This window comes from Streptomyces sp. NPDC021019 (assembly GCF_044333295.1).
Lineage (GTDB): Bacteria > Actinomycetota > Actinomycetes > Streptomycetales > Streptomycetaceae > Streptomyces.
In genome coordinates, this window is sequence record NZ_JBIRQR010000006.1 from 57,672 (window position 1) to 112,138 (window position 54,467).

Annotated in this window: 53 protein-coding genes and 3 pseudogenes (2 of these 56 cut by a window edge); 20 read left to right on the plus strand and 36 right to left on the minus strand. The window is 71.9% G+C overall.

Going from position 1 to position 54,467, the window contains the following annotated elements:
- Positions 1-1,096, minus strand: the 5' portion of a protein-coding gene (locus ACH4RG_RS27450) for a CocE/NonD family hydrolase (RefSeq protein ID WP_398540407.1). It extends 518 nt beyond the left edge of the window; 1,096 of the gene's 1,614 nt are visible here — the first part of the coding sequence; it begins with the start codon at positions 1,094-1,096; its stop codon lies off the left edge, out of view.
- A 78-nt stretch (positions 1,097-1,174) separates the two neighbouring features.
- Here ACH4RG_RS27450 and ACH4RG_RS27455 point away from each other — a divergent pair, with 78 nt between their 5' ends.
- Genes ACH4RG_RS27455 through ACH4RG_RS27470 form a run of 4 tightly spaced genes read left to right on the plus strand, consistent with a single transcriptional unit; the run spans position 1,175 to position 5,223 of the window.
- Positions 1,175-2,644 (plus strand): AMP-binding protein, encoded by a 1,470-nt coding sequence (locus ACH4RG_RS27455; protein WP_397922399.1) that lies wholly within the window; start codon positions 1,175-1,177, stop codon positions 2,642-2,644.
- Complete coding sequence (locus ACH4RG_RS27460) at positions 2,641-3,570, plus strand: macrolide 2'-phosphotransferase (RefSeq protein WP_398540408.1); 930 nt, start codon at positions 2,641-2,643, stop codon at positions 3,568-3,570. The genes ACH4RG_RS27455 and ACH4RG_RS27460 overlap by 4 nt, the downstream gene beginning before the upstream one ends.
- Positions 3,567-4,469: an alpha/beta fold hydrolase gene (locus ACH4RG_RS27465; protein ID WP_397922397.1), complete on the plus strand. Its 903-nt coding sequence runs from the start codon at positions 3,567-3,569 to the stop codon at positions 4,467-4,469. The genes ACH4RG_RS27460 and ACH4RG_RS27465 overlap by 4 nt, the downstream gene beginning before the upstream one ends.
- On the plus strand, positions 4,441-5,223 hold the full coding sequence (locus ACH4RG_RS27470; protein WP_398540409.1) for a nucleoside 2-deoxyribosyltransferase domain-containing protein: 783 nt from the start codon (positions 4,441-4,443) through the stop codon (positions 5,221-5,223). The genes ACH4RG_RS27465 and ACH4RG_RS27470 overlap by 29 nt, the downstream gene beginning before the upstream one ends.
- On the opposite strand, the gene ACH4RG_RS27475 is transcribed toward ACH4RG_RS27470, so the two are convergent.
- The gene (locus ACH4RG_RS27475; protein ID WP_397922394.1) at positions 5,199-5,774 is read right to left on the minus strand and encodes a GNAT family N-acetyltransferase; all 576 of its coding nucleotides are present in this window, start codon (positions 5,772-5,774) and stop codon (positions 5,199-5,201) included. The genes ACH4RG_RS27470 and ACH4RG_RS27475 overlap by 25 nt on opposite strands.
- A 200-nt stretch (positions 5,775-5,974) precedes the next feature.
- Here ACH4RG_RS27475 and ACH4RG_RS27480 point away from each other — a divergent pair.
- The 4 genes and pseudogenes from ACH4RG_RS27480 to ACH4RG_RS27495 form a co-directional block, all read left to right on the plus strand.
- Positions 5,975-6,398, plus strand: a pseudogene (locus tag ACH4RG_RS27480) (hypothetical protein); the annotation flags it as partial.
- A 227-nt stretch (positions 6,399-6,625) separates the two neighbouring features.
- Positions 6,626-6,904 carry a MafI family immunity protein gene (locus ACH4RG_RS27485; protein WP_398162785.1) on the plus strand — a complete coding sequence of 93 codons (279 nt, stop codon included), beginning with the start codon at positions 6,626-6,628 and terminating at the stop codon, positions 6,902-6,904.
- A gap of 275 nt (positions 6,905-7,179) precedes the next feature.
- A complete protein-coding gene (locus ACH4RG_RS27490; protein WP_398540489.1) occupies positions 7,180-8,427 on the plus strand; it encodes an Ig-like domain-containing protein in 1,248 nt (415 codons plus the stop codon).
- Between the two features lie 137 nt (positions 8,428-8,564).
- Positions 8,565-10,160, plus strand: coding sequence for a CocE/NonD family hydrolase (locus ACH4RG_RS27495; RefSeq protein WP_398540410.1), 1,596 nt, complete (start codon positions 8,565-8,567; stop codon positions 10,158-10,160).
- A gap of 32 nt (positions 10,161-10,192) precedes the next feature.
- On the opposite strand, the gene ACH4RG_RS27500 is transcribed toward ACH4RG_RS27495, so the two are convergent.
- The 5 genes from ACH4RG_RS27500 to ACH4RG_RS27520 form a co-directional block, all read right to left on the minus strand.
- Positions 10,193-11,080, minus strand: a complete 888-nt coding sequence (locus ACH4RG_RS27500; RefSeq protein WP_397922388.1) for an amino acid ABC transporter permease — start codon at positions 11,078-11,080, stop codon at positions 10,193-10,195.
- Complete coding sequence (locus tag ACH4RG_RS27505) at positions 11,077-11,721, minus strand: amino acid ABC transporter permease (protein WP_007454866.1); 645 nt, start codon at positions 11,719-11,721, stop codon at positions 11,077-11,079. Before ACH4RG_RS27505 ends, ACH4RG_RS27500 begins: the two co-directional genes overlap by 4 nt.
- Before the next feature lie 16 nt (positions 11,722-11,737).
- A complete protein-coding gene (locus ACH4RG_RS27510) occupies positions 11,738-12,667 on the minus strand; it encodes a glutamate ABC transporter substrate-binding protein (RefSeq protein ID WP_397922386.1) in 930 nt (309 codons plus the stop codon).
- A gap of 12 nt (positions 12,668-12,679) precedes the next feature.
- Positions 12,680-13,423, minus strand: a complete 744-nt coding sequence (locus ACH4RG_RS27515; protein WP_397922384.1) for an amino acid ABC transporter ATP-binding protein — start codon at positions 13,421-13,423, stop codon at positions 12,680-12,682.
- 170 nt (positions 13,424-13,593) lie between these two features.
- On the minus strand, positions 13,594-14,034 hold the full coding sequence (locus ACH4RG_RS27520; protein WP_397922382.1) for a DUF6278 family protein: 441 nt from the start codon (positions 14,032-14,034) through the stop codon (positions 13,594-13,596).
- Between the two features lie 110 nt (positions 14,035-14,144).
- Between ACH4RG_RS27520 and ACH4RG_RS27525 the strand changes: the two genes are divergently transcribed.
- On the plus strand, positions 14,145-14,924 hold the full coding sequence (locus ACH4RG_RS27525) for an SDR family NAD(P)-dependent oxidoreductase (RefSeq protein WP_397922380.1): 780 nt from the start codon (positions 14,145-14,147) through the stop codon (positions 14,922-14,924).
- 85 nt (positions 14,925-15,009) lie between these two features.
- On the opposite strand, the gene ACH4RG_RS27530 is transcribed toward ACH4RG_RS27525, so the two are convergent.
- From ACH4RG_RS27530 to ACH4RG_RS27580, 11 genes are all read right to left on the minus strand, one after another.
- Complete coding sequence (locus ACH4RG_RS27530; protein WP_397922378.1) at positions 15,010-15,747, minus strand: Clp protease N-terminal domain-containing protein; 738 nt, start codon at positions 15,745-15,747, stop codon at positions 15,010-15,012.
- Positions 15,748-15,827: 80 nt separating this feature from the next.
- Positions 15,828-16,607, minus strand: coding sequence for an exodeoxyribonuclease III (locus ACH4RG_RS27535; RefSeq protein ID WP_397922376.1), 780 nt, complete (start codon positions 16,605-16,607; stop codon positions 15,828-15,830).
- Positions 16,608-16,649: 42 nt separating this feature from the next.
- Positions 16,650-17,303 (minus strand): MBL fold metallo-hydrolase, encoded by a 654-nt coding sequence (locus tag ACH4RG_RS27540; RefSeq protein WP_397922374.1) that lies wholly within the window; start codon positions 17,301-17,303, stop codon positions 16,650-16,652.
- Between the two features lie 12 nt (positions 17,304-17,315).
- Positions 17,316-18,935 (minus strand): alpha/beta fold hydrolase, encoded by a 1,620-nt coding sequence (locus ACH4RG_RS27545; protein WP_397922372.1) that lies wholly within the window; start codon positions 18,933-18,935, stop codon positions 17,316-17,318.
- A gap of 150 nt (positions 18,936-19,085) precedes the next feature.
- Entirely contained in the window at positions 19,086-19,679 is a 594-nt protein-coding gene (locus ACH4RG_RS27550) for an NADPH-dependent FMN reductase (protein ID WP_398540411.1), read from the minus strand.
- 230 nt (positions 19,680-19,909) lie between these two features.
- Positions 19,910-20,506: a hypothetical protein gene (locus ACH4RG_RS27555; protein ID WP_397931072.1), complete on the minus strand. Its 597-nt coding sequence runs from the start codon at positions 20,504-20,506 to the stop codon at positions 19,910-19,912.
- Positions 20,507-20,577: 71 nt separating this feature from the next.
- Positions 20,578-21,744, minus strand: a complete 1,167-nt coding sequence (locus ACH4RG_RS27560; RefSeq protein WP_397922366.1) for an ROK family glucokinase — start codon at positions 21,742-21,744, stop codon at positions 20,578-20,580.
- A gap of 133 nt (positions 21,745-21,877) precedes the next feature.
- A complete protein-coding gene (locus tag ACH4RG_RS27565) occupies positions 21,878-22,735 on the minus strand; it encodes an ATP-binding cassette domain-containing protein (RefSeq protein WP_398540412.1) in 858 nt (285 codons plus the stop codon).
- Positions 22,732-23,778, minus strand: coding sequence for an ABC transporter permease (locus ACH4RG_RS27570; protein ID WP_397922362.1), 1,047 nt, complete (start codon positions 23,776-23,778; stop codon positions 22,732-22,734). The genes ACH4RG_RS27565 and ACH4RG_RS27570 overlap by 4 nt, the downstream gene beginning before the upstream one ends.
- Positions 23,775-24,755, minus strand: a complete 981-nt coding sequence (locus ACH4RG_RS27575) for a sugar ABC transporter substrate-binding protein (RefSeq protein ID WP_397922360.1) — start codon at positions 24,753-24,755, stop codon at positions 23,775-23,777. Before ACH4RG_RS27575 ends, ACH4RG_RS27570 begins: the two co-directional genes overlap by 4 nt.
- A gap of 287 nt (positions 24,756-25,042) precedes the next feature.
- Positions 25,043-25,801 carry a GntR family transcriptional regulator gene (locus ACH4RG_RS27580; protein ID WP_398540413.1) on the minus strand — a complete coding sequence of 253 codons (759 nt, stop codon included), beginning with the start codon at positions 25,799-25,801 and terminating at the stop codon, positions 25,043-25,045.
- A 131-nt stretch (positions 25,802-25,932) separates the two neighbouring features.
- Here ACH4RG_RS27580 and ACH4RG_RS27585 point away from each other — a divergent pair, with 131 nt between their 5' ends.
- Positions 25,933-26,952 carry a Gfo/Idh/MocA family oxidoreductase gene (locus tag ACH4RG_RS27585; RefSeq protein ID WP_397922357.1) on the plus strand — a complete coding sequence of 340 codons (1,020 nt, stop codon included), beginning with the start codon at positions 25,933-25,935 and terminating at the stop codon, positions 26,950-26,952.
- Positions 26,953-27,111: 159 nt separating this feature from the next.
- Here the strand turns inward: ACH4RG_RS27585 and ACH4RG_RS27590 are convergent, their stop codons facing one another.
- The 3 genes from ACH4RG_RS27590 to ACH4RG_RS27600 form a co-directional block, all read right to left on the minus strand.
- Positions 27,112-28,284 carry a cytochrome P450 gene (locus ACH4RG_RS27590; protein ID WP_398540414.1) on the minus strand — a complete coding sequence of 391 codons (1,173 nt, stop codon included), beginning with the start codon at positions 28,282-28,284 and terminating at the stop codon, positions 27,112-27,114.
- Positions 28,285-28,331: 47 nt separating this feature from the next.
- Positions 28,332-29,072, minus strand: a complete 741-nt coding sequence (locus ACH4RG_RS27595) for a response regulator (protein WP_397931066.1) — start codon at positions 29,070-29,072, stop codon at positions 28,332-28,334.
- Positions 29,073-29,239: 167 nt separating this feature from the next.
- Positions 29,240-30,460 (minus strand): sensor histidine kinase, encoded by a 1,221-nt coding sequence (locus ACH4RG_RS27600; RefSeq protein WP_397922351.1) that lies wholly within the window; start codon positions 30,458-30,460, stop codon positions 29,240-29,242.
- A 145-nt stretch (positions 30,461-30,605) separates the two neighbouring features.
- Between ACH4RG_RS27600 and ACH4RG_RS27605 the strand changes: the two genes are divergently transcribed.
- Complete coding sequence (locus ACH4RG_RS27605; RefSeq protein ID WP_398540415.1) at positions 30,606-30,809, plus strand: hypothetical protein; 204 nt, start codon at positions 30,606-30,608, stop codon at positions 30,807-30,809.
- Between the two features lie 29 nt (positions 30,810-30,838).
- Here the strand turns inward: ACH4RG_RS27605 and ACH4RG_RS27610 are convergent.
- Positions 30,839-31,128: pseudogene (locus ACH4RG_RS27610) on the minus strand (EamA family transporter); the annotation flags it as partial.
- A 329-nt stretch (positions 31,129-31,457) separates the two neighbouring features.
- Between ACH4RG_RS27610 and ACH4RG_RS27615 the strand changes: the two are divergent.
- From ACH4RG_RS27615 to ACH4RG_RS27625, 3 genes are all read left to right on the plus strand, one after another.
- Positions 31,458-32,099 carry a TetR/AcrR family transcriptional regulator gene (locus tag ACH4RG_RS27615; protein ID WP_397922347.1) on the plus strand — a complete coding sequence of 214 codons (642 nt, stop codon included), beginning with the start codon at positions 31,458-31,460 and terminating at the stop codon, positions 32,097-32,099.
- Positions 32,100-32,221: 122 nt separating this feature from the next.
- On the plus strand, positions 32,222-33,001 hold the full coding sequence (locus tag ACH4RG_RS27620; RefSeq protein WP_397931063.1) for an SDR family NAD(P)-dependent oxidoreductase: 780 nt from the start codon (positions 32,222-32,224) through the stop codon (positions 32,999-33,001).
- 218 nt (positions 33,002-33,219) lie between these two features.
- Positions 33,220-34,050, plus strand: a complete 831-nt coding sequence (locus ACH4RG_RS27625; protein WP_397922343.1) for an aldo/keto reductase — start codon at positions 33,220-33,222, stop codon at positions 34,048-34,050.
- A gap of 20 nt (positions 34,051-34,070) precedes the next feature.
- Here the strand turns inward: ACH4RG_RS27625 and ACH4RG_RS27630 are convergent, their stop codons facing one another.
- The 3 genes and pseudogenes from ACH4RG_RS27630 to allB all read right to left on the minus strand — a co-directional run bounded on the left by ACH4RG_RS27630 (position 34,071) and on the right by allB (position 36,111).
- Positions 34,071-34,394 (minus strand): putative quinol monooxygenase, encoded by a 324-nt coding sequence (locus ACH4RG_RS27630; RefSeq protein WP_397922341.1) that lies wholly within the window; start codon positions 34,392-34,394, stop codon positions 34,071-34,073.
- Positions 34,395-34,504: 110 nt separating this feature from the next.
- Positions 34,505-34,655: pseudogene (locus ACH4RG_RS27635) on the minus strand (allantoicase); the annotation flags it as partial.
- A gap of 112 nt (positions 34,656-34,767) precedes the next feature.
- Positions 34,768-36,111 carry an allantoinase AllB gene (gene allB, locus ACH4RG_RS27640; protein WP_397922339.1) on the minus strand — a complete coding sequence of 448 codons (1,344 nt, stop codon included), beginning with the start codon at positions 36,109-36,111 and terminating at the stop codon, positions 34,768-34,770.
- Positions 36,112-36,463: 352 nt separating this feature from the next.
- On the opposite strand from allB, the gene ACH4RG_RS27645 reads away from it, so the two are divergent.
- Entirely contained in the window at positions 36,464-37,267 is an 804-nt protein-coding gene (locus ACH4RG_RS27645) for an IclR family transcriptional regulator (RefSeq protein WP_215109962.1), read from the plus strand.
- A gap of 60 nt (positions 37,268-37,327) precedes the next feature.
- On the opposite strand, the gene ACH4RG_RS27650 is transcribed toward ACH4RG_RS27645, so the two are convergent.
- On the minus strand, positions 37,328-38,008 hold the full coding sequence (locus tag ACH4RG_RS27650; protein WP_397922337.1) for an ABC transporter ATP-binding protein: 681 nt from the start codon (positions 38,006-38,008) through the stop codon (positions 37,328-37,330).
- Positions 38,005-39,087, minus strand: a complete 1,083-nt coding sequence (locus ACH4RG_RS27655; RefSeq protein WP_397922335.1) for an ABC transporter permease — start codon at positions 39,085-39,087, stop codon at positions 38,005-38,007. Before ACH4RG_RS27655 ends, ACH4RG_RS27650 begins: the two co-directional genes overlap by 4 nt.
- 110 nt (positions 39,088-39,197) lie before the next feature.
- Here ACH4RG_RS27655 and ACH4RG_RS27660 point away from each other — a divergent pair, with 110 nt between their 5' ends.
- Positions 39,198-40,397 (plus strand): sensor histidine kinase, encoded by a 1,200-nt coding sequence (locus ACH4RG_RS27660; protein WP_397922333.1) that lies wholly within the window; start codon positions 39,198-39,200, stop codon positions 40,395-40,397.
- A complete protein-coding gene (locus ACH4RG_RS27665; RefSeq protein WP_397922331.1) occupies positions 40,394-41,035 on the plus strand; it encodes a response regulator in 642 nt (213 codons plus the stop codon). Before ACH4RG_RS27660 ends, ACH4RG_RS27665 begins: the two co-directional genes overlap by 4 nt.
- 52 nt (positions 41,036-41,087) lie before the next feature.
- On the opposite strand, the gene ACH4RG_RS27670 is transcribed toward ACH4RG_RS27665, so the two are convergent.
- The gene (locus ACH4RG_RS27670) at positions 41,088-41,390 is read right to left on the minus strand and encodes a DUF5955 family protein (protein WP_397922329.1); all 303 of its coding nucleotides are present in this window, start codon (positions 41,388-41,390) and stop codon (positions 41,088-41,090) included.
- 249 nt (positions 41,391-41,639) lie between these two features.
- Here ACH4RG_RS27670 and ACH4RG_RS27675 point away from each other — a divergent pair, with 249 nt between their 5' ends.
- A complete protein-coding gene (locus ACH4RG_RS27675) occupies positions 41,640-42,245 on the plus strand; it encodes an NTP transferase domain-containing protein (RefSeq protein WP_397922327.1) in 606 nt (201 codons plus the stop codon).
- A 262-nt stretch (positions 42,246-42,507) separates the two neighbouring features.
- Positions 42,508-44,127: a malate synthase A gene (gene aceB, locus ACH4RG_RS27680; protein ID WP_397931058.1), complete on the plus strand. Its 1,620-nt coding sequence runs from the start codon at positions 42,508-42,510 to the stop codon at positions 44,125-44,127.
- Positions 44,128-44,250: 123 nt separating this feature from the next.
- Here the strand turns inward: aceB and ACH4RG_RS27685 are convergent, their stop codons facing one another.
- The 3 genes from ACH4RG_RS27685 to ACH4RG_RS27695 form a co-directional block, all read right to left on the minus strand.
- Complete coding sequence (locus ACH4RG_RS27685; protein ID WP_397922323.1) at positions 44,251-45,783, minus strand: YfcC family protein; 1,533 nt, start codon at positions 45,781-45,783, stop codon at positions 44,251-44,253.
- The gene (locus tag ACH4RG_RS27690) at positions 45,780-46,082 is read right to left on the minus strand and encodes a hypothetical protein (protein ID WP_397931057.1); all 303 of its coding nucleotides are present in this window, start codon (positions 46,080-46,082) and stop codon (positions 45,780-45,782) included. Before ACH4RG_RS27690 ends, ACH4RG_RS27685 begins: the two co-directional genes overlap by 4 nt.
- 91 nt (positions 46,083-46,173) lie before the next feature.
- Positions 46,174-47,166 (minus strand): fibronectin type III domain-containing protein, encoded by a 993-nt coding sequence (locus ACH4RG_RS27695; protein WP_397922320.1) that lies wholly within the window; start codon positions 47,164-47,166, stop codon positions 46,174-46,176.
- 192 nt (positions 47,167-47,358) lie between these two features.
- On the opposite strand from ACH4RG_RS27695, the gene ACH4RG_RS27700 reads away from it, so the two are divergent.
- Positions 47,359-48,054 carry a TIGR03086 family metal-binding protein gene (locus tag ACH4RG_RS27700; protein WP_397922318.1) on the plus strand — a complete coding sequence of 232 codons (696 nt, stop codon included), beginning with the start codon at positions 47,359-47,361 and terminating at the stop codon, positions 48,052-48,054.
- Positions 48,055-48,147: 93 nt separating this feature from the next.
- On the opposite strand, the gene ACH4RG_RS27705 is transcribed toward ACH4RG_RS27700, so the two are convergent.
- The 5 genes from ACH4RG_RS27705 to pucL form a co-directional block, all read right to left on the minus strand.
- Positions 48,148-48,831 (minus strand): alpha/beta fold hydrolase, encoded by a 684-nt coding sequence (locus tag ACH4RG_RS27705; RefSeq protein ID WP_397922316.1) that lies wholly within the window; start codon positions 48,829-48,831, stop codon positions 48,148-48,150.
- Between the two features lie 91 nt (positions 48,832-48,922).
- Positions 48,923-50,380 carry a nucleobase:cation symporter-2 family protein gene (locus tag ACH4RG_RS27710; protein WP_397922314.1) on the minus strand — a complete coding sequence of 486 codons (1,458 nt, stop codon included), beginning with the start codon at positions 50,378-50,380 and terminating at the stop codon, positions 48,923-48,925.
- Between the two features lie 345 nt (positions 50,381-50,725).
- Positions 50,726-52,114 carry an 8-oxoguanine deaminase gene (locus ACH4RG_RS27715; RefSeq protein WP_397922312.1) on the minus strand — a complete coding sequence of 463 codons (1,389 nt, stop codon included), beginning with the start codon at positions 52,112-52,114 and terminating at the stop codon, positions 50,726-50,728.
- A 45-nt stretch (positions 52,115-52,159) separates the two neighbouring features.
- Positions 52,160-53,563, minus strand: a complete 1,404-nt coding sequence (locus ACH4RG_RS27720) for a nucleobase:cation symporter-2 family protein (protein ID WP_398540416.1) — start codon at positions 53,561-53,563, stop codon at positions 52,160-52,162.
- Positions 53,564-53,631: 68 nt separating this feature from the next.
- Positions 53,632-54,467, minus strand: the 3' portion of a protein-coding gene (gene pucL / locus ACH4RG_RS27725; RefSeq protein ID WP_329161286.1) for a factor-independent urate hydroxylase. 88 nt of this gene lie beyond the right edge of the window; the window shows 836 of its 924 coding nt (coding positions 89-924); its start codon lies off the right edge, out of view — the gene reads right to left on this strand; it ends in the stop codon at positions 53,632-53,634.

A 54,467-nucleotide genomic window follows, 5' to 3' on the forward strand; every position in this document is an offset into this window, starting at 1 on the left:
GACTACCGGGCTCGGCCGGGCCGGGTCCGGGCACGAGCGCCTGCCCGTCCAGGTGGAGGGCGTACTCCCCGGTCCCGGGGACGGGCCAGTCGGGGAAGGAGCGCCAGGTGTCGGCCCCGGTGAGAAAGAGCCGTACGGGGTTCTGCTCCGTACGGGGCTCCAGCCCGCGCAGATGGCGGTCGAAATGTTCCAGGTGGAGTCCGGTGACGTCGAGATGCTGTTCGTCGGCGAGAATTCCGTAGCGCCGCTGCGGGAATATCCCCCCGGTGACACCATGAGACCAGGGGCCGACCACCAGCCGCGATTCCACACCCTGTCCGCGCATTCCCCGGTAATTCTCCAGGGCTCCGGCGAGAAAGATGTCGTACCAGCCCGTCAGGTGGAGGGCTGGGGCCTGGATCGCGGGGTACGACTCGCGGGGCGCGACCCGGCGCCAGTACGGGGCGTCCGTGGGAGTGTCGCGCCACCGCCGGTAGTACGGGGCGAGCCTGTCGAGGAGGTCGTCGGCGGCTTCCGGGGCCTGGTACAGGTCGTCGATCTGGTCCACCGCTTCCTCGACCTCGGCCCGTTCGGCGCCGGTCAGCCCGGCCCCGTCAAGCAGCAGGTCGCGGAGGACCCAGTACAGGAGGAAGCCGAGTTGGAGGGCGCCGCCCTGGCGGGTCCAGCCCTCGTCGAAGCGGGACGCGGCCACGTGCGGGGCGACGGCCCTCAGGCCGGGCGGCCGTTCGGCGGCGGCGAGCAGCGCGGCCATGCCCTCGTAGGAGCGGCCGAACATCCCCGCCGTGCCGTCGCACCACGGCTGCTGCACCGCCCAGGCGACGGTGTCGGCGCCGTCGGCCGCCTCATTCACGTACGGCTCGAAGACACCACCCGACCCGAACCGCCCCCGTACGTCCTGTACCAGCAGGGCGTACCCCTCACGCACCAGTCGCAGCCCGTCGACCGAGGCCCCGCCCGGCCTCCCCGACGTCCCGTAGGGGGTGCGCCGGACCAGCACCGGGACGGGCTCGGAGATATCCGGGCGGTAGAGATCCCCATTCAATAAACAGCCGTCCCGCGCGGTTATTTTCACATCACATTCCATCACCATACGCATGATCCCCACTATTCCACCAGGGCAAGGAAATAAACAATGCAATCCGCCGAAGTATCTTTTCTTGAACCGTTCTTCAGAATGGCGCGCGACGATCCGGATCGCCCGGCCGTCGTCGACAACGGACTCGTCGTCGGATACGGCACCCTGGCCGGCTGGGCTCGGTCGGTGGCTCGGTCCGTCGCCCCGCGCGCGGCGGAGCCGCAGCCGCCCGTGGGCATCGTCACACACCACTCGGCCCGTGATGTGGCGGCGATCCTCGGGGTGCTGGCGGCAGGCCGGGCGTACGTTCCGCTGGAGGCGGGCCACCCCGAGGCCCGGCTGGAGGCGATCCTGACCCGGCTCGGCTGCCGCGAAGCGGTGGCGACCGCCGAGTCCGGCTGGCAGCCTCCGGTGGAGAGCGTGATCCGTCCCCGCTGGGCCTTCACGGACGCGCCGCCCGCCGTCAGGGACGGCCTGCCTGTGGCACCCGGCCCCGAGGACCCGGCGTACGTCCTGTTCACCTCCGGCTCGACCGGTGACCCCAAGGGCGTTGTGGTCCCGCACCGGGCCCCGGCGGCGGTCGTGCCGACACTGCGCACCCTGTACGACGTCGGTCCGGACGCGTGCGTGCTGCACTTCCACGGCGCGGGCGGCGACACCAGCCTGGAGGAGATCCTGCCGGCCCTGACCGGTGGCGCCACCCTCGTCGTGGACGACGCCGCCCAGGAGGGGTTCGGGCGGGTCGTAGAGGAGCAGGAAGTCTCGGTCGCGGTGCTTCCGACCGGGTTCTGGAACACCCTGACCGGCGACCTGCTCCACCAGGGCGCCAGGCTTCCCGCGTCGCTGCGGACGGTGGTGATCGGCGGGGAGGCGGTCCGCGCGGACATGCTGGAGCGCTGGCGGCTGCTGGGCGCCGACGGCGTACGGCTGCTCAACACCTACGGCTCCACCGAGACCGCGCTCGTCACCCACGCCATTCTGCTCGCCGGGCCGGGGGCTCCCCCGCTGCCGGAGACCGGCGGCGACCTGCCCATCGGCCATCCGCTGCCACACGTCAGCCAACAAGTCAGCCCGGAGGGAGAGTTGTATGTCTCCGGCCCGAACCTGGCGCTCGGCTACCACAGCGCGCCGGCGACGACCGCGGCCCGCTTCGTGGAGAAGGACGGCCGCCGCTGGTACCGCACCGGCGACCTGGTGGAGGCGGCCGGGGACGGTGCGCTGGTGTTCCGGGGACGCTCGGACCACCAGGTCAAGATCCGAGGCTATCGCGTGGACCTGCTCGACGTGGAGGGGCTGATCGGGCGCTGCGAGGGGGTGGCAGCGGTGGCCGCGTCCCGTGTGGAGCGGGCAGGACACAGCACGCTGGCCGCCTTCTTCGTCCCACTGCCGGACCACGACCCGGGCGAGGTCGTGGCGGACGTCCGCGCGCGGCTGGCGCGGACCGCTCCCCCGCACCTGATGCCGAGCCTGATCGTGCCGGTGGGGGCGCTGGAGCGGACCCACACCGGCAAGGTGGACCGCGACGCGACCCGGGACCGACACCTGGACACCTCGGCGGTCCCCCGATGAGCGCCCAGGACGGCGGGACCGGCTTGCATGAACTGATCGCCTACGCCTCAAGGGAATTGGGGATTGAACTCGATCCGGCGTCGGCGCGGTCCGACGACTCGGGCTGGGACTTCCGGGTCACCCACGCCCGCGCCGCCGACGGCACCCCGTGGATCCTGCGGCAGCCCCGACGACCCGACGCCTCGGAGCGACTCGGGGTTGAGGGTGCCGTCCTGGCCGCCGTGCGCGACCGGGTCCCGGTGCCCGTGCCGGACTGGCGCCTGTACACACCCGGGCTGGTCGCCTATCCGAGTCTCCCCGGCGAGGCGGCGGGGCGGGAAGACCCCGTCACGCTGGTCTATGGCTGGTCGATGGACCCGGTGGCCCACCCGGACCGCTATCTGGAGCCGCTGGCGCGCTCGTTGGTGGCGGTGCACTCCCTGCGCCCCGACGGGCGGTGGAACACCGCGGGCCGCCCGCCGGCCACCCCGGAGACCGTGCGCGCCGAGATCGCGGTGAAGCTGGACCGCGCGCACACCGAACTCAACCTGAGCCAGGCGCGGCTGACTCGCTGGCAGCGATGGCTGGGCGACGACCGGATGTGGCCCGAACAGCTGACGCTCGTGCACGGGGACATCCACCCCGGCCACACGCTCGTGACCCGGCCGCGGCACGGGCCACCGGTCCTGTCGGGCCTGCTGGATTGGGCGAACGCGGGCGCCGGGGACCCGGCGGCCGACTTCGCCGACATGCTCTACGCCGGGGGCGAGCCAGTTCTCGACGGCCTGCTGGACGCCTACCGGGCGGCAGGAGGCGAAGTCCGCGACAGCCTGCGCGCGCACGTCCTGGCCCGGGCCTCGTTCCTGTGGATCCATGTGGCGCTGCGCGGCCTGGACACCGGGCGCCCGGCGTGGGTCGAGCTCGCCCTGTCGAGGGTCGCCCGGTGAGCGGCACGAGCGGCGCGGACGGCACCGGCCGCGTCGACGGCTCCCCCAGCGCGGGCCGTTCGGGCGGCCGACGGGCCGTACGGGAGACAGGGACGACGCCCGGCGGGACGCCGTACGCCCTGCACGGCACCGGGAAGCCGATCGTCCTCGTGGCGGGCGCTGGCGGCACGGGCAGGATCTGGGAGCACCACACCGTCCCAGCCCTGACCGCCGCGGGCCGCCTCGTCGTCACTTTCGACCACAAAGCGGCCGATGAAGCCGAACTCGCCTCTGCTGTAGGCGAATTGCTCATCTCTCTAGGGCTGAAGCCCTGCCCGCTCATCGGCCACTCCCTCGGCGCCCTCGCGGTCCAGGAGCTGCTTCTGACCGATCCGCTTCTGGCGGGCGGGGCGGTACTCGTCGCGACCCGGGGCCGTCCCGACCCGGTCGGCGAGGCGCTGGACCGGGCCGAGCACGCCTGCGCCAGGGCGGGCATCCGGCTTCCGCCGGAGTACCAGGCGTCCGTCCGGCTGGCGCAGAACCTCTCGCCACGGACCCTCGCGGACGACCGGGCGGTCACGGAATGGCTCGACCTATTCGAACTGGCCGCGCTCACGGAAGACTCGGCAGCCCGGCCCCCGCATCGATCCGTCCGGAACCTGCTGGCCGAACTCGGCCGAATCACCACCCCGCTGCTGGTGGTCGGCTTCGCCGACGACGTCTTGGCACCCGCCCCGCTCGGGCGCGAGGTGGCCGGGGCGGTGCCCGGCGCCCGGTACGCGGAACTGGCGGACACCGGCCACCTCGGCTTCCTGGAGCGGCCCGACGCCTTCCACACCGTCCTGCTGGACTTCCTCGCCACCCTGCCCCCGACCGACCCCGGAGCCCTCCATGTCCCTCGATTCCCCCGTGTCCCCTGACTCCCCCATGTCCCTCGGCTCTCCCGCCGCCGCTACCGGCACCGTGCACGTCGTCCATGTCGATGAAGAGGCTCCCGCGAGCTGGGCGGCGGCCGTCTACCTGTGCGGCCCCACGCCCGCCGACCCGGCCGAGCCGTCCTGGCGCCCGGAGGCCGTCGCCGCCCTGCGTGCCACCTGGCGGGGCGCGGGGACGCTGGCCGTTTTCCTGCCCGAACCCGCACCGGGCGGCTCCTACCCGGCGTACGCGGACCAGATCGAGTGGGAGGAGAACGCGATGCGCCGCTCCGACGTGATCCTGTTCTGGATCCCCCGCGACATGGAGCGGCTGCCGGGACTGGTCTCCAACATCAAGTGGGGGGCCTGGTGCGACTCGGGCCGGGCGGTGCTGGGCGCGCCGCCGGAGGCCGAACGCATGGCGTATCTGCTGCATTTCGCCGAGGCTCTCGGGGTGCCGGTGGAGCGGTTGATCGCGGGGGCGGCGGGCGCGGCCCTGCGAGCAGTGGGCCCGGGGTCCCCCCGTACGGGCGGGGAGCGCTCGGTGCCGCTTCCGGTCTGGCGCTCGGGGCCCTTCCGCGCCTGGTACGCGGAGCGCACGGGAGCAGGCGACCGGCTGCTGGATGCCCGGGTGGAGTGGTACGCCGGGGAGGAGGACGGGGCGGCATGGCTGCTGACCGTCACGGTCGCTCCGGGTGACGGCTCCGCCCCCGCCGTTCATCGGCTGCTGTCGGCTCAGGGGCAGGGCTTGCTCATGTAAAGAGCGTACTCCCCGGCCGAGGAGGTGAACTCGTAGAGCGAGGTGTCGAGCCCGCAGAGGGAGAAGCCCATCCGCCGGTAGGCGTGGATGGCGGGGGCATTGATGTTGGTGACCTCCAGCCAGACATGCCCGGCACCGCGCTCCCGGGCGAACTCCTCCGCCCGGGCCATCAGCATCCTGCCGACGCCGCGCCCCCGTTGCTCGGGCGCGACCTCAATGTCCTCGATGGTGAGGCGGCGGTTCCACGGCGCGTACGAGACGGAGACGAAGCCCGCCAGGGACCCGTCGGCGCCGAGGGCGAGGAAGGTGGGGCTGCCCTGGTCCTCCGAGCCATCGTCGTCCTCGTCGTCATCTCCGTCGGACTCGTCCTCGGGGAACACCTTGGTCAGAGGCCGATCCACAGGGGTCTCCCGCAGGGTGAACCCGTTCTCGGCGATCTCCACCCGGAAGACGGTGTTCGTGGTGAAGGAGCCGTCCAGCGCCTCGACGGCCTCGGCGTCCTCAGGGCGGGCGGTACGGAGATCGTAAGTGGTGTCATCGATTGTGGTCATGACGTGACACTAGGACCACTGTCCGAGACAGGGTCGTTATCCGGCCGCGATTCGGTGGGACAACCCTCGTAGCGGGGCCCCGCCCACGTACGCTCTCGGCGTCCGACATTCTCATGACGTAGGCTCCCGCCGAAGCGAGATCCTTCGCGTTTCCGCAGGTCAGAGACGAGTCACGAAATTGAGTTCAAGGTGGGACTCCGGGAACGCCTCCGAACCAGCGGATGGCCGCGCATCTGCGGACCCTGCTCCCCGGGGTGCGGATCAACGTCGAGCAGGACCCGGGCCCCGACCGGGTGGCGTTCCGGATCGGCTCGGAGCGCTACCGGCCGGAGCCGGGGACCTCCGAGTATGTCCTGCTCGCACGGCTGACAGGCAGTCAGGAGGCCCGCCCGGCCTCCCTGTTCTGCGGTCAGCGGGCCATCACCAACCAGGCGGCCACCCCCTACGTCGCGCGCAACTACGAAAAGCTGCTCCGCAAGCACGGCGCCAAGTCGTTCTGCCTGCTTCAGGGTCGTCAACTCCGGTGCGCACGGCCCCGACGTGGTCGAACCGGTCGGCGATGTCACACGCGAGGCCCAGGCTCCCGTGCCCACCACGCCCCCGTCCCACCGGGCCGGCGGCTGACCGGGCCCGCCGTCAGCGGCGCAGCCGCGCCCGGCCGGCCGGACATCGCGACGACCGGGCAGATGTCGAGGACGGGAGCGGGGGAAGCCGCCCGTCCTCACGGGTCGACCGGCACGAGCGGTCGGCGTTGTTTCCGGTGAGGTCGTCCGCGGTGACGGCGTTGCCGAGATGGTCGCCGGTCTCACCGCCGCCTTCGATGCCGGGAGATGGATGGGAATTCAGGTGCCATGACGCGGAATCCACGTTATCGAACCGTGATTACGGAACTCTTGACGGACTCCCCCGCCGTCCGGGAGCAGGTGATCAAGAACGTGCGAGAGTTCCTGGCGGTCGGCGAATACGCCTTGGCTGTCGAAACGCTCTGCGAGTGGATCCACGAAGACGACCTCGCGATCTCTTCTGCCTATCACGAACGACTTCGGCAGCTGACTGAAGACGTGAACGCAGCAGTGTTGGCAGAAGATCTTCGGCCGCAGATCGCCGAAGAGAACGGAGGGAACCGTTGATGTAGTTACTCGTGAATGGGCCGCTGACCTGTCGGCCGCGCATTCCGTCGAAGACGCGTCGGGCCCTCCTCCCTCATCGCATGAGCTTCGACGAACCAGGAGCCCGGACCCTGTCGACGGTCGCGCCCACTGGCGGCCCCCCGTGGTCCGAGGTGTCGGCCGACGGTGGAGCGTGCTCCGGACCGGGCAGTGAGGTTTCTCCGGGAAAGGAAGGAACCCGACATGAGGGAAATGCCTCTCCCTTGGTGAGCACCCCTGCCCTGGAGGTATTTCCGTTGTTTCCCGCACGTCCGCGTATCCGTCGTTCCGCCCCGGCCGGCCGGAGGGCCCGGCTCGCCCTGACCGGGCCCGCGGCCCTGCTCGCCGCCGCGCTCACCGCGTGCGCGGGCGCCCCCACGGGCTCCGCCGAGGTGGGCGGGGACGCCGAGGCGCCCGGCGCCAGCGTCTCGGTGAACCTCAAGGGGAGGGCTGCGGCCCCGGGCGGGCCGGTGAAGGTGACGCTGGCTCACGGCAAGCTGGCGACGGTGTCGGTGACGGCGGGCAAGAACGGCGCTCTGGCCGGGAAGATATCCGCCGACGGCCGGACCTGGACATCCGATCGGGTCGCCGCGCCCGGCACCGCGTACACGGTCGAGGCCGAGGACGTGGACGGCGGCAGTGACCGGGCCACGTTCGCCACCGCCGAGGCCGAGAAGGTCAACAAGCTCCTCCTCGCGCCGGGGAAGAACTCGACCGTGGGCATCGCCCAGCCGCTGTCCGTCGTCTTCGACCACCCCGTGAAGGACAAGGCCGCCGTCGAGAGGGCCCTGAAGGTCTCCACCTCCGACGACACCGAGGGCTCCTGGGGCTGGCTCCAGGACTACTCGGGCAAGGACCGCGTCGACTGGCGGCCCAAGGAGTACTGGAAGCCGGGTACGAAGGTCACCCTGGACGCCCAGCTGAACGGGGTCGACACGGGTGCGGACGGCGGCTGGTTCGTGCGCGACTACACGACGACGTTCACGATCGGCGCGGCCCAGGTGGTCAAGGTCGACCTGGACCGGTCCCGGCTGGCCCTGCACCGGGACGGGAAGCAGATTCTGGACATCCCGATGTCGGCGGGCACCCCGGGCGGCGAGAAGGCCTCCTGGCGGGGCACGGCGGTGCTGATGTCGAAGGAGGGCACGATCAACATGCGCTCCGAGACGGTGGGCCTCGGCGATGCCTACGACAAGATGGTCGACTACTCGATGCGGCTGACCTGGTCCGGGATGTACGTGCACGCGGCCCCGTGGAACGCGGGCGTTTTCGGCCGGGCCAACCGGAGTTCGGGCTGCGTCGGGATGAGCGACGCGGACGCCGCGGCCCTGTACGGGCAGGTGCGGGTGGGCGACCCGTTCGAGATGACCGGCACGCAGGCCAAGGGCACGGTCGCCGAGGGCAACGGGTACGGCGCGTGGAACCTCTCGTGGGAGGACTGGACGGCGAAGAGCGCCCTGGGGCGACCCGGTAGCGCCCACCGCGGGCCCGGAGCGGGTGCCTAGCACTCCGGGCAGGCCACACTACTGACACCACGTCCAACAATCGTTACCTTCACGCAACGCACCCGGTGGTTACCAGCGGTAAACATGCGGGGTTACCGTCGGGTCACTTTGCACTGACACGCGTGAGGAGTGACCCCGTGGCACGTCCGAAACCGGCACGGCGCACCACCGCTTCGATCACCACAGCCGTCGTCCTGCTCGCCGGGGCCGCGCTCGGCTCCGCCCCGGCCGCGACGGCGGCCCCCGGCACCGTGCCCGCGGGCGCGACCACCGGGGACCTGACGTTCCACGACATCCCCGGGTCCGGGGGCATCACCCTGAAGGGCAACGTCTTCACGCCCGCCGGGTCCGCGGCCGGAACCAAGCATCCGCTGATCGTCTTCCCGACGAGCTGGGCCATGCCGCAGATCGAGTACCTGGCCCAGGCCCAGAAGCTCGCCGACTCCGGTTACGTCGTGGTGAGTTACACTTCGCGCGGCTTCTGGCTCTCGGGCGGGAAGATCGAGGTGGCGGGCCCGCCGGACATCGCGGACGCCTCCGCCGTCATCGACTGGGCACTGGATCAGACCTCCGCCGACCCGGACCGCATCGGCATGGGCGGCGTCTCCTACGGGGCGGGCATCAGCCTGCTGGCGGCGGGGCACGACGCGCGGATCAAGGCGGTGGCCGCGCTCAGCGGCTGGGCCGACCTGATCGACTCGATCTACAGCGGGCGCACCCAGCACCTCCAGGCCGCCGCCCTGCTCGGCGGCGCGGGCCTGGTCACCGGCCGCCCCGGCGACGAACTGACGCGGACGCTCAAGGACTTCCTCGGCTCCAACCTGGAGAAGGAGTCGGAGATGATCGCCTGGGGGAAGAAGCGGTCCCCCGCGACGTATCTGGACCGGATCAACGCCAACGGCGCGGCGATCATGATGGGCAACGCGTGGGGCGACACCATCTTCCCGCCCAACCAGTACGCCTCGTTCTACGACAAGCTCACCGGCCCCAAGCGGCTGGAGTTCCGCCCCGGCGACCACGCCACCGCCGAGGCCACCGGCCTGCTCGGGCTGCCGAACGACACCTGGACGAGCACCCGCCGCTGGTTCGACCGCCATCTCCGGGGCGAGCGCAACGGCATCGACACCGAGCCGCCGGTCCAGCTCAAGTCCCGTACGGACAAGGGGTACGAGGGCTACCCGGACTGGAAGTCCGTGGGCGCGGTGAAGAACCGGATCCCGCTGGACGGCACCAAGAAGGTGTGGGCGAACGTGGACTCCGGCGCCAACGGCGGCATCGCGATCCTGTCCAACGCGCTGGACCAGTTCCTGAAGCTGCCGCCGACGGTCTCCGTGCCCCTGCTGCCGCGCGCCTTCGCGAGCGCCTGGCAGTCCGAGCGGTACGCCACCGAGCAGCGGATCCGGGGCACGTCCGCGCTGCACACCACGGTCACCAGCACGAAACCGAGCGGCACCCTCGTCGCGTACCTCTACGACGTGGGGCCGCTCGGCATCGGCAAACTGGTCAGCAACGCTCCGTACACCTTCCACGGGCAGACGCCGGGCCGGCCGTTCCCCGTCGACCTGGAGCTGTACTCCACGGCCTACGACGTCCCGGCCGGTCACCGGCTCGCCCTGGTGATCGACACCGTCGATCCGCTGTACATCGAGCACAACCCGACCGGCGCGCAGCTGACCTTCTCCTCGCCCGGCACGGACCCGAGTCATCTCTCGGTCCCGCTGCGCGAGAAGTGATCACCGACTGCTGCCGGGCGGGCAGGGCCCGACTACCGCCCTCCCGGCAGCAGCGTCCCCGGTTCGGCCGGGGCCACCCCCACCGCCTCCGTCTTCGGACTGCGCCGCTGACGGCGGGCCGCCCAGGTGGCGAACCACGAGAGCAGCATGCACATCCCGATGTAGATCGGAGAGATCACCATCACGACGGGGATGAAGGGAAGATCGTAGTCGAGATTCGACGCGATCAGCTTTCCGGCGTGGAGGAATTCCTCGTAGGTGATCAGAAAGCCCAGTGAGGTGTCCTTGAGCGCGACCACCAGCTGACTGATGATGGTCGGCATCATCGCGCGTACGGCCTGGGGAGCCAGGACGAACGTGGTGACCTGTGTCTTGCGCATGCCGAGCGCGTACGCGGCCTCGCGCTGCCCCCGGTCCACGGAGTTGATTCCGGTGCGGAACACCTCCGCGAGGACGGAGCCGTTGTAGAGCGTCAGACCGGCGACCAGGGCGGGCAGCGGCTGGACCTTCAGCGCCACGAAGATGAAGAAGATCATCACCAGCACCGGCATGGCCCGGAAGAACTCGACGAGCAGGGTCGAGATCCAGCGCAGCACCCGGTGTTCGGAAAGCCGGCCGACCGCGAGGACCGCGCCGAGGACGAGCGAGAGGACCGCGGCGTACGCGAACGCCTTGAGGGTGTTGCCGAGGCCGCGCAGCAGCAGCTCCTGAATGCCCTTGTACGCGAAGGGCGTCCACTTCTCGGCGGTGAACTGGTCGGTGTCGAAGAGCAGGTAGACGATCCAGCCGAACAGCGCCAGGATCACCACCGTCGAGGCGATCCCGTACATCAGGTGCCGTTTGCGGGTCACCGGGCCGGGGATGTCGTAGAGCGCGGTGGCCGCCGGCAGTGTGGGCCTGCGGGTGAGCGTCTTGGTCATCGTGCCACTCCCCAGCGCTTCTCCATCACGTTGAACACCGCGCTGATGGTCAGGGTGATGATCAGGTAGCCGACGGCGATCCAGATGAAGGACCAGATGATGCTGTAGCCCAGTTCGTTGAGCGTCTTGTAGGTGCCGAGGAGTTCGGTGACGCTGAACGCCCCGGCGATCGCGGAGTTCTTCGCCAGCGCGATCAGTGTCGAGCCGACCGGCGGGATCACCGACCGGAACGCCTGCGGCAGCACCACGGTGCTCAGGGTCTGACCGAAGTTCATGCCGAGGCTGCGGGCGGCCTCGCCCTGGCCCTTGGGCACGGTGTTGATGCCGGAGCGCAGCACCTCGCAGATGAAGGCCGAGGTGTAGCAGCCGAGCGCCAGCACCGCGAAGACCTGGAACGGCAGGACGAGCCCGAAGCGGGGCAGGCCGAGCAGGACCGCGAAGAACAGCAGCGTCAGCGGGGTGTTGCGGAGCACGGTGACCCAGACCGTGCCCAGCACCCGGAAGGAGCCGACGGGCGCGACCCGGAAGGACGCCATGAGGAAGCCGAGGACGAGCGCCAGCGCGGAGGCGTAGACGGTCAGCTCGACGGTGCCGAGGAAGCCCTTGCCGTAGAGGGAGAAGTTCTCTGTCAGTACGTCCATGGGTGGGGCCGTCCCCTCAGTTCGCCGGGTAGCGGTCGATGGGCGGCGGGGTCGGCGCGGGCGCTCCGGAGAGCCCCAGCGTCGCTTCGTACGCCTTCTTCCAGTTGCCGTCCTTCTCGTTGGCCTCCAGCGCGTCGTTGAGCGCGTCGCGCAGCGCGTTGTCGTCGCGCGGTACGCCGATGCCGTACGGCTCCTCGGAGAAGGGCTTGCCGACGACCTTCATCTCGTCGGGCGCCTTGGCCGCGAAGCCCAGCAGGATCGCGTCGTCGGTGGTGACGGCGTCGACCTGGAAGGTGAGGAGGTTGTCGACGCAGATCGAGTACGTGTCGTACGCGACGAGCGTCGCCCTGGGGTAGTCGGCGGCGATGCGCTGGTAGGGCGTGGAGCCGGCCGCCGAGCAGACGGTCTTGCCCGCCAGGTCCTGGGGCCCGTCGATGCCGTTCTCGTCGGTGCGCACCAGCAGGCCCTGGCCCGCCATGTAGTACGGGCCGGCGAAGCCGACGAGCTTCTTGCGCATGTCGTTGATGGTGTAGGTGCCGACGTAGTAGTCGATCTGGCCGTTCTGCAGGGCCGTCTCGCGGTTGGCCGAGGCGATCGTGCGGAAGCGGATCGTCTTCGGGTCGAAGCCGAGCGAGGCCGACATCATGCGGGCGATCTCGATGTCGAACCCGGAGTAGACCCCGCTCGCCGGGTCCTTCTCCCCCAGGTACGGCTGGTCCTCCTTGGCGCCGACCACCAGGTAGCCGCGCTTCTTCGCCTTGGTCCAGGTGCGGGAGCCGGACAGTTCGAAGCCGGTGTCGACCTGGTACACCGGCAGGGCTTCGGCCTTTGGCCCCTTGACCGGCGGGCTGCCGTCCCTGCCGCAGCCGGCGGCGAGTGCGGCGAGCAGGAGACCGGCCACGAGGGCGGAGGCCCTGCCCGTCAGCGTGTTCCTCGTGCGCAACATGGAAGCCTCCCCTCAGTGCTTGAGGATCTTGGACAGGAAGTCCTTGGCGCGGTCGCTCGACGGGGACGTGAAGAAGTCCTCCGGGGTGCGGTCCTCGACGACGCAGCCGTCGGACATGAACACCACGCGGTTCGCCGCGGAGCGGGCGAAGCCCATCTCGTGGGTGACCACGACCATGGTCATGCCGTCCCGGGCCAGCTGCTGCATGACCTCCAGCACCTCGTTGATCATCTCCGGGTCGAGGGCCGAGGTGGGCTCGTCGAAGAGGAGCGCCTTGGGGTCCATGGCCAGGGCGCGGGCGATGGCCACGCGTTGCTGCTGGCCACCGGAGAGCTGTGCGGGGAACTTGTCCGCGTGGGCGGCCAGGCCGACGCGCTCCAGGAGTTCACGGGAGCGCCGGTCGGCATCGTCCTTCTTCCGCTTGCGGACCTTGAGCTGGGCCAGCGAGACGTTGTCCAGCACGGTCTTGTGGGCGAAGAGGTTGAACGACTGGAAGACCATGCCGACTTCGGCACGGAGCTGGGCCAGGCCCTTGCCCTCCTCGGGAAGGGGTCGGCCGTCGATCGTGATGCTGCCGGACTCGATCGTCTCCAGCCGGTTGATCGCCCGGCACAGGGTGGATTTCCCCGAGCCGGAGGGGCCGATGACCACCACCACCTCCCCGCGGCCTACGGTGAGATTGATGTCCTGAAGTACGTGCAACTCTCCGAAGTGTTTGTTGACGTCCCTCAGTTCGATCAACGGATCGACGGCCATGCGCTGCCCTACCCACTTGTCGCTGTGTCGAGGTCAGCGCAAACTATCCATCGCGAAAAGGGACTTCGCACCCGACACGCGTAAATGGCGCAAAAGGCTTTTTAACTGGATTAGGCGAGGAGGGCGGAGACCACGAGTCCACCGCGATCCGGACGAGAGGCCCCGGCCGCTCAGTTCTCGGCCGACTCCGCGTACACCTGGGAGAGCTCGGGGCTGCCCGCCATCGCCCAGTCGAGTCCGGCCGCGACGACGTCGATCTCCCGCCCGGACTCCAACCGCACCACGGGCCGGCCGCTCGGCCAGACGTCCCACGACGCGCCCGGGACGGTCCGCACGATCACGGTGCCGAGGTAGAGACCGGCGTCGTTGCCGAGCCAGGGAAGCTCCTCGGGGTCGTCGCGCCAGCGGGGCGGCAGCTGGTCGAGCGCGGCCAACGAGGCGGGGGTGTCATCGAGTTCGAGCCCGTGCTGCCCCGCCCTGACGCGCAGCAGTTCGCATTCGGCGAGCAGTTCGGCCACACCGTCGGGGTCTGCCTCGACGGCGGCGACGAGTGCGCCCGAATGCGTACCCCCCTGACGCTTACGCCAGTTGTCCAAGAAAGGGATGTTCATACCACTAGGGTCCCATCCCGGCCGGGTTCCGCACCACAGGGCGCGCGGCGTTCTCCGATCCCCCACCCCCGCCGCGACCGGCGATCCGAGCAGATATCTAAAGTACGCACATGAGTGCACACGCTTACGTTTCGGGACTGTTCTCGTTGGAAGGCCGGGTGGCGGTGGTCACCGGCGGCAGCTCCGGCATCGGCCGGGGGATCACCGGCGCTCTGGCCCGGGCCGGCGCGGCCGTCGTCGTGGTGGCCCGCCGGGAGGCCGAGCTGAGCGCCACCGTGGACGAGCTGACCGCCGAGGGCTGCCGGGCCGCCTGGGTGAGCGCGGACCTGAGCACCACCGAGGGGGCGCGCGCGGGGGCGGACGAGGCCGTGCGGGCGTTCGGGGAGCCGGACATCCTGGTGAACTGCGCCGGGATCAATCTGCGGCCGCCGATGAGCGAGCTCGGCGAGGACGTCTGGGACACCACGATGGCGGTGAACCTGAAGGCGCCGTTCCTGCTGGGGCAGCGCTTCGGGCCCGGCATGGCCGAGCGCGGGTACGGGCGGATCATCCACGTCACCTCGCAGCAGGCGCACCGGGCCTTCGTGAACAGCGGCGCGTACGGGGTGTCCAAGGGCGGCCTGGAGTCCCTGGCCCGCTCCCAGGCCGAGGCGTGGTCCCCGCACGGCGTCACCGTGAACACCCTGGTGCCCGGTTTCGTGCTGACTCCGCTGAACGAGCGCCTGGCCTCGGCCCCGGAGACGGTGGCGTCGCTCGCCGCGCGGACCCTGGTCGGCCGCAACGGCCTCGCGGAGGACTTCGCGGGGGCCGCGGTGTTCCTGGCAGGGCGCTCCTCGGCGTACGTCACCGGGCAGTCGGTGTTCGTGGACGGCGGGTTCTCGGTGCACTGAGGGCCGGTGCGCCGGGCGGCGGGCTCTCGGTGACCGGTCGTCGGTGCGCCGGGCCCGCCGCCCGTCGTGAAGGGGCTCGGGGCTTCTACCGTCCGAGGGCCTGCGCCGCCTCACCCACCGCCCGCTCCACCGCGGCGGAGACGGCCTCCTTGTCCAGGCCCAGGCCGGTCAGCACACCGGAGCCGTCCTCGAACTCCAGCAGGGCCAGCAGGAGGTGCTCGGTGCCCACGTAGTTGTGGCCGAGCCGGAGCGCCTCGCGGAAGGTCAGCTCCAGGACCTTCTTGGCGTCCGCGTCGTACGGGATCAGCTCGGGCGCCTCGTCCACGGCGGCGGGCAGCACGGCGGTCGCCGCCGCCCGCAGCGCGTCCGTCGGCACGCCCTGCCCGGCGAGGACGCGGGCGGCGACGGCCTCGGGCTCGGCGAGCAGGCCGAGGATCAGGTGGGCCGGGACGATCTCGGCGTGCCGGGCGGCCTGGGCCTCGTTGTGGGAGGCGACCACCACGTTGCGGGCGCGCGGGGTGAAGCGGTTGAAGCCCTCGTTCGGGTCCGGTTCCGAGGAGCCGCCGCCCTTCTTGGGCACGAAGCGCTTCTGGGCGGCCTGGCGGGTGACCCCCATGCTCCGGCCGATGTCGGTCCAGGAGGCGCCGGAGCGCCGGGCCTGGTCCACGAAGTGGCCGATGAGATGGTCCGCCACGTCACCGAGGTGGTCGGCCGCGAGCACCGCGCCGGAGAGCTGCTCCAGGGCGTCGTCGTTGGTCTGCTTGATGGCCTCGATCAGATCGTCGAGGCGTACGGAAGGGGTGACAGGAAGAGGCTGCGTCATGTGACAACCGTAGGTTGACACCCAGAAGGTGTCAACCTTGGGTTGTCAGCGCGCGGTGCGGCCTCCCCGTGGATCCCGGCTCAGAGGTCGAGATCGACGACCACCGGAGCGTGGTCCGACGCGCCCTTGCCCTTGCGCTCCTCGCGGTCCACATAGCTGTCCTTGACGGCGGCGGTGAACGGGGCGTTGCCGAAGGTGAGGTCGATCCGCATGCCCTTGTTCTTGGGGAACCTCAGCTCGCGGTAGTCCCAGAAGGTGTAGGCGCGGTCGTACTTGAGGGGGCGGGGCAGGACCTCGCTCAGACCCTCCGCCTCCAGGGCCGCGAGGGCGGCGCGCTCGGCGGGCGTCACATGCGTGGCGCCGGCGAACAGCGCCGGGTCCCAGACGTCCTCGTCGGTCGGGGCCACATTGAAGTCCCCGAGGACCGCGAACGGCAGGGCCTTCGCGGCGTCCGCCGCCACGGCCTTCCGCAGGGCCTCCAGCCAGCGCAGCTTGTACGCGTAGTGCTCGTGCGCGACCTCGCGGCCGTTGGGGACGTACACCGACCAGAGGCGCAGCGGGCCGCAGGTCGCCGAGATCGCGCGGGGCTCCTGCACCCCGTCGTAGTCCGGGCCGTCGGGCAGCCCGGTGACGACGTCGGTGAGGCCGACGCGGGAGAGCAGCGCGACCCCGTTCCACCGGCCGGTGGCGCTGACCGCGGACTCGTAGCCCAGCTCGGCGAGCGCGGCGGTGGGGAACTGCTCCGCCGTGCACTTGGTCTCCTGGACGCACAGCACATCGGTGCCGCTGCTCTCCAGCCAGGCCAGAAGCCTCGGCAGCCGAGCGGTGATCGAATTGACGTTATAGGTGGCGATGCGCATGGCAGCCAACCTAGCGGCTCCCACTGACAGTCGCCGGGGGGCTCACAGCTCGGTGACCCCGCCCGGCGCCAGCCGACCGTGGTCCGCGCCGCCCAGGGCCCCGATCTGGTTGTCGTAGATCGGCCGTGCCAGATCGGTCAGCAGGGCGTCGTGGACGTCGATCGCCCGCCGCGGCTTGACCTCGCGCACGTAGTCGATGACCTCGGAGATCTTGTTCCAGGGGGCCATGACCGGCAGCAGGAGGGTGTCGACGGGGCGGTCGGGAACAGTGAGCGCGTCGCCGGGGTGGAAGACCGAACCGTCGACGAGGAAGCCGACGTTGGTGACCCTCGGGATGTCCGGGTGGATCACCGCGTGCAGCTCGCCGTGCACGGTGACGTCGAATCCGGCGGCGGAGAACGCGTCCCCGTCGCCCACGGTGTGGACCCGCCCGGGGAACGCGGCCGAGAGCTGGTCGGCCACGCTGCGCAGCGTCCAGATCTCGGCCGCGGGATTCGCTTCCAGGCCCGACCGCAGCCGCGCCTCGTCGAAGTGGTCCGGGTGCTCGTGCGTCACCAGGACGACGTCGGCGCCGAGCGCCGCGTCGTCCTCGGAGAAGCCCCCGGGGTCGATGACCAGGACCCGCCCCTCCTTCTCGACGCGGACGCAGGAGTGGGTCTTCTTGGTGAGGGTGAGTGCCCGAGGCGATGCGTTCATGGCTCCATCCTGCTACGCGGGCGGCGTGGTTTCCTCCTGGATCACCTTCTGCGCGACGGCGAACGCGGCTCCGGCGGCCGGGAGCCCGCAGTAGACGGCGGTCTGGAGGAGAACTTCCTTGATCTCGGCGGGCGTCAAGCCGTTGCGCAGGGCGGCGCGGGTGTGCGCGGCCAGACCCTCCAGGTGGCCGGAGGCGACGAGCGCGGTGAGCGTGATGCAGCTGCGGGTGCGGCGGTCGAGGCCGTCCCTGCTCCAGACCTCGCCCCAGGCGTACCGGGTGACCAGCTCCTGGAAGTCCTCGGTGAAGCCGTCTGCCGAGGCGGTCACCGCGTCGACATGGGCGTCCCCCAGCACCTCCCGGCGTACCTTCGTGCCCTGCTCGTGCCGTTCGTCCGGCGTCGACGCGGAGGCCTGGGGCTCCGCGGCGGCCGGGGCGATCTCGGCCACCGGGGCGAACGGGGCGGCGGGCGTCGCGGGCCCGGGGACCAGCGGCAGCACGGGGATCGCCGCGGAGGTGTCCTGCTGCCAGGCGGTGGAGAAGTGCATCAGCAGCAGGTCGCTGACGGCTGCGGGCTGCTCGACCGGCGCGAGGTGGGAGGCCCCGGGGACGAGCGCCAGGCGGGCGTCCGGTATCCCGGCGACCAGTGTGCGGGCCTCGGCGGGCCCGGTGACCTGGTCCTCCGCCCCGACCAGCACCAGGGTGGGAACGCCGATCCGGCCCAGCGCGCCGCGGATGTCGAACGCCGCGAGGGCCTCGCAGGCGGCGATGTAGCAGCCGGGATCGGTGGTGCGGACCATCTGTACGGCCCATTCGACGATGGCGGGCTGCGCGGCGGCGAAGCCGGGGGTGAACCAGCGCTCCGGCGCGGTGCGGGCCATCGGCTCCAGGCCGTTGGTGCGGACGATCACGCCGCGCTGACGGAACTCGTCGGCCGTGCCGAACCGGGGCGAGGAGGCGACGAGCGCCAGCGAGGCGACCCGGTGCGGGTGGCGCAGCGCCAGGTCGGCGCCGACGGCCCCGCCGATCGAGCAGCCCGCGTAGCCGAAGCGCTGGACGCCGAGCCCGTCCAGTGTCGCGAGCAGCCGGTCGGCCAGATCCGCGACGGACGCGGCGGCGTGCGCGGGGGCGCCGCCGTGGCCGGGCAGGTCGTAGCGGAAGACCCGCCAGTGCTGGGACAGCTCGGGTATCTGGCGGTCCCACATGTGCCACGTCGTGCCCAGCGAGGGCCCGATGACCAGGACCGGGGCGTCCTCGGGCCCGTCGAAGCGGTACTGGAGCGGCGCGGCGCGCTGCGCTCCCTGCGCCGTTCCCGGCGCCGGAGTGGCTTGCGGCCCCTGCACCGCCGGGCCACCCGGCTGCACGCCGCCGACGACGTCCACGGGCGGCCGCGGAACCTGCGGCTGGGGCTGCTGATGTCCGGGAGCCGGCCGCACGGGCACCTGCGGCGGAGACGGTGCGACCGTCTGCGGAGGCCGGTCCGCCGTCGCTCCGGGGGCCTGCGCGTACGACTGCGCGGGCACGGGCCGGGGGGCCTGCGGCAGCGGGCCGGTCACCCCGTCGTGCGGAGGCTCGGAATCGGCCGTGCCCGGGGGCCGGGGGGGCTGCGGGGTCGTCTCGCTCAACTCGCTCACTCGCTCCAGGGTAACGAGCGGCTCGAGAGCTCCCTGCCAGGGGGTGGCCGCGGGGTCGCCCGGACGACCCGAGCCGCCGGGCCACGTGGACGGGCCCGCGTCCGTTCCGGCTTCCCCGCGCGCCCGGCAGCAGCGGGCCCCGTGCGGGAATCAGGGCATGCGGCTGGTCGTCACCGTGCGGGAGAGGGCGTCGGCGAAGGAAGTGACCTGCTGACCGAGCAGGTCGAGCTGGGCAGCGGTACGGGCGTCGGCGCAGGCGCCGTCGGGGCCGAAGAGCCGCCGGGAGCCGCCGGTGCCGAGAGTGACACCGAGCGGGGTGGGCCAGCCCCGCAGCGCGTGGACCACGGCCCGCAGGGCGGCCAACGTGGTACCGCAGGCCTGTGCCCCGGCGGCGGTGACCACGAGTCCGACCGCACGGCCGTCGACGTAGACCCGGGTGTCGTCGCGGAGGTCTTCCAGAAGGTCGAGAGCGTTCTTGACCAGTCCGGAGATGCCGCCGTGGTAGCCGGGAGTGCCGATGACGAGGCCGTCCGCCCGCCGTACGGCCTCGACGAGGGTCTGCTGTTCGACGGTACGGGCGGTGCTCTCGGGCGCGTACAACGGGAGCCGGGCGAGGAACGCACCGCCGAGGTGCAGGGTCTCGGCGCCTCTGTCCTCGACGGCCCGCAGGGCGGCGCGGACGGCGAGTTCGCTGGTGGACTCGGGGCGGGTGGTACCACCGATGCCGACGATCAGGCGTGTCATCACTGGCCTTCCTGGGAGATGCGCAACCGAGGGGGCGGCCCGCCCAGGGCGGAAGGCCCCGGGGCGGGGTCCGGCCACGAGGCGGACCGGGACCATGGTCGCCCGGGCACCTCGTACGCCCCTCGGTGCGGTTCACTGGCGACGGCGGGCATCGCGCGCGCCCTGGAGCATCGGTCGCATGTTTCCGAGGCCGTGTTCGAGCGTTACTCAAGCGGTGGACTGCCCCGCGGTCAGGGGGTCGCCGCCGATACGACATACACGACAGGGCTGGCCGGGTCGGTCATGTTGACCGTGATGTTCTGGGTGGGGCGCGGCTTCTTGTTCCGGTGCGTGGTGCTGGCCCACTCCTCGTTCGGGCCGAAGGACCAGCCGGTGATCTTGATGTCCCGGGGGCTGATGTCGATCGTGTCCGGCTCCAGCGCCGCGCGTCCGGTGCCCACCCCGGTCAGGAAGCGGTCGAGACCGGCGGAGGTCGTCCGGAACTTCGCGTACATCCGGCTGGCTTTCCAGTTGTTCGTCTCGTAGTACTGCACGCCCTGCCCGTTGCCGGGGATCGGGATCTCGAAGATCCGGCGCTGCATCTTGGAGGGCCAGCCCTCCCGGAGGCCCACGGCGGCCGCCTCGGCCTCCTTGTCCTGGCCCGAGCGGCGGCTCTGGCCTGCCGAGATCAGCAGGTAACCGGCCGGGATGCCGATCAGCAGCACGATGATCGTCGCGGTGATGAATCGCCGCTTGAACACATGCCGCCGGTCCTCGGGCGGCTTGCCCTCGCCGTCGCCCGGAGACTCCGACTGGTGCGGCACCACGGGGTGCTCGGCTGCGATCATGATCAGGTGGTCCTCGGGAAGCTGCGGTGACGGCGTACTGAAGGATGGACGCCGGAAGGGGCGGCTGCGGTTCAGCCGGCGGTACGGGTCGACCGCGTGTTGCGGATGGTGCTCGCCGCCTGGTCGTAGATCTGGGCGTACCGCTCGTACCGCTCCACGCGCCGCCGGTTGGCCCGGCGGAATCGGCGGGCGACCAGCCGGGCCAGGTCCGCGGCGCCGACCATACCCGCCTCGGGGCCGAGCTGCGCCTTCGCGATCCGGGCCTCGGGGCGGTAGCCGCGGCCGGTGAGGTGACGCTTGAAGGCGTCCCTGGCCGGGTTGATCAGCAGGTCGTCGGCGGCGCTGACGCCGCCTCCGATGACGAAGCAGGAGGGGTCGAGCGCCGCGGCCAGGTTGGCGATGCCGATGCCGAGCCACTGGCCGATGTCCTGGAGGAGCTCGATGCACATCGCGTCGCCCTCGCGGGCCAGTTCGGTGATGAGCGGGCCGGTGATGTCGGGGATGTTGCCCTTCACCCGGTCCAGCAGGTAGTGCGCCACCGGGGAGTCGGCGGCGGCCAGCTCCCTGGCCTCGCGGACCAGGGCGTTGCCGGAGCTGTACTGCTCCCAGCAGCCCCGGTTGCCGCACGGGCAGCGGTGGCCCGAGGGCACGACCTGCATGTGGCCGAACTCACCGGCCACGCCGTACTTGCCGCGCTTGACCTGGCCGTCCTCCAGGATCGCGCCGCCGATCCCCGTACCGAGGGTGATCATGACGAGGTGGTCCTCACCGCGGCCCGCTCCGAAGCGCCATTCCGCCCAGGCGGCGGTGTTGGCGTCGTTGTCGACCATGACGGGGACGACCAGGCGGGACGCGATCGCGTCCCGCAGGGGCTCGTCGCGCCAGGCGAGGTGCGGGGCGAACAGCACCTTGGAGCGGTCGGCGTCCACCCAGCCCGCCGCGCCGATGCCCACCGCGTGGACGTCGTGGCGGTCGGAGAGGTCCAGGACCAGTTCGACGATGGTGTCCTCGACGACCTTGGGGCTCTTGGACTTGTCGGGCGTCTCGGTGCGGAGCTGTTCCAGGATGTTGCCGTCGGCGTCGACGACGCCCGCCATCACCTTGGTGCCGCCGATGTCGATCCCGACCGTGGGGACCCGGGGGGCGGTGAGGTGCGAGCGGCGTTCCTTGGTGCCGACGGTCTTGAGGACGGTGGCGCGGGCGGAGCCGCGGTGTGCGAAGTCGCGGTACGTGCTCATCGTCCCTGCGGGGTCTGGGGGGCCGGGCAGCTGTCGCGGCCGGCGGCGGACGGCGCCCGCCGGGATCGATTCTGCCACTGCCCGGCCCCGGGCGGACGGTGGGCGGGGTCGGCCGCGCCGGGGCGGACCCCGCTCAGGGAGTCCCGTCCTTCGTGCCGTGGGCGCCCGGGAGGGTGGGGGCCGGGGTGCGTTCCAGCTCGTGGCTGAGCTCCTCCAGCTCGCTGCCGCCCGCCATCTGCCGGGTCAGTTCGTCCAGCGTGACGTCGTCCTTGGTGTGGCTGCCGGACATGGCGCCGCGCTTGAGGAGGACGAAGCGGTCGCCGACGAGGTGGGCGTGGTGCGGGTTGTGCGTGATGAGGACCACGCCGAGGCCGGCGTCGCGGGCGGCCGCCACGTACTTGAGGACCACGCCGGACTGCTTGACGCCGAGGGCCGCGGTCGGCTCGTCCAGGACCAGGACCTTCGCGCCGAAGTAGACGGCGCGGGCGATGGCCACGCACTGGCGCTCGCCGCCGGACAGGGTGCCGATGGGCTGGTCGACGTCGCGCAGGTCGATGCCCATGCGCAGCAGCTCGGCGCGGGTCGTCTCGCGCATCCTGCGGACGTCGAGGCGCTTGAAGGGGCCGAAGCCGACGGTGGGCTCGGAGCCGAGGAAGAAGTTCCGCCAGACCGGCATCAGGGGGACGACGGCGAGGTCCTGGTAGACGGTGGCGATGCCCCGGTCCAGGGCGTCGCGCGGGTTGGCGAGGGTGGTCTCCTCCTCCTCGATCAGGAAGCGTCCGGCATCGTGCCGGTGCAGCCCCGCGATGATCTTGATGAGGGTGGACTTGCCCGCACCGTTGTCCCCGAGGACGCAGGTGATCTGACCCGCGTGGACCTCCAGCGAGACGTGCTCCAGGGCCTTGATGTTCCCGTAGAACTTGGACACGTCCTCCAGCTCGACCAGCGGTCCGGCGGTCGCTCCGGCGGGGTCTTCAGGGGTGGCCGTCATGCCGTCGCCTCCGCGCGCTTGCGCACCCACGCGTTGAGCAGGGTGGCCAGGAGCAGCATCGCTCCCAGGAAGAATTTGAACCAGTCCGGGTTCCACTCGGCGTACACGATGCCCTTGCTGGTCATGCCGAAGATGAAGGCGCCGACGGCCGAGCCGATCGCGGAGCCGTAGCCGCCGGTGATCAGGCAGCCGCCGATGACGGCCGCGATGATGTACGTCAGCTCGTTGCCGACGCCCTCGCCGGACTGGACGACGTCGTAGCTGAACAGCAGGTGCTGGCCGGAGACCCAGGCGGCGAAGGCGACGCCCAGGTAGAGCCCGATCTTGGTGCGGATGACCGGGACGCCGACCGCCCGGGCCGCGTCGGCCTCGCCGCCGACGGCGAAGATCCAGTTGCCGAAGCGGGTACGGAGGAGGATCCACGTGGCCACGCCGACGAGCGCCGCCCACCACAGGATCGTCACCTTGAACTCGACGCCGCCGAGGGTCAGCGTCGAGGCGAACAGCGCACGGGCCGAGTCGAAGCCCTCCATGTCGCCGATGGCCTTGGTGGAGACGGTGCCGCTGATGAGCTTGGTGAAGCCGAGGTTCAGGCCGGTCAGCATCAGGAACGTGCCGAGCGTGATGATGAAGCTCGGCAGTTTGGTGCGGGTCAGCATGAATCCGTTGAACGCGCCGATGGCGAGCGTGACCAGCAGCGACACCAAGACGCCGACCCAGACGTTGGCCGTCATCTGGTAGCTGAACATCGAGGAGATCAGCGCGGAGCTGGTCACCATGACCCCGGCGGACAGGTCGAACTCGCCGCCGATCATCAGCAGCGCGACCGGCGCGGCCATGATGCCGAGGACGGAGGCCGCGTACAGCACGGTGCCGAGGCTGGAGGCCTGGAGGAAGCTGTCGGCGACGATCGCGAAGAACAGGAAGACGGCCGCCGCGCCGACGACCGAGCCGAGCTCGGGGCGGCCGAGCAGCTTGCGCAGCGGCGAGGTGCGCACCAGCCGCTCGTCCAGCTGGTCGGGGGCGGCGGTGGAGCCGCTCATCGCGTGCCCCGCTTGGTGTAGTCGGCCAGGGCGTCCGCGTCGTCCTTGGTGATGATCTGCGGGCCGGTGAGGACGGGCAGGCCGCCGCCGAGGACGTTGCGGTTGGAGCGGTAGAGCCAGAGCAGGTCGACGGCCTCGTAGCCCTGGAGGTAGGGCTGCTGGTCGACGGCGAACCCGAGCTTGTCGCTCTGGAGGCCGGTGGCGACCTTGGCGTTGAGGTCGAAGGTGTCGATCTCGGCCTTGCTGCCGGCCGTCTGCTTGGCCTGGACGGCGGCGTCGGCGAAGGGGGCTCCGAGAGTGACGACCGCGTCGATGCTCTTGTCGGACTGGAGCTTGGCCTCGATGGACGCGGTGACGTCGGGCATGTTGGTGCCGTCGACGTACAGGTTCTGCATCGTGCCGTCGAAGGTCTTCTTCGCCCCGGCGCAGCGCTGCTCGTGGCCCACGTTGCCCTGCTCGTGCAGGACGCAGAGGGCCTTCTTGCGGTCCCGGCCGTTCAGCTCGTCGCCGACGGCCTCTCCGGCGATCGACTCGTCCTGGCCGATGTGGGTGAGCGCGCCGAACTCCTTGGACTCCGCGGAGCCGGAGTTCACGGTGACGACCGGGATGCCCGCCTTGACCGCCTTGGCGACCACGGCCTTCATGGCGTCCGGCTTGGCCAGCGAGACGATCAGCCCGTCGACCTTCTTGTCGATCGCGGTCTGGACGAGCTGGGCCTGCTGGTTGGCCTCGTCGTTGTGCGAGTAGAGGAAGTTGATGTTGTCCTTGAGGGCCGCCTGCTCGGCGCCCTTCTGGACGATGTCCCAGAAGGTGTCGCCGTCGCCCGAGTGGGTGACCATGGCGAAGGTCCAGCGCGGCGTGTTCACCGCGGCCCGTCCCTCGGCCGCGGCGGCCGCGCGCTCCTCGGCGCGCTTGCCGCCGGTGCTGCTGCATCCCGCGAGGGAGGCGCCCAGCACCACTGCCAGCACGGCGCCCATCGCGCGTACCCCTGTCCGAACCCTTGCCACGACGCCGTGCCCTTCTACTGCTGCTCGCTGTGCTGCTTGACGGGGCCGGGGAGTGTACGGTCCCGGCCCGGCTGCCCAAGTATCCCCGAGCCCCGCCCGCTCCCGCCCGGCAGGGCCGGTGGGGGCGCGTCCTTCGGTGCAGCGAGTTCTAGTCGCGCCACATGTCCACGTCAACCGTTTGTCCGAACATGCTTACGTGGCGGTGGATGCCGGCGCCCGCCTCTCCAGCCCGGGCGGGCCGGGTGGGCGGGACGGGCTCAGGCACGCACCAGGAGCTGGAACTCGAAGGCGTACCGCTCCGCCCGGTAGACGTGCGAACCGAACTCGACGACCCGGCCGGTGTCGTCGTACGTCGTGCGCTCCATCGTCAGCAACGGCGCGCCCGCCAGCTCCGCCAGCAGCCGCGCCTGCCGGTCGTCCGCGGCGCGCGCTCCGACGGCCTGGCGGGCACTGTGCAGGGTGACGCCGGACGCCCGCATCAGCCGGTAGAGGCCGGTGGACTCCAGTTCCTCGGTGAGCAGGGGCAGCAGCCCGGGGGGCAGGTGGTTGCGCAGGAGGGCCATCGGTTCGCCGTGGGCGCTGCGCAGCCGTTCGACGAGGTGGACCTCGCTCCCCTCGGCGACGCCCAGCACGGCGGCGACCTCGGCGGTGGCCGGTTCCGTGGTGTTGCGCAGGACGCTGGTGGCGGGGCGCTGACCGGCCGCCTCCAGGTCGTCGTAGAGCGAGCTGAGCTCCAGCGGGCGGCGGACCTTGCTGTGGACGACCTGGGTGCCGACTCCCCGGCGGCGGACCATCAGGCCCTTGTCGACGAGCGACTGGATGGCCTGGCGGACGGTCGGCCGGGAGAGGCCGAGGCGGGCTGCGAGGTCGATCTCGTTCCCCAGCAGGGCGCCCGGGGCCAGCCGGCCCTGCTCCACGGCGGCCTCCAGCTGCTGTGCCAGCTGGAAGTAGAGCGGCACCGGGCTGGTGCGGTCCACGCTCAGCGGCAGCGGCCGGTCGGTTCCATGTGCGGTCACGGGGCGAGCGTAGTTCGCTTGTCCGGACAAAGCCATGGCGTACCGGGGCGGGGAGCCGCCGATCGGTGCGGCCGCCATTTGTCAGGACAAACGCTTGACATGACGACCGGGCGAACGCCACCTTGGGGCCCATGCGCATCGGACTGATCGGAACGGGACGTATCGGCACATTCCATGCGGAGGTGCTGAGCCGTCACCCCGCCGTGGACGCCCTGTTGCTGGCGGACGCGGACCCGGAGCGGGCGGCCGGAGCCGCGGCGCGGACGGGGGCGACGGCCGTCCCGGTGGACGGCCTGTTCGCCGGGGAGGGCACCGCCGGGGGCCCGCCCGACGCCGTGGTGATCTGTTCGGCGACCTCGGCCCATGCCGGGCTCATCGCACGCGCCGCCCGCGCCGGACTGCCCGTCTTCTGCGAGAAGCCGATCGCCCTGGACCTGCCGGGCACCCTCGCCGCGCTCGCGGAGGTCGAGGCGGCGGGCAGCGTGCTCCAGCTCGGCTTCATGCGGCGCTTCGACTCCGGGTACGGCGAGGCCAGGGCCGCCGTGCGGGAGGGCAGACTCGGCCGCCTGCACACCGTGCGCGCGGTCACCTCCGACCCGGCCCCGCCGCCCGCCGCCTACCTCCCGCTCTCGGGCGGGCTGTACCGCGACTGCCTGGTCCACGACTTCGACATGCTGCGCTGGGTGACGGGCCGCGAGGTCAGCGAGGTGTACGCCACCGGCGCGGACGCCGGACCCGCGATGTTCCGGGAGGCCGGGGACGTGGACACGGCGGCCGCCCTCCTCACCCTCGACGACGGGACCCTCGCCACCGCCACCGCGACCCGGTGCAACGGAGCCGGGTACGACGTGCGGATGGAGCTGGTCGGCGAACGGGACCAGATCGCCGTCGGCCTGGACGACCGTACGCCGCTGACCTCGGCCGAGCCCGGTGGTCCCGGCGCACCGGCGAAGCCCTGGCCGGGGTTCCTGGAACGGTTCGCCCCGGCGTACGAGGCGGAGCTGGACGCGTTCCTGCGGGTGGCCCGCGGCGAACTGGCCAATCCGTGCGACGGGCGGGAGGCCCTGCACGCCCTGCGGATCGCCGAGGCGTGCGAGGTCTCCCGCCGCGAGCACCGGCCGGTGGCGATGGCAGAGATCCCCGGCGGCTGAACCGGCCCCCGCATCGGCATCCCGCCCCGACGTGTCGCGCCGGCGTCGCCGCGTCGGCGGTCGGCCGCAGCTCCGGGCAGCGCTCCAGCGACGGCCGGACGGCGATCCTGGCCTGGGGAAGGAGGGGTGCGGGGTGGTGGAGTGGGGTGGGTCCGGGCCTCACCAGCGCACCGGCAGCCCCCGCGCTCCGCTCATCAGCAGGCCGGGCAGCCAGTCCAGCTCGCCGCCGGACGGGTCGCGGGCGAGGTCGGGGAAGCGTTCCAGCAGGGCTCCGATCGCGATGCGGGCTTCCATCCGGGCGAGCGGCGCGCCCAGGCAGTAGTGCGCGCCGTGGCCGAAACCCAGGTGCCCCTGGGGCTCGCGGCGGATGTCGAAGGTGTCCGGGTCGGAGAAACGGACGGGGTCGCGGTCGGCGGAGGCCAGGGCGACGAGGACCGGCTCGTCGACGCGAATGACGGTGTCGCCGATCGTCACCGGCTCCCGGGCGAAGCGGAAGGTGGCGGTCTCCACCGGTCCGTCGTAGCGCAGCATCTCCTCGACCGCGTTGTCGAGCAGTCCGAGGTCGGCGCGGAGCAGGGCGAGCTGGTCGGGGTGGTCGAGCAGGGCACGGACGCCGTTGGCGATCAGGTTGACGGTGGTCTCGTGACCGGCGACCAGCAACAGGAAGGCCATGCCCACCAGTTCGGCGGAGGAGAGGCTCTCGCCGTCGTCTTCCCCGGTCCGGATCAGCCCGCTCAGCAGGTCGTCGCCGGGCGAACGGCGTTTGTTCTCGATGAGTTCGACGAGATAGGCGCCCATCGCACCGGCCGGGTCGGCGTCCCGCTGCTCGGGGGTGGGGGTGACGATGCCGCTGGAGAGTGTCCGGAAGGCGTCCCGGTCGAGGTCCGGCACGCCGAGGAGTTCACAGATCACGGTCATCGGCAGCGGGAAGGCGAGCGCGTCCACCAGGTCCGCGGAGCCCCGGGGCGCCATGGCGTCGAGGAGGTCGCCGGTGATCTCGGTGACGCGCGGGCGCAGCGCCTCGACGCGCCGGGCGGTGAACTCCCGGCTGACGAGCCGCCGCAGCCGGGTGTGGTGCGGTGCGTCCAACTCCAGCATGTTGGCGCTGAGCACCGCCTCGGGGGCGGCCCAGCGTCCGGTGGTCCGCCAGTCCTTGCCGAGCCGCGGGTCGGCGAGAGCGGCGCGGGCCTCCGCGTAGCCGACGACCAGCCAGAGCCGCTCCATCTCCTCGGTGCGCACGGCGTGCACCGGCCCCTCGGCCCGCAGCTTCGAGAAGTACGGATAGGGGTTCGCGGTGAAGTCCGGCAGGTCACGCAGATCGAGCACAGCCATGGTGGTCAGCCCCTCTTTCCGTTCCGGCCCTTTCCGGCCCGTTCCGGTCAGCGTAGGCCGCCCCCGTCTTCCCCGTCCGTGTCGAGGAGCCCAGCGTCATGGACCAACAGAGCTATCTGGACACGGTTGTTCAGTTCGAGTTTGGCGAGAATCCGGGAGACGTGGGTCTTGACCGTCGCGACACTGAGGTAGAGGGAGCCCGCGATCTCCGCGTTGGAACCACCGCGTCCGACGGCGACGGCCACTTCCCTCTCCCGTTCGGCGAGTTGGTCGAATCGCCTGCGTGCACGGTCGGTGCGGCCGGCCCGGTCGTCCTGTCCGCCCCCTGCGGCGCGCGCCATCAACTGACGGGTGACGGCGGGCGAGAGCACCGGGTCACCGGCGGCGACCCGGCGGACGGAATCGACGATCCGGGCCGGTGGGGTGTCCTTCAGGACGAAGCCGGCCGCCCCGGCCCGGATGGCCCGGAGCACCTGTTCGTCCGCGTGGAACGTGGTGAGGACGACGACCTCGGGTGCTCCCGGCCGACGGCGCAGCCGTTCGGTAGCGGTGAGTCCGTCCATGACCGGCATCCGGATGTCCATCAGGACCACGTCCGGGCGCAGTCGTTCGACCAGTTCCTCGACCTCGTCGCCGTCCGCGCCCTCCCCCACGATGTCGATGCCCTCGTCGCCGCCGAGCATCAGGGTCAGTCCGGCCCGGACCAGTGGGTCGTCGTCGACGATCAGCAGTCGGACGGGCGGGGGCGTGGGTGACGCCGGGGATGTCGGGGACGCCGGGGTGTTCATGACGGCCACCGTAGCCAGCCGGTGAGCGGACCCCGTACGGCGGGCGTCGCGGTCCCGGGCCTCCGGGCACACGTCACGGCCACGGGCCTCCGGGGGCACGTCCCGGTCCCGGGTCGCCGGGCACGCGTCCCGGTCCTCCGGCGCGGCCCCCCCGCCTCGCCGGGGCTTCACGCGGCGGGCCACGGCAGGCGGGCCCGGACCGCGAAGCCGCCGTCCTCCGTCGGGCCGTGCTCCAGCCCGCCGCCGGCGAGCGTGGCGCGTTCGGTGAGGCCGATGAGCCCCTGACCCGATCCGGGGACCCGCTCGAAGGGTTCCGTGGGGGCGGGGTTCTCCACCTCGATGGTGAGCCCCTGGCCGGGGCCGCCCCTGACGGTGAGGGAGACCTCGGTGCCGGGCGCGTGCTTGCGTGCGTTGGTCAGACACTCCTGGGCGATCCGGTAGACCGTGCGGCCGGTGGCGGCGGGGGCGTCCCGGGGTTCGGCGACCCGGTTGTCGACGGCGACCTTCATGCCCGCGAGCCGGGACTCGGCGATGAGGGCGTCCAGGGTGGCGAGGGTGGGCTGCGGCCGGTCGCCCTCGTCGGTGTCACCGGGCCCGCGCAGGACGCCGATGATCTCGCGGAGGTCCTGGAGGGCCTCGTGGGCACTGTCCCGGATGACGCCGGCGGCCCGGCCGACCTCGGCGGCGGGGGCGTCGGGCCGGAATTCGAGGGCCCCGGCGTGCACGCTGAGCAGGGTCAGCCGGTGGGCCAGGACGTCGTGCATCTCGCGGGCGATGGCCTCCCGGGCCAGGCGCTGGGCCTGTTCGGCGCGCAGCGCCGCCTCGGCCTCGGCTCGGCGGGCCCGTTCGCGGAGGGAGAGGACGAGCTGACGCCGGGAGCGTACGACCATGCCCCAGCTGAGGACCAGCAGGACGAGCAGGACCCCGAAGATGACCGAGACGAGAAAGCTCGTCGCGGGGTCGGGGCGCAGAAGGGGTTGCAGGGGAGTCACGATCAGCGCGCCCGCGCCGACGACCGCCACCGGCTTGAAGGGACGGTGCACGGCCAGACTGAAGAGGGCCACCATCAGCGCCCCGGCGGCCACGGGTTCGACGATGCAGACGACGGTCAGCACGGCGGCGAGCCCCACGGGCCAGCGTCGTCGGAGCCAGAGCGCGCAGCAGGCCGCCGCGCCGATCACCGAGTCGATGAGGACGAAGACGTCCGCCGTGGTGTCGTCGGCGTCGATCGCGGCGAGCGCCAGCAGACCGATGCCCGCGGCACAGAGGAAGGCCGTGATGTCGACGGCCCAGTCCCGCACGGTGCGCCGCGCCCGGGGCCGGTCGCCGGGCAGCTCGGGACCGGCCATGGCCGAGGGGAGCAGCCAGCGGTACTCGGTGCGCGTCATATCGACAAAGTTACGCAGCCGGGCGGCCCGGGGGGACCCCGCGCGGCGAGGGAGCGACCAAAGTCGTGGCACCGCCTACTTTCGGCGCGGCGGACGGGACCGGTGGCCGACGCGGTGGGCGCGGGACGGGCGGGAGGCTCGGCCCATGAAGAGAATCGTCGAGACGATCGGGTTCCTCGTCTTCGCCCAGGGCGCCGGCGGGCTGCTGTGCGAGTGGACGGGCTGGTTCCGGCTGTGGACGGTGGTGCGGCGGGTCGACTTCCTCGACGACCGGGGGCTGTTCGTCAACATCGTGCTGATCGTGGCGGGGGCGGCCGTGATGATCGCCGCGGACTCGATCAAGTCCTGACGGCGGTGAACAGGTCCTGACGGCGTCGATCAGGCCCGGTCCGCGCCGCGTCGGCCCCTCGCGGTGCCCGCCAGGACGAGAACCGCCCCGGCGGCGCCAACCCGAGCCGTTCGCCGCCGAGGCTGCTGCCGACGGCGGCGGCCCGCAGCGGTTCCGTACCCAGCAGCAGGCTGACCCGGGACGGCGAGGTGCGGCGTACGGACCACATCCGCACGAAGAGCGCGAACAGCGCGCGGAACACCGAGAGGAGGACCGGGCCCGCCCACTCCCGGACGCCGAAGTCCGCCGCCGCGCTCCACGGCGAGGCGCCTGTGCCGGGACGGCGGCCACCGCCAGCACGGACAGAATCGTGAACCGGGCGCGGCGCGGGGGTGCGAGGCGAGGGTGGGCACGGCGACAGCGGACACCGGGATCTCCAGTGATCTCCACGCGACGTGTCGGGGAGACCTCATCGGCTCGCACGCGGAGCGACACGCTATCCGCTGGGCTCCAGAAAAAGGAACACCTGTCGCAACGCTCGGATCCTCCCGGGACATCACCCGTGGTCAGCGGCGGACGAGCCGTTCGGCCGGACGGCGGAGGGTCCTTCGGCCGCCTCACCGCTCCCTAGACTGACGCCTCGATAACTCTGAGGCACGGAGTGGTCACATGACATCGTTGAAAGCGGACGGGCGGGTCGAGCGGGGGAACCAGACCCGGCAGTTGATCCTGGGGCGGGCGGTGCAGATCGCCTCGGTCGAAGGGCTGGAGGGCCTGTCGCTGGGGCGACTGGCCACCGAGCTCGGGCTGAGCAAGAGCGGGGTGTTCGCCCTGTTCGGCTCGAAGGAGGGGCTCCAGCTGGCCACCGTGCGGGGGGCGGTGGCCATATACGTCGACCACGTGCTGCGCCCCACCCGGTCCGTGCCGCCTGGGCTCGGGCGGGTCTGGCGGCTGTGCGAGGCGTGGATCGCGTACTCCCGCGAGCGGGTGTTCCGGGGTGGTTGCTTCTTCTACGCCGCCACGGCCGAGTTCGACGCCCGCGGCGGCAGGGTGCACGACGCCCTGGCGTCCGCGCAGACCGGCTGGGTCACCTTCGTGGAGCAGACGATCGAGGAGGCCAGGTCCGCCGGGGAGCTGGCCGGGGACACCGACGTGTGCCAGCTGGCGTTCGAGGTGATCGCCCTGCTGGAGCTGGCCAACGCCGAGTCGGTGCTCCAGAACAACAACCTCGGCTACGACAAGGCGGCGCGGGCCATCCTGCTCCGGCTGCGGGCGGCGGCGACGGATCCCGGACTGCTGCCCGCACGGTAGGCGGCCCGGGCTGGCTGCCGTGCGGCCGTGGGCGTCCGATACCCGCCGGTGCGCGGGCCCCGGTGCGCGTTTGCTGGGGGATGCCGTCGAAGCGACGGCATCCCCCAGCAAAGGAACCGGCCATGTCCAGCACCCTGCCCACCCCCGCCCCCACCACCGTTACCACCGACCTCCCGGCCCGGGCCGCCCTGGTCACCGGGGGCGGCCGGGGCATCGGCGCCGCGATCGCGCTGCGGCTCGCCCAGGAGGGCGCGGACGTCGCCGTCACCTATGTCCAGGACGAGGCGGCGGCCCGTGCGGTCGTCGCGAAGATCGAGGGCTTCGGCCGCCGGGGCGTCGCCCTGCGCAGCGACGCGGCGGACGCCGAAGCGGGCGCCGACGCCGTGCACCGGGCGGCGGACGCGTTCGGCCGGCTCGACATCCTGGTCAACAACGCGGGCATCGGTGTCCTCGGCCCGATCTCCGCGCTCACCGGGCCGGAGGTGGACCGGACGCTGGCGGTGAACGTCCGGGCGGTCTTCCTCGCCTGCCGGGCGGCGGCGGAGCGGCTGGCCGACGGCGGCCGCATCGTCTCCGTGGGCTCCGCCCTGAGCCGGTACGTGGGCGGGCCCGGCTCCACCCTCTACGGGCTCAGCAAGTCCGCCCTGGTCGGGCTGACCAAGCCGCTCGCCCGCGAGCTGGGGCCGCGCGGCATCACGGTGAACCTGGTCCAGCCCGGGCCGGTGGACACCGATCTCAACCCGGCCGACGGGCCGTTCGCCGAGGGCCAGCGCACGGCGACCGCCCTGGGCCGCTTCGGCACGACGGAGGAGGTCGCCTCGCTCGTCGCGTACCTCACGAGCGCGGAGGCGGGGTTCATCACGGGCACGGAGCTCGTGGTGGACGGCGGCCACGCGGCCTGAGCGGCCCCGGTCCGAGCTGCCCCAGCGCCGGCGCAGGCACCTTCCGTCCGCCGGCCGGAGAGCCGCCCGCCCGCCGACCGGGCAGCTCGCCCGCCGCTCTTCCCGGCGGCTCCCCTGGGCTTGCTCTCCCACGTCGGCCCCGTCCGGCTGCCCCGTCCCGGCCCCGCCCCTACGCTGGCCGGGACGGGGGGCAGCGACGGGAAGGACGGGACCAGCACATGTCCGGCACGCCGGTTCAGGCGCTCAACGACGGCACGCGGCTCCCCGCGGTGGGGCTCGGCACCTACCCGCTGGACGACGCGGCGGCCGAGGAGGCCGTCGCCGGGGCCCTGGAGCTCGGCTACCGGCTGGTCGACACGGCCCTCAACTACGGCAACGAGACCGGCACCGGCCGGGGCGTCGCCCGCAGCGGCGTTCCCCGCGAGGAGGTCCGCCTCACCACGAAGGTGCCCGGCCGCCACCACGGGTACGAGGAGACGCTCGCCTCGTTCGAGGAGTCGCGGGCCCGCCTGGGCGTCGAGTACGTGGACCTCTATCTGATCCATTGGCCGCTCCCCCGCCTCGACAAGTACGTGGACACCTGGAAGGCCATGATCCGGCTCCGCGAGGACGGTCTCGTCCGCTCGATCGGCGTCTCCAACTTCACCGCCGCGCAGCTGGAACGGCTGGAGCGGGAGACGGGCGTGCTGCCCTCGGTGAACCAGATCGAGATGCACCCGCTGCTGCCGCAGGAGGATCTGCGTGCCGTGCACGCGGCGAAGGGCATCGTCACGGAGAGCTGGAGTCCGCTGGCCAGGGGCCGCGAGGTGCTGGAGGATCCCTCGACCGTGGCGATCGCCGAGGACCACGGGGTGAGTCCCGGGCAGGTGGTGTTGCGCTGGCACACCCAGCTGGGAGCGGTCCCCGTTCCGAAGTCGGCGGACCCTGGCCGGCAGCGCGAGAACCTCGATCTGTTCGGGTTCGAGCTGACGGCGCAGGAGCTGACGTCGATCGCGTCCGGGCGGCAGCGGCGGTTCGGCGGCGACCCGGAGTCCCACGAGGAGTTCTAGGACTGAACGGGACGCGCCGGTCAGCGGTTGCGCGGGGTGACCTCCGCCATCCGGGACCAGCCGGTGCCCTCCACCTCGACGTTGATGATCTCGGGGACCTCGGCCACCAGCTCCGACATCGTCGCGATCGCCGCCTTGAAGTGGTCGGAGTTCACGTGCGCCTCGCCCGCCGCCGCGTCGGCGAACGCCTCCAGCAGGACGAACTCGTTGGGGTTCTCCACACTGTGCGACCAGTCGAAGAAGAGGTTGCCGGGCTCGCGACGGGTGGCGACGGTGAAGCCGTCCAGCCGGGTGAGCCACTCCTCGGGGTCGAGGGCGGTGAACTTGACGGCGATGAAGATCATGGGGGGGGCTCCTGGTCGAGGCGTCGGAAAGTGCGGCTCGCCCGGCCTTCAGGGCCCGCTCACCGCACCTCGACCAGGGTGACACACCCTCCCGTAACGGGACCGGCCGGGCGCACCGCGAGATCAGCCGCCCTTCCCGCGGAGTCGCCCTTCAGGTAGGCGGTGTCGATCTCGACGGCCCGGACCCCGGACTGTGCGGCGAGGCGGGTGGCTGATCCCGTCGTTGCCCTGGTCGCTCCGGCGGCGGGTCCCCCAGCCGTCCACGATCATGCCCCTGTGCCCGAAGCGCTCCGGGTCGAAGACGGCGGGCCGGACTTGCGGAGGTTCTCGCGCTCGGCGAAGAACTCGTCGAGGAGCGGGCCGGTGGGCTCGGTCAGCGGTCGCGTTCGAGGAGGCGGCCGGCGGGCTCGGCGAGGACGCCGTCGGAGGCGATGCGGACACCGCGCAGCCAACTGGAGCGGACCACGCCGTGCAGGGTCTTCCCGGCGTAGGCGGTGACCTGGTTGCGGTGGAAGAGCTCGGCGGGGTCGACGGTGAAGGTCGCGTCGGGGGCGAGGACCGCGAAGTCGGCGTCGCGTCCCGCCTCGATGGCGCCCTTGCGGGTCAGACCGGCCAGCGCGGCGGGGGCGGCGGACATCCAGCGGGCGACGTCGTCGAGGGAGTGGCCGCGTTTGCGGGCCTCGGTCCAGATGGCGGGGAGGCCGAGCTGGAGGGAGGAGATGCCGCCCCAGGCGGAGGCGAAGTCCGGGGTCTTCAGGTCGGTGGTGCACGGCGAGTGGTCGCTGACGATGCAGTCGATGGTGCCGTCGGCGAGGCCGGCCCAGAGCGCGTCCTGGTTGGCGGCCTCGCGGATCGGCGGGCAGCACTTGAACTCCGTCGCCCCGTCGGGCACCTCCTCGGCGGTGAGGGTGAGGAAGTGCGGGCAGGACTCGACGGTGACGCGGACGCCCTCGCGCTTCGCGGCGGCGATCAGCGGCAGGGCGTCGCTGGAGGAGAGGTGCAGGACGTGGACGCGGGCGTCGAGCCGCTTGGCGTGGGCGATGAGTCCCTCGATCGCGGTGTTCTCGGCGTCGCGCGGCCGGGAGGCGAGGAAGTCCGCGTAGGCGGGCCCGGGGCGCTGCGGGGCCTCGGCCAGGTGGTGCGGGTCCTCGGCGTGCACGATGAGGAGCCCGCCGAATCCGGCGATCTCCGCCATGGAGCGGGCGAGCTGCTCCTGGTCCAGCTCCGGGAACTCCTCCACGCCGGAGGGCGACAGGAAGCACTTGAAGCCGAAGACCCCGGCCTCGTACAGCGGGCGCAGGTCCTTGACGTTGGAGGGGACCGCACCGCCCCAGAAGCCGGTGTCGACGTGCGCCTTGGGGGCCGCGACCTGCTGCTTGATCCGCAGGTGCTCGACGGTGGTGGTCGGCGGGAGCGAGTTGAGGGGCATGTCCAGGAGCGTGGTGATCCCGCCCGCCGCCGCCGCACGGGTGGCGGTGTAGAAGCCTTCCCACGCGGTGCGGCCGGGGTCGTTCACATGCACGTGGGTGTCGACCAGGCCGGGCAGCAGGACGTCGTCGCCGAAGTCCTCCAGACGGGCGCCCTCGGGCGTCCCGGTGTCGTACGGCAGGACCGCGTCGATCGTGCCGCCCGCGACGGCGACCGCCGCCGGACGGGTCCCCTCGGGGGTGACGACGCGCGTCGAGCGCAGTATCAGGTTCACGTCCGGACCGGACACCTGTGCTCCTTCACTCCAGCAATGATCACAACAGGGATTCAACGAACTGTTGAAGCTTTCGATGGAGTCTTCACTCGGGAATCACCCTCGTCAAGACCCCGCCTTCCGTCACGGGGGCCGACCGGTCCACCTCCGCCGCCCGACTGGAGGTTTCCACAAAGTAAAAGTCATATTTCGAACTGCGGAACGTAGCATGGGCCAGGAGGGGCGGCGCCGAGCCGCCCGCACCGACCGTCGGCACCCGGACAAAACAGCCCCTGACCGGCACGGACGCCGACCGGGGAGCTGTGGGCCGATCGGGAACCGCCCGGTAGGCTGCTGCCTTGCCTTCCGCTTCGAAAGGACCGTTGACGTGCCGCCGTCCCACGCCAGCACAGCCGACTCCAAGCCCTCCGGTTCCAGCGGCGGGGTGCAGTCCCTCGAGCGCGCCTTCGATCTGCTGGAGAGGATGGCCGACGCCGGGGGCGAGGTCGGGCTGAGCGAGCTCTCCGCGAGCAGCGGTCTGCCCCTGCCGACCATCCACCGGCTGATGCGCACCCTGGTCGGCTGCGGATACGTGCGCCAGCAGCCCAACCGCCGCTACGCGCTGGGCCCCCGGCTGATCCGGCTCGGTGAGTCCGCCTCCCGGCTGCTGGGCACCTGGGCCCGCCCCTACCTCAGCCGGCTGGTGGAGGAGACCGGCGAGACGGCGAACATGGCGCTGCTGGACGGGGACGAGATCGTGTACGTCGCCCAGGTGCCTTCCAAGCACTCCATGCGGATGTTCACCGAGGTCGGCCGCCGGGTCCTGCCGCACTCCACCGGTGTGGGCAAGGCGCTCCTCGCGCACACCCCCGCCGACGAGGTCCGCGCCCTCCTGGCCCGTACCGGCATGCCGGCCGCCACGGAGAAGACCATCACCACCCCGGAGGGCTTCCTCGACGCCCTGGAGCTGGTGCGCCGGGCCGGGTACGCGGTGGACGACAACGAGCAGGAGATCGGCGTGCGGTGCCTCGCGGTCTCCGTGCCGAACTCCCCCACCTCGGCCGCGATCTCCATCTCGGGCCCGGCCGGACGGGTGACGGAGGCGGCGACGGAGCGGATCGTGCCGATCCTCCAGCAGGTCGCGGGAGAGCTGTCCGACGCGCTGGCGAGCAACGGCACGAACGGCGGCTGAGAACGGGGAGCGGCGGGGCCGCTGTCTCCGGCCCCGCCGCTCCTCGTACCAGACGTCGTTTCAGACCCCGGCCGGGACGGTCAGCCGCCCGTCGTCCATCGTCACCGTGCGGTCCATCCGCCCCAGGTGCGCCAGGTCGTGGGTGACCAGCACCGTGGCGGTGGCGCGCTCCCGGGTCAGGGTGACCAGCAGGTCGAGCACGGCCGCGCCGCGCTCGTGGTCGAGCGCGCTGGTCGGCTCGTCGACGAGCAGGACCGCCGGCTCGTTCATCAGGGCCCGCGCGATGTTGATCCGCTGGCGCTGACCGCCGGAGAGCTGGTGCGGCCGCCGGTCGGCGCGGTCGGCCAGACCGACCGCGTCCAGCAGCTCCAGGGCCCGGCGGCGTGCACCACGGGCGGACCCCCCGGACAGGTGGCGCATCGCCTGGAGCTGTTCGGCGGCGGTCAGCGCGGGCAGCAGGTTGGGTTGTTGGAAGACGATGCCGATGTGGTCCCGGCGCAGGCCCGCCCGCCCGGCCCGGCCGAGGCCGGCCGTCGGCGTCCCGGCCACCACCACCTCTCCGGAGTCCGGGGTGACCAGGGTGGCGGCGGCCGCGAGGAGGCTCGACTTGCCCGATCCGGACGGCCCGACGACCGCGGTGAGCGTGCCCGGGGGGACGTCCAGCGAGACCCGGTCCAGGGCGGTGAGCCGTCCCTCGCCGTCCGGGTAGGTGAGGGTGACGTCGGTCAGGGTGAGCGTCATCGGGCACTCCCGAGTGCGGTGAGCGGGTCGACGGCGGTGATCCGCCGGATGGACAGGGCGGCCCCGAGCACGCCGAGGGCGATCAGCACGGCGGCCGGGACGAGGACGGTCGCCGCGTCCAGGACGAACGGCACGGCTCCTCGGCCGATCAGGGCTCCGGTCCCGGCGGCCAGGGCGGTGCCCAGCCCCGTACCGAGGGCGAGCATCACGACGGCCTGTCCCAGCGCGTCGCGCAGGAGGTACGGGGTCGACGCGCCGAGCGCCTTCAGCACGGCGACGTCGCCGCTGCGCTGGATCGTCCAGACGGTGAAGAACGCTCCGATGACGAGCGCGGAGATGGCGAAGAGGAAGCCGCGCATCAGTTGCAGCGATCCGTTCTCCGCCTGGTAGGAGCCGATGGCCGTGAGGGAGTCGTCGAGCGTGAGCGTGCTGGTTCCCGCCGCCGCGTCCCCCGCCGCGAGGTCGACGCCTCCGGTGGTGGTCAGGGCGATCACGGTCGCCTGTTCGGCGGGGCCGGCGCCGTCGTGGCCGATCCGCTGCCAGTCGTCGAGCGAGGTCCAGACGACGGGGGTGTGGCTGTGCGAGGCGTCCGTGGCGACGGCGGCGACCTCGTGCTCGGTCCGGCCGAGCGCGATCCCGTCGCCCGCCGTCACGTCGAGCTCCTCGGCCGCCTTCTCGGAGAGCACGACCCGCCCCGGGCCGATCCCCTCCGGCCCGAGGGTGCCGTCCGGTTCGACGCCGAAGGCCGAAACGGCGGCGGTCCGCTCACCGGCGGCGGTGGCGTTCAGGGTCCGGATGCCGACCGGCTGGGCGGCCTCGACCCCGGGCCGGCCGGCCCAGTTCCGCCAGGCGTCCTCCCGGACGGTCGAGTCGGTGAACGACTCCGCCTGCCCGTCGGGGGGCGCGGCGAAGGCCAGGTGGTCGGCGTCCAGACCGGTGACGGCCGAGATGTTCTCCCGGGCCAGGCCTGCGGTCAGGCCGGACAGCAGGCCCACGAGCAGCGTGATCAGCACCACGACCGAGCCCATGAGCGCGAACCGGCCCCTGGCGAAGCGAAGGTCTCTCCATGCGACGAACATGGCTCCAGCGTCGTGCGGCGCGGGCGGGAGAACATCGCGCGGCGGACGGGCCCGGGATCAACCTTTCGATTGACCGGGTCCGGGGAGGCCGCGGCTACGCTGGACGGACCATGGATTCGCGTTCGCACACCCACGTCACGGCAGCCCTGCGGCTCTGTCTGCACGCGCTGCTGATGGGGCTGCTGGCCCTGGTGGTCGTCCGTACGGCGAGCGAGGACGCGCCGCACACCGCGGCCGTCGTGGTGGTGGCGGTGCTGATGGCGGCCCTGTACGCGGCGGGGCCGCTCGCCTCCTCCGTACAGCCCGGAAACCGGGCGGGAGCCGGGTGGCTGGCGGGTCTCGGCGCCCTGTGGGCCGCGCTGCTGGTCCTGTCGCCGGACGCCCTGTGGGTGGCCTTCCCGCTCTACTTCCTCCAGCTCCACATCCTGCCGACGCGGTGGGCGCTGCCCGCCGTCGTGGTCACCGCCGGCGCCGCGATCACCGGCTTCGTCGTGCACCGGCAGGAGATCGAGCCGGGCGCGTTCATCGGACCGCTGATCGGCGCGGCGGTCGCCGTCGCCACCGTCCTCGGGTACGACGCGCTCTTCCGGGAGAGCGAACGGCGGCGCGAGCTGATCGTGGAGCTGGTCGCCACCCGCGCGGACCTGGCCGAGGCGGAACGCACGGCCGGGACCCTCGCCGAGCGTGAGCGCCTCGCCCGGGAGATCCACGACACGCTGGCCCAGGGTCTGTCCAGCATCCAGCTGCTGCTGCGCGCCGCCGAGCGCTCGCTGCCCGAGGACGCGCCGGCCGCGGCGCATGTGCGGGCCGCCCGCGAGGCCGCGCAGGCGAATCTCGCCGAGGCCCGTTCCTTCGTCCGGGCGCTGACGCCGCCGGACCTGGAGCACGGTTCGCTGGCCGCCGCGCTGGAACGGCTCCGCGCCCGTACGACCGCGCCGGACCTGACCGTGCGGTTCGCGGTGAGCGGCACCCCGGTGGAGCTGCCGACGCCGTACGAGGTGGCGCTGCTGCGGACCGCGCAGTCCGCGCTGGCCAACACGGTGCGCCATGCGCGGGCCGGGCGGGCGGAGATCACCCTGAGCTTCATGGACACCTCGGTGGCGCTGGACGTCGTGGACGACGGGCGGGGCTTTGACCCGTCGGGGGCGCCGGCCGACGAGGGGGGCGACAGCGGCTTCGGGCTGCCGGCGATGCGGGCGCGCGCCGGATCGCTCGGCGGTGCGCTGAGCGTGGAGTCGGCGCCCGGACAGGGCACGGCGGTGGCGGTCACGCTGCCGCTGCCCGTAGCGGATGCGGAGCGGGCGGCATGAGCGGGAGCGGGGACGCGATCCGGCTGTTGCTCGCGGACGACCACCCGGTCGTCCGGGCGGGACTGCGCGCGGTCCTGGACACCGAGCCGGGCTTCCGGATCGCCGGTGAGGCCGCCACCGCCGAGGAGGCCGTCGCCCTGGCGGCGACGGGCGGCTTCGACGTGGTCCTGATGGACCTCCAGTTCGGTGCGGGCCTGCACGGCTCGGAGGCGACGGCGACGATCACCGCCGCCCCGGAAGGCCCCCGGGTCCTGATCCTGACCACCTACGACTCCGACGCGGACATCCTGGCGGCGGTCGAGGCGGGGGCGAGCGGCTATCTGCTCAAGGACGCGCCGCCGCAGGAGCTGGCGGCGGCGGTGCGCACGGCGGCGGCGGGCCGCTCCGCGCTCGCGCCGTCCGTGGCCCACCGGCTGATGGACCGGATGCGGACGCCGGCCGACGCCCTGACCCGGCGGGAGCTGGAGGTGCTCCAGCTGGTCGGGGAGGGCCTGTCGAACCTGCGGATCAGCAAGCGGCTGTTCCTGAGCCAGGCGACGGTGAAGTCCCACCTGGTGCACATCTACGCCAAGCTGGGCGTCGACTCCCGTACGTCGGCGGTCGCGGCGGCCACGGCCCGCAGGCTCATCCGCCGCTGAGGCCGGGCTCGCGCGTCGTGGGTCGGCCGCGCGGGAGGATCGGGGCCGCACTTCACCCGCGCGGGGGCTCCCCGAAGAGGTCGACCGCGTTGCGCACCTCGCGCAGGGCCGCGGCCACCGCGCTCACCGAGCCGATGGCCCCCGCGATCAGCAGGAGGGAGCGGCGCATGCGGGGGATCTCCGGCACGCCGCTGACGGCCATCGCGTCCAGGGCCGCCAGCTCGTCCTCGGCGATCGGCCGGTCGGGGAACTCGGTCCGGAGCCCGGCCAGTTCGCGGCGGAGCCGGGAGACGGCCATCCGCAGCTCGGCCACCCTCGGGTCCTCGTCGCTGCCGGTCAGCTGCTTCTGCCCCACGCTTCGCAACACAGCACTCCCCCTCGCACGTCCCTGTGCCGGTGTGACCCCCGAACCCGGGCTGTGGCCAAGTCCCCGGATGTGTCCGCAAGTTAACGCCATGACAGGCAGTGCGCGCCAGCCCACGGAAAGAAATCGGGGTGACCCCTGAGGGTGACATGCGTGTCGCGTGTGCGAAGCGCTCAGTGGTATCCAGACCCCATGGTCACGGAAACGGAGACAGGAACGGCTACGGAGAGGACCGCGGACATGACTTCCGCCGCGATGAACCCCGAGGTCGCGGGGGTACTGCTGGCCGCCGGAGGGGGCCGCCGGCTCGGCGGCCGGCCGAAGGCACTGCTGGAGCACCGAGGTCGCCCGCTGATCGAACACGCGGTGCGCGCCCTGCGCGACGGCGGCTGCGGCCCGCTGCACGTGGTGCTGGGCGCGGCGGCGGACGAGGTGCTCGCCCGCGCGGATCTCGCGGGCTGCGCGGTGACGGTGAACCCGGACTGGGAGGAGGGCATGGGCTCCTCGCTCCGGCTGGGACTGGCCGCCCTGGGCGCGACGGACGCGGACGCGGCACTCGTCCTTCTGGTCGATCAGCCGGGGATCGGGGCGGAGGCGGTGGCGCGGGTGCGTCTCGCGTGCCGCTCGCGGGCGAGCCTGGCGGCCGCCTCGTACGGCGGGGAGCGGGGCCATCCGGCGCTGTTCGGGGCGGACCGGTGGGCGGACATCGCGGCGGGGGCGGTGGGCGACCGGGGTGCGCGGGCCTATCTGCGGGAGCACCGCGATGCGATCACGCTCGTGGAGTGTTCGGATGTGGCCGAGGCGTACGACATCGACACCTCGCAGGACCTCAAGCACCTGGAGTGACCGGACGGACCCGCTCACCGGCCACCGGGCGTGGCCGCGTCGGCACGCTGCGCCGCCACCGGCCCGTTTCTGTCGACCCGGAGAATCTCGACATCAACAAACCATTGAACTTCCACCATGAGGAAACTACTATCCACTGGTCAGAAGCCCTCTGAACCTCAGACGGCACCCACGGCCGTATCTCGGAGCCATGGCACGCCGTGCCGTCTCAGGCGACCCGGCGGCCATGAGACGCCGCCGCCCGCTGAAGGAGTGACAGCTCATGTCCGCACCAGCGCCGTCCACGCTGGCCATCGTCGATGCCGAGCCCCTGCCCCGGCAGGAAGAGGTCCTGACCGAGGCGGCCCTCGCGTTCGTGGCCGAACTGCACCGGCAGTTCACCCCGCGCCGCAATGAGCTGCTCGCCCGGCGCGGTGAGCGCCGCGCCGAGATCGCCCGCACCTCCACGCTGGATTTCCTGCCCGAGACGGCGGCGGTCCGCGCGGACGACTCCTGGAAGGTCGCGCCCGCCCCGGCGGCGCTGAACGACCGCCGAGTGGAGATCACCGGTCCGACCGACCGCAAGATGACCGTCAACGCCCTGAACTCGGGTGCCAAGGTCTGGCTCGCCGACTTCGAGGACGCGTCCGCCCCCACCTGGGAGAACGTCGTCCTCGGCCAGCTCAACCTCACCGACGCCTACGAGCGCCGCATCGACTTCACCGACCCGCGGTCCGGCAAGTCGTACGCGCTGAAGCCCGCCGACGAGCTGGCCACGGTCGTCATGCGCCCGCGCGGCTGGCACCTGGAGGAGCGCCACCTCCAGCTGGACGGCGTCTCCGTGCCCGGTGCGCTGGTCGACTTCGGCCTCTACTTCTTCCACAACGCGCAGCGCCTGATCGACCTCGGCAAGGGCCCGTACTTCTACCTGCCGAAGACGGAGTCGCACCTGGAGGCCCGCCTCTGGAACGACATCTTCGTCTTCGCCCAGGACTACGTCGGCATCCCGCAGGGCACGGTCCGCGCGACCGTCCTGATCGAGACGATCACCGCCGCGTACGAGATGGAGGAGATCCTCCACGAGCTGCGCGACCACGCCGCCGGACTCAACGCGGGCCGCTGGGACTACCTTTTCTCCATCGTCAAGAACTTCCGTGACGGCGGCGCCAAGTTCGTCCTGCCGGACCGCAACGCGGTGACGATGACCGCCCCGTTCATGCGGGCGTACACCGAACTCCTGGTCCGCACCTGCCACAAGCGCGGCGCGCACGCGATCGGCGGCATGGCGGCCTTCATTCCCTCGCGCCGCGACGCCGAGGTCAACAAGGTGGCCTTCGAGAAGGTCAAGGCGGACAAGGACCGCGAGGCGAACGACGGCTTCGACGGCTCCTGGGTCGCCCACCCCGACCTGGTCCCGATCGCCCTGGCCTCCTTCGACGCGGTCCTCGGCGAGAAGCCCAACCAGAAGGACCGGCTGCGCGAGGACGTCTCGGTGGCCCCTGGCGATCTGATCGCCATCGACTCGCTCGACGCGAGCCCCACGTACGACGGCCTGCGCAACGCCGTCGCGGTCGGCATCCGCTACATCGAGGCCTGGCTGCGCGGCCTGGGCGCGGTCGCCATCTTCAACCTGATGGAGGACGCCGCCACCGCGGAGATCTCCCGCTCGCAGATCTGGCAGTGGATCAACGCGGACGTGGTCTTCGAGAACGGCGAACACGCCACGGCGGAGCTGGCCCGCAAGGTCGCCGCCGAGGAGCTGGCCGCGATCCGCGAGGAGATCGGGGAGGAGACCTTCACCGCCGGCAAGTGGCAGCAGGCCCACGACCTCCTGCTCCAGGTCTCCCTGGACCAGGACTACGCGGACTTCCTGACGCTGCCGGCGTACGAGCAGCTGCGCTGACCTCACGGCACGAGCACCGTCCACCGCCCCCGGCGCAGCGCCGGCGAGCACCGTCACCGCCCCCGGCACCGCACAGCGCCGGGGGCGGTGGTGTGTGCCTGAGCCTGCGCGGCCCGCAGTCCCTCATGTCCACACCGCCCCCAGCGCCACGAACCCGCAGACGAGGGCGAACAGGATCGCCAGCAGCGGCCAGACGAACCGCAGGTAGGTGTCGTAGCCGATCTTCGCGAGGGCCACCCCGCCGATGGTGACCGCCGTCGTCGGCACCCAGAGGTTCATCCAGCCGCTCGCCGCCTGCCACGCCGTGACGACCACGGCGCGGGAGACGCCGGCGAAGTCGGCGAGGGGGGCCAGGATCGGCATCGCCAGCGTGGCGTGGCCGGAGGTGGAGGGGATGAGGAAGGCGAGCGGCAGGTTGACGACGAAGACGAAGACCGCGAACAGCGCCGACGAGGTGCCCGAGACCACGCCCTCGATGGAGTGCAGCACGGTGTCGGTGATCTGCGAGTTGTTCATGATGACCGTGACGCCGCGCGCGAGGACGATGACCAGGGCCGGGGAGATGAAGTCCGCCGCGCCCTGGGTGATCGTCGCGCTGAGTCTCTGCTCGCCGAACCGGGCGACGACGCCCACCAGAGCCGCCGCGACCAGGAACAGGGCGGCCAGATGGGGGAAGGACCAGCCGAGTTCGAACCCGTACGGGGTGGCGTCGGCGTCGCCCGTCAGGGCGCTGGACCACGGGACGACCGAGAAGATCATGAAGCTGAAGACCAGGGCGACCAGGACCAGGATGGTCCGGTGGAGCCCGGTCAACTCCGGGGGTTCGCCCGCGTCCGCCGCGTTGTGCTCGCGGTCGCCGGGCAGGAAGCCGGAGAGCGAGCGGTCGGGGTTCTCGCGGACGCGGCCCGCGTACCGGATGACGTGGCCGATCGTCACGGCCGTCAGGACCACCCACATGATCGCGCGCAGCGCGATGCCGTCGCCGAGCGAGATATCGGCGGCGGAGGAGGCGACTCCGGTGGCGAAGGGGTTCACGGTGGAGCAGAGCACACCGACGCCCGCGCCGAGGATGATCGTGCCGGTGGCCACCACGCGGTCGTAGCCGAGGGCCAGCATCAGCGGAATGATCAGGCCGTAGAAGCCGAGCGTCTCCTCCGCGAACCCCTCGACGGTGCCGAGGAGGGAGAAGACCAGCATCACTCCGGCGATGAGCAGCGCTCCCCGGTCGCGCAGCCGGTACGCGAGGCGGCCGATGCCCCGGTCCAGGGCGCCGGTGGCGAACACCACGGTGATGAACGCGCCGATGGCGAGCACGAAGAGAAACACGCCGGCGCTGCCGTACAGTTCGCCGGCCAGGTCCGGGCCCACCTCGCCCGTCTTCGCGTCCTGGACTCCGTAGAGACCGTTGACCGGGGACAGGAAGAGGTCGTTCAGCCGGTCGACGAAGCTCTGGTCGGAGTCGACCCGGTGGTACGTGCCCTGGACGGGCGCACCGTCCCCGCCGCGGTCGTACGCCCCCGGCGGGATCAGGAAGGCCAGTCCCCAGACGGCCAGCGTGACGACCGCGAGGATCGTGAGGGCACTGGGGAAGGCGAACCTCTTCCTCGCCGGGGACTCTTCCCCCGGGGCCTGCCTCGTGTCGGCGGCGCCGCTCACCCCGTGCTCCCGCCCGTCGCGGTCCCCAGCGGGACACCGAACGGACGCGGGGACTCCAGATGAGTGACCAGGAGGCCCCGGGCCCCGGCGAGGGAGCGGAACTCCTCCTCCCACCTCTCCGCCCGCTCCACGCCCGCGCCGCGCACCGGGCCCGCGGGGAGATCGTGGGCCTCGCGCACGGGCGCGGGCGGAAAGCCGGGGAACGCGATGGACGGGATGGCCGTCAACCGTTCCAGGTCGGCGACGAGACCGTCCGTCAGCGCGTCGCCCCCTGTGCTCAGGCGGTCTCCCGGATCCATGGTTCAGCCCCTTCGGTCCACTGGTTCCCGGGACCAATGGACCATGGAGGGCGGCGCGCCGCACGCCTGGGGAGCGGCGGTCGGTCGGGCCTCAGTCCGTCAGGACGACCGTCCGCTGGGCCGAGAAGTCACCCCACTTGCCGTCCGGAAGCTTGGCCCTGAGCTTGACCGAATAGCGGGTGCCCACCGGGTCGGAGAGGTCCAGCCGGTAGGTGGCGCGCCCCTTGGGGGGTGTGCCGCCCCAGACGATGGTGGTGGTCAGCTTGCCGTTCAGATGGAGCTCGTAGGCGGGGATGGCTCCGCCCGTCTCGGGCTGGTCCCAGGACAGGTCGAGGACGGAGGCTGCGCCCTCCTTGCCGATCTCGGCGCTCAGGCCGGTGGGGGCGGTGCTCGCGGGGGCGCCGGGGGCTGACTCGGTGGTGAGGTCGAACGTGTTGCTGTCGGCCGAGGACTTGTCGGAGGCGTCCCGGGCCCGGACGGTGAAGGTGTAGACGGTTCCCGGCCGCAGACCCGTGAGCTTCGCCGTGGTCTCGGAGGCCGGGACGCTGTGGATCCGGGAGTCCTCCTGGTAGATGTCGTACGAGGTGACGCCGACGTCGTCCTTGGACGCGCCCCAGGTGAGGGTGGCCGCACGCTTCCCGTCGGCGCTGCCCGTCAGCTTCGCCGGGACGGTGGGGGGCGTGTCGTCCTTGGGCGGGGTGGCCTGGGTGGTGACGGGGACGCCCTTGCTGGGCGCGGAGAGATTTCCCGCCGTGTCCTTGGTCCGGACGCTGAAGGTGTAGTCCGTCGAGGCCGTCAGCCCGTTGACGTCGATCATGGTCTTGGCCGCCGGGACGCTCTTGACCTTGGTCTTTCCTCGGTAGATCTCGTATCCGGCCACCTTCTCGTTGTCGGAGGCGCCTTCCCACATGACGTGCACCGAGGTGGAGCTGCTGGCCTGAGCGGTCACACCCTCGGGGGTGCCGGGAGGCTGCGTGTCGGCTTCGGCGGTGCCACCGCAGGCGGAGAGGAGGGGGGTGAGAAGCAGGGCGGAACAGGTCAACGCGGCAGACATGTGGGGGCGTTGCACGGTGGTGCCTTCCATCCGGACAGCAATGGTCCAGACCTGTATGCCATGGCGCGGGGGTCCCCGACAAGAGGACGGCGAGGAACCTTCCGCTATGTGACGGTGTGCGCCGCCCGACCGCGGTCCGGGCAGGGCGTGGGGCAGCTTCTCGGGAACCGGATCGCGCGTCACCGGTCGATGAGTTCTCGGTGCTCGAAGGGTCTTCCCTGTATGGACGCACAGGAGAACCCCGTGTCGGATGCCCTCACTCCTCCCGACCTGGAGCCGGCCGCCCGGCGGATCGTCGCGCTGCTCGGTCCGGTCGACGACAGCCGGCTGGACGGCCCGACCCCCTGCCCCGACTACGCCGTGCGGGAGCTGCTCGGCCATCTCGCCGGGCTCGCCACCGCCTTCCGCGACGCCGCCCGCAAGGATCTCGGGGCGAGCACCGCCGTCTCCCCGGATGCCGCCCTCCCCGTCCTCGACGACGACTGGCGTGCGGCGCTGCCCCGACGGCTGGACGAGATGGCGGCGGCCTGGCGCTCGCCCGGCGCCTGGACGGGCACGACCCGGGCGGGCGGGGTGGAGCTGCCCGCCGAGGTGGCCGGGGCGGTCGCGCTCAACGAACTCGTCGTCCACGGCTGGGACCTGGCCCGGGCGACCGGGCAGCCGTACGCGGCGGGCGAGGCCGAACTGCGGTCCTGCGAGGCCCTGCTCGCCCCGGCGGAGGAGGACGGCCCGGGCGGGCCGGACGGTGCGAGCGACCCGGGCGGCCCGCGCGGTGCGGGTGGCGCTGATGACACTGGTGGCTCCGAGGGCTCCGACGGCCTCTTCGGGATGCCGGTTCCGGTACCGGACGGTGCCCCGCCGCTGGACCGGGTGATCGCTCTCAGTGGCCGCCGCCCGGACTGGCGGCCGGGCGGCTGAGACGCGACAGGCGCCCCTCACCACTCCCGGGACCGGCGGTCCGAGGGGGCGGTTCCGCTGTCGGCGAGAACCCCGTGGCGGCAGGTAACCCGGTCAGCTGGTGAAGAACTCCGTGATGTGCGCGGCCACCTGGTCCGCCCGGGTCTCGTGCATGCGGTGTCCGCCCGGGACCGTGATCAGTCGGCAGTCCGGGATCAGGGAGGCCACGTCGGCCTGGCGGTGCTGTTCCATCCGGCTCTCCGGGCCGCCGGTGATGATCAGCGTCGGGGACACGATGTCGCCGAGGGCCTCGTCGGCGTCCGGGCCGGGGTCGGCGAGCTGGTCGCGTACGGCGGGCACCGCGTTCTCGTCGTAGTCCACCGGGCCCTCGCCCCGGCCCGCCGGGCCCGGGTCGCCGGGGAACGGGGCCGGGGCCTCCACCAGCACCAGCCGCTCCACCCGGTCGGAGTGCTCCTGGGCCACCAGCCGGGCGACGACCCCGCCCATGCCGTGGCCGACGAGGCCGACCCGGTCCAGTTCCAGCTCGTCGAGGAAACCCACGACGTCCTCGGCCATCAGCTCCAGGGCGTAGTCGTCGGGCCAGTCGCTCTCGCCGTGGCCGCGCAGGTCCAGGGCGAAGACCCGCCACTCCTGGCCCAGCAGGGGGCCGGCCGCCTCCCAGTTCGCGGCCGAACCGCCGAGGCCGTGCAGCAGCACGACGGGCGAGCCGAACGCGTCGCCCCAGGTCCGGTACGCGAGGCGCACATCGCCGACATCCACAACAGACTGATCTTCCATGCCCCCGACGCTACAGCCGACGGGTGCCGGACGGCCGCCGGGGCCCCGCGTCGCGCGGGGCCCCGGATGCTCCGGTCCACATCCGCAGGGGTCAGTGGACGCCGACCCCGGCCGCGGCCGGCACCACGTGCTCGCCCGGCGCCTGCTCCTCGTCCGCCGTGTCGGGCCTGCGGCCGAAGTGGTTGAAGGCGAGGTTCAGCACGATCGCCACCACGCAGCCGGTGGAGATGCCCGAGTCGAGGACGACCAGCAGACTCTCCGGGAAGGCGTGGTAGAACTGCGGCGCCGCGATCGGGATCAGGCCGATGCCGAGGGCCGCCGCCACGATCAGCGCGTTCTCGCCCTTCTCCATGGCCGCGGTGGCCAGGGTCTGGATACCGCTGGCCGCGACCGTGCCGAAGAGGACGATGCCCGCGCCGCCGAGCACCGGCAGCGGTACGAGGGCGATGACGGAGGCCGCGACGGGGACCAGGCCGAGCACGATGAGGATGCCGCCACCCGCGGCGACGACGAAGCGACTGCGGATCTTCGTCATGGCGACGAGGCCGACGTTCTGGGCGAAGGCGCTGCACATGAACCCGTTGAAGAGCGGGCTGATGGCGCTGCCGAGGGTGTCGGCGCGCAGACCGCCCTCGATGATCTTCTCGTCGGCCGGACGGCCGACGATCTTGCCGAGGGCCAGCATGTCCGCGGTGGACTCGGTCATGCAGACCAGCATCACGATGCACATGGAGATGATGGCGGCGATCTCGAACTGCGGGGCGCCGAAGGCGAACGGCGTCGGGAAGCCGACCACGTCGGCTTCCTTGATGGCGCCGAAGTCGGTGATACCGGCCGGGATGGCGATCAGGGTGCCGATGACCAGACCGAGCAGGATCGCGATCTGCTGGAGGAAGCCGCGCAGGAGCTTGCGCAGGGCCAGCACGATGACCAGGGTCACGGCGGCCATGGTGATGTTGGTCATCGAACCGTAGTCGTCGGCCGTGGCGTTGCCGCCCTGGGACCAGTTGAAGGCGACCGGGAGGAGCGAGACGCCGATCAGAGTGATCACGGTGCCGGTGACGACGGGTGGGAAGAAGCGCACCAGTTTGCAGAAGTACGGGGCGAGGACGAACCCGAGAAGACTCGCGACGATGATCGCGCCGAATATGACTGCTATCCCGTCGTGCCCCCGGTCCTTGCCTATCGCGATCATCGGCGCGACCCCGGCGAACGAGACGCCGTTGACGAAGGGCAGCCGGGCGCCGACCTTCCAGAAGCCGATGGTCTGGAGCAGGGTGGCGATACCCGCGGTGAAGAGACTCGCCCCCATCAGGAAGGCGGTCTCCTTGGCGGTGAGGCCGACGGCGGGCCCCACGATGAGCGGCGGGGCCACCACGCCCGCGTACATGGCGGCCACGTGCTGGAGGCCACTGGTGAACATCTTCAGTGGGGGGAGGGTCTCGTCGACCGGGTGTTTCCGGTCGCCCCCCGCTTCCGCGGCGTTGTCGGCCGTCGTGTCGGGGGCGGCTGCATCTGCGTCTTTGCGAAACCTGGGCTTGGCGGCCACGGCGGTTCCTCCGGTCGGTTACACGTCGTCGGCGACGTGGGGTTCAGGGAGGTGGTGCGTAAGTGGTACGGCTGTGCGGCTCTCTCAGGTGGTGCAGGTCGTGCAGGTCGTGCCGAGGGGGGTGCGGACGCGCGCACGGGGGTGTGTGCGGGCAGCGTTCATCACCGGTCCGGCGGGCGCGCACCATGCGCGCGTCCGCCGGACCGGCTGCCGTGGACCCCGCTCGGGTCCACGGCGGCCGGTCTCGGGCCGTCCCCCTCGACCGGCCGGTCGGGGATGCCGCGCGGAGCCGGGCTCCGCGGGGATGCCGCACGGAGTCGGACTCCGGCGGGGTACCGCTCGGAATCAGGCTCCGGCGGCGATCTGCGCGAGGCGGCGGGCCTCGTCGCGGGTGACACGGGCGATGGCGTCCTCGTCCACCGTGGTGAGGTGGTTGCCCTCGACGACCGGCTTACCGTCGACGAGGGACAGGGTCACCGGGGCGGCAGCGCCGAAGATGAGCGCGGTCACCGGGTCGGCGATCGAGGAGTGGGCCAGGGTGTCCAGCTTCCACAGGACGAGGTCGGCGAGCTTGCCGGCCTCCAGGGAGCCGATCTGGTCGGCGCGGCCCAGCACCCGGGCCCCGCCGAAGGTCCCGAGGCGCAGGGCCTGGCGGGCGTTCAGGGCGGCCTCGCGGTGGGCGCCGAGGCGGTTGATGAGGAGCGCGTTGCGCAGCTCGGTGTGGAGTTCGCCGGACTCGTTGGAGGCGGTGCCGTCCACGCCGAGGCCGACGGGAACACCGGCGGCCAGCATGTCGGGGACCCGGGCGATCCCGGCCGCGAGGCGTGCGTTGGAGGACGGGCAGTGGGCGACGCCCGTTCCCGTACGGGCGAAGGCGGCGATGTCCGCGTCGTTCATGTGGACGCAGTGGGCCATCCACACGTCGTCGCCGAGCCAGCCGGTCGACTCGAAGTACTCGGTCGGGCCCATCCCGAACAGCTCCTTGCAGAACTGCTCCTCCTCGACGGTCTCCGAACCGTGGGTATGCAGCCGTACACCCTTGCGACGGGCCAACTCAGCACCCTGGCGCATCAGTTCGGTGGATACGGAGAACGGCGAGCAGGGCGCGACGGCGACCTGGGTCATGGCGTCGAAGGAGGCGTCGTGGTGGGCGTCGACCGTCGCCTCGGTGGCGGCCAGGGCGCCTTCCAAGGTCTCGACGGCGAAGTCCGGGGGCAGGCCGCCGTCCTTCTCGCTGCGGTCCATGGAGCCCCGGGCGAGGGTGAACCGTACGCCCATGTCACGGGCGGCGCCGATGATCGCGCCGGAGAGGTCGCCGGAGCCCTTCGGGAAGACGTAGTGGTGGTCCATGGCGGTGGTGACGCCGCCGCGGGCCATCATGGCGAGCGAGCCCTGCGCGGCGGCGCGGGCCATCGGCTCGTCGATGCGCGCCCAGGTCGGGTAGAGCGCCACCAGCCAGTTGAAGAGGTTGTGGTCGGTGGCCAGGCCCCGGGTGATCCACTGGTAGAAGTGGTGGTGCGTGTTGACCAGGCCGGGTGTCGCGAGGTGCCCGGTGCCGTCGATCCGCCGGACGACTCCGGCGAGGCCCTCCGGAGCCTTGCCGGCGCCGATGGACTCGATGCGGTTGCCCGCCACGACGATGTACCCGGACGCGTACTCCGTGTCGTGGGCGTCGACGGTGGCGATCGAACAGTTTTCGATGATGATGCGCTGAGGGTCTGCCGAAGCTGCCATGGCGCTTCCTTCTTCTCTCTGTGGCGATGTGGGCACGGCAGGACCCTAGGAGGATTTGAGTGCCACAGCGGTGCGGCTGTGGGTGCCGAGATGATGGAAGAACAGGTTGAGCACGACCGCGACCAGTGCTCCCGCACTGATCCCGGAGCCCAGGACGGTCTGCGCCCAGGCCGGGAATCCGGCGTAGAAGGTGGGCGCGGCGAGCGGGATGATGCCCGCGCCGAGCGCGACGGCGACCAGGATGATGTTGGAGCTGTCGTCCAGGCCCGCCTCGGAGAGCGTACGGATGCCGCTGACCGCGATGGAGCCGAAGAGGACGATTCCGGCGCCGCCGAGGACGGGCATCGGGACGAGCGAGACGACCGCGCCGAGGACCGGGAAGGCGCCGAGGACCACGAGCGCTCCGCCGGCGGCCGCGACGACGTACCGACTGCGTACGCGGGTCAGGGAGACGACGCCGACGTTCTGGGCGAAGGCGCTGGTGGGAAAGGAGCCGAAGACCGGGCCGAGGAGGGTGGCGATGCCGTCCGTACGCAGGCCCCGGGTGATCGTGCGGCCGTCGGTGCGGCGGTCGCAGATCTCGCCGAGGGCGAGCATCCCGGCGGAGGACTCCGTCATCAGGACGAGCATGACGATGCAGAGCGAGAGGATGGCGGCCGGCTGGAACTCCGGCGCGCCGAAGGCGAAGGGGGTCGGCAGGGCGGCGAGCGGTGCGGACTTCAGCGCGGAGAAGTCGGCGAGTCCGAACGGGATCGCTGCCAGCGTGCCGACGAACATGCCCAAGAGCAGCGCCACTTGCTTGAGGAAACCGCGGCCGAAGCGCTGGATGAGCAGGATGACGACGAGCGTGAAGGCGGCCAGCGCCAGGTACTTCATGGCGCCGAAGTCGGCGGCGGTGGCGTCGCCTCCCTGCGCCCAGGCGACCGGGACCGGCATCAGGGTGACGCCGATGAGGGTGATGACCACGCCGGTGACGAGCGGCGGGAAGAAGCGCAGCAGTCTGCCGAAGAAGGGGCCGACGGCCAGGCAGAAGGCTCCGGCGACGAGTACCGCCCCGTAGATCGCGGGGAGTTGGTGACCGGGTGCGCTGGTCTCGGCGATGGCGAGCATCGGCGCGATCCCGGCGGAGGAGGCGGCGTTGACGAAGGGCAGCCGGTTGCCGGCGAAGCGGCCGAGACCGAGGGTCTGCAGGATGGTGGCGAGCCCGGCGACCAGGAGGCTCGCCGCGATGAGCCGGGTCATTCCGGCGGTGTCCAGGCCGACAGCCTGGCCGATGATCAGCGGAGGGGTGACGACGCCCGCGTACATGGCGGCGATGTGCTGGAGCGCGGCGGGGAGGAGCCGCGCGGGAGGAAGCTTCTCGTCGACCGGGTGAACCGCCGTGTCGGCAGCGGTGGTCGGGGAGGTCGTGCATGGGCCTTCTGCCGGCCCCGTTGCAGGCTGTGCCATGGGTGTTCCCTCCGGGATGACCGGCCCCCGCCCGTCCGTGGTCGGACGGGGGCGGGTTCAGTGCCGCGTCAGAGGTTGGTCATGTCGACCGGGATCTTCGGCTCCACGCCGTCCCGGAGCACGGTGGCCTCGATCAGACCGTAGGGACGGTCCGCCGCGAAGTAGACCTCGTTGTCGTTCTTGAGGCCGAAGGGTTCGAGGTCCACCAGGAAGTGGTGGTTGTTCGGCAGCGAGAAGCGGATCTCGTCGATCTCGCTTCGGCTGTTGATGATGCGCGAACCCATCTGGTACAGGGTCTGCTGGAGCGAGAGGGAGTACGTCTCGGCGAAGGCGTGGAGCATGTGCTTGCGCGCCTGCTCGTAGGACTTCTCCCAGTTCGGCATCCGCTGCTCGTCGCTGGTCCAGTTGTAGCGCCAGCGGGCGGAGACGTCCGTCGCCAGGATCCGGTCGTACGCCTCCTTGAGCGTCGTGTACCGGTCCTTGACGTAGCCCCAGAACTCGGAGTTGGTCGAGTTCATCACCGTCAGGTCCTTGAGGCCCGAGATGACCTCCCAGTTCTCGCCGTCGTAGGTGATCTGGGAGACGCGGGTCTCCTGGCCCTTGCGGACGAAGGAGTGCTTGACCTCGTCGGCGCCGATGAACTTCGAGTTGCCGTCGGAGGTCGCGATGCGCTCCCAGCTGTACTCCTCGATCCGGATCCGGGCGCGGTGGATCGGCTCCTGGGAGGAGACGAAGTGCCGGGCGAGGTGGATGCCGAACTGCTCGGCGGACTCGATCCCGTGCTCCTTGGCGAACGCGAACACCGTGTTCTTGGTGGTGTCGGTCGGCAGGACGTTGGCGTTGGAGCCGGAGTAGTGGACATCGTCCATGTCGCCGGAGAGGGCGACCGAGACGTTCAGGTCCT

Excerpts from the sequence above, each read along its gene's own strand:
- ACH4RG_RS27695 (WP_397922320.1), bottom strand. The coding sequence starts at position 47,166 with ATGGAAGGCACCACCGTGCAACGCCCCCACATGTCTGCCGCGTTGACC.
- ACH4RG_RS27515 (WP_397922384.1), bottom strand. The coding sequence starts at position 13,423 with ATGGCCGTCGATCCGTTGATCGAACTGAGGGACGTCAACAAACACTTC.
- ACH4RG_RS27460 (WP_398540408.1), top strand. The coding sequence starts at position 2,641 with ATGAGCGCCCAGGACGGCGGGACCGGCTTGCATGAACTGATCGCCTAC.
- ACH4RG_RS27700 (WP_397922318.1), top strand. The coding sequence starts at position 47,359 with ATGGACGCACAGGAGAACCCCGTGTCGGATGCCCTCACTCCTCCCGAC.
- ACH4RG_RS27715 (WP_397922312.1), bottom strand. The coding sequence starts at position 52,114 with ATGGCAGCTTCGGCAGACCCTCAGCGCATCATCATCGAAAACTGTTCG.
- ACH4RG_RS27525 (WP_397922380.1), top strand. The coding sequence starts at position 14,145 with ATGAGTGCACACGCTTACGTTTCGGGACTGTTCTCGTTGGAAGGCCGG.
- ACH4RG_RS27540 (WP_397922374.1), bottom strand. The coding sequence starts at position 17,303 with ATGAACGCATCGCCTCGGGCACTCACCCTCACCAAGAAGACCCACTCC.
- ACH4RG_RS27720 (WP_398540416.1), bottom strand. The coding sequence starts at position 53,563 with ATGGCACAGCCTGCAACGGGGCCGGCAGAAGGCCCATGCACGACCTCC.
- ACH4RG_RS27500 (WP_397922388.1), bottom strand. The coding sequence starts at position 11,080 with ATGACCAAGACGCTCACCCGCAGGCCCACACTGCCGGCGGCCACCGCG.
- ACH4RG_RS27600 (WP_397922351.1), bottom strand. The coding sequence starts at position 30,460 with ATGACGCGCACCGAGTACCGCTGGCTGCTCCCCTCGGCCATGGCCGGT.
- ACH4RG_RS27455 (WP_397922399.1), top strand. The coding sequence starts at position 1,175 with ATGGCGCGCGACGATCCGGATCGCCCGGCCGTCGTCGACAACGGACTC.
- aceB (WP_397931058.1), top strand. The coding sequence starts at position 42,508 with ATGTCCGCACCAGCGCCGTCCACGCTGGCCATCGTCGATGCCGAGCCC.
- ACH4RG_RS27565 (WP_398540412.1), bottom strand. The coding sequence starts at position 22,735 with ATGACGGCCACCCCTGAAGACCCCGCCGGAGCGACCGCCGGACCGCTG.
- ACH4RG_RS27550 (WP_398540411.1), bottom strand. The coding sequence starts at position 19,679 with ATGACACGCCTGATCGTCGGCATCGGTGGTACCACCCGCCCCGAGTCC.
- ACH4RG_RS27510 (WP_397922386.1), bottom strand. The coding sequence starts at position 12,667 with ATGTTGCGCACGAGGAACACGCTGACGGGCAGGGCCTCCGCCCTCGTG.
- ACH4RG_RS27595 (WP_397931066.1), bottom strand. The coding sequence starts at position 29,072 with ATGAACACCCCGGCGTCCCCGACATCCCCGGCGTCACCCACGCCCCCG.
- ACH4RG_RS27650 (WP_397922337.1), bottom strand. The coding sequence starts at position 38,008 with ATGACGCTCACCCTGACCGACGTCACCCTCACCTACCCGGACGGCGAG.
- ACH4RG_RS27605 (WP_398540415.1), top strand. The coding sequence starts at position 30,606 with ATGAAGAGAATCGTCGAGACGATCGGGTTCCTCGTCTTCGCCCAGGGC.
- ACH4RG_RS27625 (WP_397922343.1), top strand. The coding sequence starts at position 33,220 with ATGTCCGGCACGCCGGTTCAGGCGCTCAACGACGGCACGCGGCTCCCC.
- ACH4RG_RS27535 (WP_397922376.1), bottom strand. The coding sequence starts at position 16,607 with ATGCGCATCGCCACCTATAACGTCAATTCGATCACCGCTCGGCTGCCG.
- ACH4RG_RS27655 (WP_397922335.1), bottom strand. The coding sequence starts at position 39,087 with ATGTTCGTCGCATGGAGAGACCTTCGCTTCGCCAGGGGCCGGTTCGCG.
- ACH4RG_RS27590 (WP_398540414.1), bottom strand. The coding sequence starts at position 28,284 with ATGGCTGTGCTCGATCTGCGTGACCTGCCGGACTTCACCGCGAACCCC.
- ACH4RG_RS27485 (WP_398162785.1), top strand. The coding sequence starts at position 6,626 with ATGACGCGGAATCCACGTTATCGAACCGTGATTACGGAACTCTTGACG.
- ACH4RG_RS27660 (WP_397922333.1), top strand. The coding sequence starts at position 39,198 with ATGGATTCGCGTTCGCACACCCACGTCACGGCAGCCCTGCGGCTCTGT.
- ACH4RG_RS27530 (WP_397922378.1), bottom strand. The coding sequence starts at position 15,747 with ATGACGCAGCCTCTTCCTGTCACCCCTTCCGTACGCCTCGACGATCTG.
- ACH4RG_RS27560 (WP_397922366.1), bottom strand. The coding sequence starts at position 21,744 with ATGAGCACGTACCGCGACTTCGCACACCGCGGCTCCGCCCGCGCCACC.
- ACH4RG_RS27630 (WP_397922341.1), bottom strand. The coding sequence starts at position 34,394 with ATGATCTTCATCGCCGTCAAGTTCACCGCCCTCGACCCCGAGGAGTGG.
- ACH4RG_RS27665 (WP_397922331.1), top strand. The coding sequence starts at position 40,394 with ATGAGCGGGAGCGGGGACGCGATCCGGCTGTTGCTCGCGGACGACCAC.
- ACH4RG_RS27555 (WP_397931072.1), bottom strand. The coding sequence starts at position 20,506 with ATGATCGCAGCCGAGCACCCCGTGGTGCCGCACCAGTCGGAGTCTCCG.
- ACH4RG_RS27675 (WP_397922327.1), top strand. The coding sequence starts at position 41,640 with ATGACTTCCGCCGCGATGAACCCCGAGGTCGCGGGGGTACTGCTGGCC.
- ACH4RG_RS27615 (WP_397922347.1), top strand. The coding sequence starts at position 31,458 with ATGACATCGTTGAAAGCGGACGGGCGGGTCGAGCGGGGGAACCAGACC.
- ACH4RG_RS27690 (WP_397931057.1), bottom strand. The coding sequence starts at position 46,082 with ATGGATCCGGGAGACCGCCTGAGCACAGGGGGCGACGCGCTGACGGAC.
- ACH4RG_RS27505 (WP_007454866.1), bottom strand. The coding sequence starts at position 11,721 with ATGGACGTACTGACAGAGAACTTCTCCCTCTACGGCAAGGGCTTCCTC.
- ACH4RG_RS27475 (WP_397922394.1), bottom strand. The coding sequence starts at position 5,774 with ATGACCACAATCGATGACACCACTTACGATCTCCGTACCGCCCGCCCT.
- ACH4RG_RS27570 (WP_397922362.1), bottom strand. The coding sequence starts at position 23,778 with ATGAGCGGCTCCACCGCCGCCCCCGACCAGCTGGACGAGCGGCTGGTG.
- ACH4RG_RS27575 (WP_397922360.1), bottom strand. The coding sequence starts at position 24,755 with ATGGGCGCCGTGCTGGCAGTGGTGCTGGGCGCCTCCCTCGCGGGATGC.
- ACH4RG_RS27585 (WP_397922357.1), top strand. The coding sequence starts at position 25,933 with ATGCGCATCGGACTGATCGGAACGGGACGTATCGGCACATTCCATGCG.
- ACH4RG_RS27520 (WP_397922382.1), bottom strand. The coding sequence starts at position 14,034 with ATGAACATCCCTTTCTTGGACAACTGGCGTAAGCGTCAGGGGGGTACG.
- ACH4RG_RS27620 (WP_397931063.1), top strand. The coding sequence starts at position 32,222 with ATGTCCAGCACCCTGCCCACCCCCGCCCCCACCACCGTTACCACCGAC.
- ACH4RG_RS27470 (WP_398540409.1), top strand. The coding sequence starts at position 4,441 with ATGTCCCTCGATTCCCCCGTGTCCCCTGACTCCCCCATGTCCCTCGGC.
- ACH4RG_RS27705 (WP_397922316.1), bottom strand. The coding sequence starts at position 48,831 with ATGGAAGATCAGTCTGTTGTGGATGTCGGCGATGTGCGCCTCGCGTAC.